The sequence below is a fragment of the Salmonella sp. 2020_1395 genome, from assembly GCF_043848115.1.
Lineage (GTDB): Bacteria > Pseudomonadota > Gammaproteobacteria > Enterobacterales > Enterobacteriaceae > Salmonella > Salmonella enterica.
Genome location: NZ_JBCMFH010000006.1, coordinates 192,439 through 250,109, shown reverse-complemented (window position 1 = coordinate 250,109; position 57,671 = coordinate 192,439). Strand labels below are relative to the sequence as shown.

Below are 57,671 nucleotides of genomic sequence, written 5' to 3'. Positions count from 1 at the left end.
ACATTGGGTAATTTCTTGATATTACGTACGTCAAAAACAGATCGCAGGGTATGAATTTTTTCCACCCGCGTTTCGAACTGTGGCTGACCATTAACGATGACCCCCAGATAGCCCTCTTCCGGCGCTTTAAAGGTATCCAGAGTCGTGGCATTGGTTTTCGTTACAAAGCGCGCCGAACCAATACGATCGTTTAAAACAACCATTACACCGCGTCCCTTCGCATTCGGGTCAGCAGCCACCGTGACCGCTTCCAGCAGGTTCATTGCGCCATCGGCGCTGATTGCCGACGCGGGCCGCATTGCAGCGGTAAACACCACCGGTTTGTCGCTTTTCACGGTCAAATTAAGAAAGTAGGCGGTTTCATCGAGCGTGTCAGTGCCATGAGTAATGACCACACCGTCAACATCATCCCGCGCCAATAACGCATTCACCTTCTGTGAAAGTTTCAGGATAATATCGCTGGTCATATTTTCGCTACCAATATTCGCCACCTGCTCGCCGTCAACGCGAGCGATATTATTCATTTCCGGCACGGCATTTATTAATGTTTGCACGCCAAGTTCACCGGATTTATATCCGGCGGTTTGCGTATTATTGGCTGCCGTCCCGGCGATAGTACCGCCTGTCGCGAGAATAACAATATGCGGTAGTGACGTTGTGCTAAATACACAGTGGCTGATGAGCAGCAACACGGTGGCCATGAAAATTCTGATTTTCATTTTCTTCCTCTGAATTAAAAATAATAAGTGACGTGTGCTATAAAAAATTTAATAACAATCAGGCCAGAACCATTTTTCCTATTAACAGCCCGACAATGACCGAGACAATCACGTTAACTAATCCCGGACGCATAAAACTATGGTTAAGCACATATTTGCCGATACGCGTCGTACCGGTATCGTCAAACGCCAGCGCCGCCAGACACTGCCCCGCCACCGGAATAAAGAAATAGCCGTTAACGGCAGGCCAGGAGCCAATTAATGCATAAGCAGGCAACCCTAACGCCAGTCCCAGCGGCAACAGAATTAACGTCGTTGCCGCCTGGCTGCTGACCATAGCGGACACGAAAAACATCATAATGGCGATAAGCCAGGTATGCTGTTGCAATAGAGTTTGCACTTCTGCCTTAATCAACGCGATATGACCATTCACGAACGTCTCACTCATCCAGGCCAGGCCGAAGGCGCAGACAATCGCCAGCGCGCCCGCCCGAAATACCGTACCGCTGATAATCTGATCGACCTGCGGCCGACATAACAACACAATCAGGCAGGCAAAAGAGAGCATCGTAATCTGGATAGCGGCGGACATCGAAAGCGGTTGTAGCCCTTTCGCTGTTTCCACCATGGGCCGCAGCGCCGGAATCAGTCCTAACAGAACGATAACGATCGCGCTGGTCAGAAATAACGCCACCGACAATTTGGCGCGCGAAGTGACCACCGTATTTTTACTTTCTTTCTGCGCAGGTTTAATTAACCCTTCAGCAAGCCGACGTTGATATTCCGGATCGTCTTTTAACTCTTTTCCTTTATTAAAGGTCGCTATTGCCCCCATCGCTACGCCGATTAACGTGGCAGGCACGCAAATCATCATTATGGTTGAAATAGAGACGCCCAACGGCGCCATTAAACCAATCATCGCCGCCATGGCGGCAGATATAGGACTGGCGGTGATCGCCTGTTGCGATGCAATAACGGAAATAGATAAAGGACGTTCCGGTCGAATACCTGAATCCCGTGCGACTTCAGAAATAACCGGTAGCAAACTATAAACGACATGCCCCGTTCCTGACATAAAAGTGAATATATAACAGATAAACGGCGCTAATAGCGTAATGTAACGAGGGTGGCGACGCAGAATTTTTTCCGCCAGTTTAACCAGTAAATCCAGCCCGCCGGAGGCCTGTAAAGAAGCGGCCGCCAGGACAACAGAAAGAATAATCAGAATAACATCAATCGGTGGCGTAGAAGGCGTCAGGCCAAAAATAAAAACCATCACGCCGACGCCTAACCCGCCGACCATCCCTAAAAATACGCCGCCGATCCTGGCGCCTATCATCAGGGCCACAAGGATAAAACATAATTCCGTCCAAAACATACTTCCTCCTGGGTTATCTGGAGTGAGTGTCGCTTTACATTGAGGGACGTAACCTATTGTGCAAACGGTTTACCAAAACCAAATGCGCCGTAATGAGATAACACCTGCGCCGCCGATTTCCCGCCCTGCCGCATGGCGCGTAACACGCTTTCTTTATCGGGTTCCGCCATACCCGATTGCAAAATGGAAAGCAAAAAACCGGTTAAGAAGGCGTCGCCTGCGCCCAGCGTATCGACAGGTTCGATATAAGCAGGTTGCCACTCCAGATAATCCGCGCCGGAAAAATAATAAACTTTTTCATGCCCGCAGGTGGCAATAATATGCCGACAGCCATAACGATAAAGTTTATTGAGTTTTATTTTGATTTCATCTGGCGATAACCCGCTACAGGAGACAAATCCATAATCTACCCACGGGCATACCTTTTCAAAATAGTCGTCTGTACCGCGCCCGGAAAAATCAAAAGAGAGTAAGACAGTTTGTTGTTTAATTTTCTCCAGTTCCGATTCCAGGTGGCCGTTAATACTGGAATGGACTAAGGTAAATTGTGATATATAGCGAAGATCGTCGTCAGACAGACTAAAAGGATGTTCCCGCAATACGCCGTTTTTGTTGCTGGCGACAAATTGCCGATCGCCATGCGAGAGACGGATACAGGCATACCCATTTTCGCCGGTATAATGGCGGCTGTGAGAGATGTCTATCTGTAGCTGGTGTAATACATCCTGTACGTGCTGCGCGGCGTCGTCATTGCCAAACGCCCCCATAAACGCGCTGGGGATGTCTGCTAATTTCGCATAGACAGCAAAATTTAATGCATTACCGCCGGGGTACATGATGCCGGAATGCAGGTATTTATCGACAACGTTGTCGCCAATACCCAATACGCTGATGCTCATCATTATTCCTTGTTTGTCTTTACAATAAAAAGCGTCCCTGCTTTTTTATCCATCCTGATGTAATTAATATTCCACTTTCCACATATAGCGGCGCGTCGTTAACGGATGCTGACGCGCCTCAGCTAACGCCCGATTGTAAACGGGATAAACGTTATTAAAGAGAGAGTGGTTAAAGTAATCAATAACCGTGGTTTTAATGGTCGATAGCCCCAGCTCTTTCGCATCGACAACTTCAATCCGGCGGCCATATTTTTTCAGGAAGTTTAACGCGCGTTCATCCACCGCCCGCGTATTGCCCTCGGAAAACTGGAAGAAGAAAGGCGTATTCGCATCGGTAATTTCAAACGGCCCGTGGAAAAACTCACCGCTATGAATACAGGCGGAATGTATCCATTGCATTTCCATAAAGATGCAGATGCTCTGTAGGTAGGCTGCGCCATAGCCCGCGCCGCTGGCGACGGTGTAAATGACTTTATCGTCTTTATATTCCTGCGCGAACGCCTGCGCGCGTTCCGCAACCTGCTCGCAAGCGCGCCAGACGATACGGTTGATTTTGCTGACGCCATCCTGAAAATCGTCATAGTGCGCATACCCTTCCGTCTGCTGGAGCAGTTCGACCGCACTCAGCAGGCCTTTCATCGTTTTCTCTCCGGCAATATCTTTACCGTCGCCAAACGTGTACGTTTCCACATAGTCGCAATGCGCCACCAACGGTGAATCCATTATCCAGGTTAAACCAATGACCGGCGCGCCGTGCTGACGGGCGATTTCAGCCGCTTTAATTGTCTCTGGCGTATTACCTTTGTGGGAGGCGACAACCACAACGGCATTTTCTCCCAGCGCTACCGGCGGGTTGTTAATAAATTCTCCGCTGTTATACAGACCGACAGTCAACGCTTTCGCTTCTTTTTCTAAAAATGCTTTCGCCGGATAGAACGCCGCATAAGAACCGCCGCACGCCACATAATAGACGTGTTTAACGCCTCCTTTCTCTGCCTGGCTGGTCACAATATTGCTAACTGTCTCTTTCATACCCATCATGCTTTCCTCTGGTTCCATCAATGATACAGGCGAGGATTCGCCATAAATGACTCATAATGTATTGTTATTTTTATATGACATTTAAAGACATTTGATCAAGATGGAAACCAAAAAAAATCGGGATCCGCGATCTGGATCCCGATTCAGCCTGCTCTTCGTTAGCGTAATGCTGACATCATACGGTAAACCGTATTTTATCGCCGACAATCAACTGTTGCGAAACGCAGGAGAGTTCTCCTTTGTTATCAATCATTTCACTTTTTATCAGGATCAGCGGATAACCCTCGTTGACGCCAAGATAATGGGCGACTTCAAAGCTGGCATAAACCAGTTCGATCATCTTACGGGAGTGGGTAAACCATAAGTGGTGTTTCTCGCGTAAGCATTCATACAAAGAGTGATTATTAAGATCTTCGTCCAGCAAAAACGCAAAACGTGGGGGAAGATGTACGGTTTCCAGCGATACCGCCACATCGTCGGCATAGCGGATACGTTCAATGACGACCGCTTTTTCGCCATCGTTCATATTCAGTAACGCTTTTGTCTCATCGTCTACCGATTCAAAAACGGATTTGATAGTGCGTGACCCCGGGCGACGTCCCTGGGACTGGCATAACTCGCTGAAACTCATGATGCCGGTCATGCTACGCTGAAATTTCTCACCAGAGACAAAGGTGCCTTTGCCGGAGACACGGGTCAGCAAATTTTCACGCGTCAGCGCATCCAACGCCTTACGGACCGTGACCCTGCTCACCTGCCAGCGCGCGCTCAGTTCATTTTCCGTCGGGATCTGCTGGCCTGGTTTATACTCTCCACGCGCAATGGCCTCTTTTAAGGCGGCTTCAAGCTGCTTATAAAGCGGTTTGGCGCTTTTACTGTCGGGTTGCTCGATCATTTGTATCCATTTGTATTATCATGGTGCCATAGCTTGTATTATAACTATTTACGTTACCTTTGCTTGTGAATCCACGCCATGCGGTGACGTAGTGATACCGCTATGAAACGAATGTTCTGATTTTAGGTCTGGGGTGGGCGTCATGAAAATAGGATTTTCGCAATACTATTCAGTAAGTTATGAAGTGTTTTTCTTGAGAGACAAATTGCAAAATGTGATCTATCGCACACTTTGCCACTCAGGTATCGAAGCGAATGTCTACGCTTAATAGACAGCCGGGCAACACCCGTATCTTTTACGACGCAAGCCGGAGGTCCTTGTCATTATGCTCAACCAGAAATTAAACCCCACGCCTTCTGAAGATCTGACTATTGATGTCGATCTGCTTTATGAAACAGACCCGTGCGAGTTAAAGCTGGATGAAATGATCGAGGCGGAACCGGAGCCGGAGATGATCGAGGGGCTTCCCGCCTCTGACGCCCTGACCCCTGCCGATCGGTATCTCGAACTGTTCGAGCATGTACAGTCAACAAAACTGTTTCCAGACAGTAAAACGTTCCCGGACTGCGCGCCGAAGATGGACCCGCTTGATATCCTGATCCGCTACCGTAAGGTCAGACGCCACCGTGATTTTGACTTACGCCGCTTCGTCGAGAACCATTTCTGGCTACCGGAAACCTTATCCAGCGAGTATGTCTCTAACCCCGAAAACTCGCTCAAAGAACATATTGACCAGCTTTGGCCGATACTGACGCGCGAACCGCAGGATCATATTCCGTGGTCTTCGCTGCTGGCGCTGCCGCAATCCTATATCGTGCCGGGAGGCCGTTTTAGCGAAACCTATTATTGGGACTCTTATTTTACCATGCTGGGTCTGGCGGAAAGCGGGCGCGAAGACTTACTTAAATGTATGGCGGATAATTTCGCCTGGATGATTGAAAACTATGGCCATATTCCCAACGGCAACCGGACCTATTATCTGAGCCGCTCGCAGCCGCCGGTTTTCGCCCTGATGGTTGAACTATTCGAAGAAGATGGCGTACGCGGCGCGCGGCGTTATCTCGACCATCTCAAAATGGAATACGCCTTCTGGATGGACGGCGCCGAATCGCTGGCGCTCAACCAGGCTTATCGCCACGTTGTGCGGATGCCGGACGGTTCCCTGCTGAACCGCTACTGGGACGATCGCGACACGCCGCGCGACGAGTCCTGGCTGGAAGATGTCGAAACCGCAAAACACTCCGGTCGTCCGCCCAATGAAGTCTACCGGGATTTGCGCGCCGGGGCGGCGTCCGGTTGGGACTATTCTTCACGCTGGCTACGCGATGCGGGCCGGCTTGCCAGCATACGCACTACCCAGTTTATCCCTATCGATTTGAACGCTTTTCTGTATAAACTGGAGAGCGCTATCGCCAATATTTCAGCACTGAAAGGCGAACGTGACACCGAGGCGCTATTTCGCCAGAAAGCCAGCGACCGACGCGCCGCCGTAAACCATTATCTGTGGGATGATGAAAACGGCTGTTATCGGGACTATGACTGGCGACGCGAAGAAATGGCGCTCTTTTCCGCCGCCAGTATCGTGCCGCTGTATGTCGGTATGGCGAACCACGAGCAGGCCGACCGTCTGGCAAACGTGGTACGCAGCCGTCTGTTAACGCCCGGCGGGATTATGGCGACCGAATACGAAACCGGCGAACAGTGGGATAAACCGAACGGCTGGGCACCGCTGCAATGGATGGCGATTCAGGGCTTCAAACTGTATGGCGACGATATGCTGGGCGATGAAATCGCCCATAACTGGTTAAAAACAGTGAACCATTTTTATCAGGAGCACCATAAACTGATCGAGAAATACCATATTTCCGGCGGTACGCCCCGCGAAGGCGGCGGGGGCGAGTATCCGCTACAGGATGGGTTCGGCTGGACCAATGGCGTGGTGCGCCGCCTGATTGGCCTTTACGGAGAGCCTTAACCTGCTCCGACCTCAGTGAATCGCATCATAAATGGCTGACTGAATTTTCAGCCATTTTTTATTGTCTGCGCTGGGCCGGGCCTCAGCGCGCAATCGGGCCTGCTCCGTATCGTGCTGCTGGCGCGTCACAACAGCCGGAACGGTGCAAAACGTTTGCAAATAGGTTTTATGCATCGCGGTCAGCGGCGCGCCGCTCGACATGTCATGACTTAACGTTGTGATAAATCGTCGGCAGGGTTTGACCTCATCCATCAGCGCGGGATAACGCAACAACAGTTGCAGCACCTCGGTATGTCCTGCCGCAAACGCCTGCTCCGTCCACGCGAGCTGCCAGTTCATTCCGCCCTGGAGGAACAGCGCCGTCACCCGCGTATCATTGCGCTCTATCGCCGCCCGCATGGTAAACGCATCCCAGGTAATCCCCATATGATTGAGCGTTTCCCGCGCGGAAGGCGCCTCGCGCGGCGGTTCATCCTGCGCCATTGCGGGCGCTTGCCCGTTATCGGAGCCTGGCGACGACGAACTAAATAGCCAGAACGCGCCCGCCAGTATCGCCAGCGTCATGACGCCAACCCCGGCCCACAAAGTGCCGGAAATAAGTTGCTCACGCTCTTCAGGCGTACGCGGAGGCCGCTTACGCGGTGGTTCTATGCTCTCGCTAATCTCATGCTTATCTCCCCCGGCCTGCCGATCTTTAAGCCGCGCGGTTTCCCAGAACTGGCGCAATTCACGTTCATCCGCCAGCAGAAACGAAGCGGGATTCACGCGAGTACGTTTTTCGGCATAGGCGCGCTGGATGGGCCGAACGATTTGCTGATACTGAACGTTTAGCAGCATAAGCTGCGCTGAGGTGAGCGGCTGCCTGGCGATAACCTCGTTTCGCGCGAGGCGGCAATCATCCAGAAACATACGCAGGGTAGTGCGCGACTCGGCGAACAGCGTTAACGCTGAGGCGTCATTAAAAATTCTGACGTAATGACGGGCAAACAATTTTTTATCGACCACCATAAGCGCCAGTTCGCTGAACAACATGCCTTCCAGCGCATGTTGATCTTCTCCCTGTTTTAACCACTGGCGCAAACGGTCCGGGCCAAAATGTTGCTTGAGGTAGTGATTCAGCGACGCCCGATCCGGCCATGCGCGCGCAATAAGCGCTTTTAACGTCAGTTCTATCGCCCGAAGCTGACGCTGCGCCTCAAGATGCGCCTCCTGGTCGGGGTCTTCCAGCTCAGTTTGATACGTCAGTAGCGGCTGCTGCTGACGTAGATGTTCCAGCGAGGTGACAAAACGCAACGCGGCAAGGAGTTGATTTTCGCTCACCTCTTGCCCGCTGTCATACTGGGGAACATGCTGCTGAAGGTGACGCAGTTGCAGCATAAACTGGCTCAACTGCGCGTCATTTATCCGCAATTTTTTCGCCACCGCGCCCCAACCGCCCAGGTTAAGACGCGCCTGCTCAAGTTGTTCCATGAACCACCGGGGCTCTTTTCCCTCTGTGGTATGAATACCCAGCAGCAGCAGGATTTCTATTGATGCCTGGCGGATAATCCCCAGGCTATGTTCAAAAGGCGCGCGTGTCGCCTGCGAAGCGCTATTCGTCATTATCTTCCCTAAAAAGACGATCCCGCGACGAGATCTTCGTTTTCTTTTAATTATGTTTTTTCATAGATATAACAGATTTAGCCACATTTCAGTGACTTAATCTTAATGATTGCAAATTTATAAGAAGATCGGTTACTAACCAAAAACATCAGTTTTTCATTCTGTCAACGCGGCGTGACGCTGAACGGCATAGACCTTTTCCCTGCCTGCGTTTGGCCGTCTGACCGCTAGCCACGCGTGCAGCACACTTTATAATCGCGCTTTTTATGAGAAAGATGCCATGCCGCACATTTCATCTCGCTTTAGCTCCGCCTGCATCGCGTTTATTAAACAGTGGCAGGGTCTGTCGCTGGAAAAGTATCGCGATCGGCAGGGTAACTGGGTGATTGGTTACGGGCATATGTTGACGCCGGATGAGACGCTGACGTTCATTACGCCCGAACAGGCGGAGGCATTCTTGCTGGATGACCTCAATAGCTGCGATATGCTGCTACAGAATTGTTTGCCGGAACTTAACGATCGGTTTCAACGCGAAACGCTTATTGCGCTGATGTTCAGCATCGGACATCAGCGTTTTTTATCATTAATCAATACGGGTGATATTTCACAGCCAGAAATAAGCGGACTGCGAATTTAACGTCGCTAATTCGATTCATTTAACATCATGGCGGCCTGGGTACGATTTTTTACATCCAGCCGCCGGTAAAGCGACTCCAGATGCGCTTTAACCGTCCCGGTACTAATATTTAACGCCCGCCCAATTTGTTTATTTGATTCTCCTGCGGCAAGCATCTGTAAAATTTCCCGCTGGCGGGCGCTTAACGCTTTTATATCACGGGACTCCAGCTCCGTTGAATTTAACCAATCCCCCGGTAAAAACATCATCCCGCGAGCGACAGCATTGAGCGCAAGGACAAAGGTTTCGGCATCAGAATCGCGTGGCACCACGGCCTGAACGTTAAATTGCATGACTTCATGCAGCCACTTTTGACTGCCATCCATCGCCGTGATAATAATCTTCACCTCCGGAAATTGCTGCGCGATTCTTTGTAGCACCTCGCGGCAAAATTCAGCATCCAGGCCGCTATCCAGCATGACCAGCGCATCCGGCGCGCTTTCTATTTTTTGCCAGAGTTCTTCTGCCTGACCGACACTCTGGATACTTATTCCTGGAATGTGCTGCTGCAAACTGATTTTCATTCCATGAATAAATATTGACTGCCTGTCAAACATGATTACCTGCATTACTTTTCTCCACCTGGGTAAGATAATAGTCTCAAGATGAGGAAGGGTATTACCCGTAGGGTAAAATAAGAAGTCGCCATTTGGTATAGGCCATTTTACCGATAGTCATTGGTTGAGGAAGGGAAAGGTTATGAATATTTACAGCTTCAACATCGGGATTACAGAATTCGCTAAAATTAGCCTTTTAAAGTAAGGAATATCTTATTAGCGCGAACAGCCAAGGCTAATTTGAATATTAATTTAATGAAGAGTACGCCTGGCGCGTCACAAAGGAAATATCTGCTTTTCGCCTGATGTGTTACAAAAAATAAAGTAGCACATTTTGTTAAAAAATAGCCAATCCGCCTGAAAACCGCGACGATGGGTCAATGACAATACCGTGTATGTACATGCATTTCTCTCTCCCACTACACCCGCGGCTATCAGCGTGTTTTACCGCTCTCGTCCCGTTTATCGGCTTTTTGGCGCTAAAAAGCCTGGCCAGAAGGCGATAAATCCGCCGCACAACGCGATCAGACGTATTCGTCACGCGAGCAATGATTGCGAAAGGGCTTATTAGATGCTAGAAAATCAATAAAACCAGCCGCTTCAGCGTCACTGTTTCAATAAAAACAATAATAGAGCCTGATGATGGATAAAATATATGCAATGAAATTGTTTGTACGCGTGGCGGAACGGGAAAGTTTTTCCCGTGCAGCAGAGGATATCGGCCTTCCCAAAGGCAGCGTCTCACGGCAAATACAAGCGTTAGAACATCAACTGGGCATCCGCCTGCTCCACCGCACCACCCGGCGGGTACAGCTTACTCAGGACGGAATGGTTTACTACGAACGGGCAAAAGATCTGTTGAGTAACCTGGATGAACTGGAGGGTCTTTTCCAGCCTGATCCCGCCAGTATCAGCGGCAAAATACGGGTAGATATACCGCCATGTCTCGCAAACAGCCTTATCATGCCGCGCCTGCCCACTTTTTTGCATCAGTATCCCGGCATTGCGCTGGAACTTTGTAGTAGCGATCGACAGGTCGATTTACTACGGGAAGATTTCGACTGCGTGGTGCGTACAGAGCCGCTACATGCGCCAGGGATACTGACGCGCCCGCTTGGCAAACTGAGAAGAGTGAACTGCGCCAGCCCACAATACCTGGCGCGCTTTGGGTATCCAGAAAACCTTGACGATCTCGCCTCACATGCGGTGGTGCATTATTCATTGACCCCGGGAGTTTCTTCACCGGGTTTTGCCTTTGAAACTCCCCACGATATGCAGTGGGTAAAAACCGGCGGAATGCTAACGGTAAACAGTACGGAGACCTGGCATACGGCCTGTCTGGCAGGATTAGGAATCATTCAGACGCCGCGCATTGCTGTACGGGAGGCGTTACGCGCCGGAACGCTCATTGAAATTTTACCGCAATATCGCGCCGCTCCACTGCCGGTGACGCTGCATTATCCCCATCGCCGTAATCTTTCCCGCCGGGTACACCTGTTTATGGTATGGCTGACGGAAACCATTAAAGAGGCCGCAGAGTAGCCGCATTTTCAGCATCCACCGGGGAGAAGCTATACTGACATATTCTATTAATGATGAAGGACTACCGACCTGATGACGCAGGAAAATGACGTAAAACGCCCTATTCAGGAACTGGAGCACGACCCGATACAAAAAATAAAAACGCAGCCGCATGACGCCCCGGAAAAAAACGAAAAGGCAAATCAGGCGTTGCATTCCGTCACCACCCTGATGCAAAAAATTCAGCGTCAACCAATGGTGGCCCACCTCATTCGCGCGACCGAACGTTTTAACGATCGACTGGGTAATCAGTTTGGCGCGGCTATCACCTACTTTTCGTTTCTGTCGATGATCCCGATAATGATGGTGTCCTTTGCCGCGGCAGGTTTTATCCTCGCCTCGCACCCTAATCTACTGGAAGATATTTTCAGCAAGATATTGATGAATGTGAGCGATCCTACGCTGGCGTCCACGCTTAAAAATACGATTAATACGGCGGTTCAACAGCGTACCACGGTAGGGCTGGTCGGACTGGGTATCGCGCTCTATTCCGGCGTTAACTGGATGGGCAACCTGCGGGAAGCGATTCGCGCCCAGTCACGGGACGTCTGGGAGCGCAAGCCACAGGATCAGGAGAAAATCTGGCTCAAATATCTGCGCGATTTTATCTCGCTGATTGGATTATTAATCGCTTTAATCATTACGCTGTCCATTACTTCCATCGCCGGTTCCGCCCAGCAGATGATCATCTCCGCCTTGTATCTCGACAGCATCGAATGGTTAAAACCGGCCTGGCATTTGATCGGTCTGGCCATCTCTATTTTTGCCAACTATCTGCTTTTCTTCTGGATTTTCTGGCGACTGCCTCGCCATCGTCCCCGTAAAAAAGCGTTGATTCGCGGGACATTTATTGCCGCTATCGGTTTTGAGGTGATTAAAATCATTATGACCTATACGCTGCCGTCACTGGTGAAATCGCCTTCCGGCGCGGCGTTTGGCTCCGTACTCGGTCTGATGGCATTCTTCTACTTTTTTGCCCGCCTGACGTTATTCTGCGCGGCCTGGATAGCCACCGCCGAATATAAGGACGACCCGCGAATGCCGGGTAAAACGCAACGCTAGTCTGCGGCTTGCTGCCGGATGGCACGCACGGCGTCGTCATTCGGCCTACTGGCGTGTGGTCCCAGGCCGGGCAAGCAAAGCGTACCCGGCGGTACAATCAGGCACGTCCTTCCGCCTCATCTCATTGTTTCAGCATATAAATCCAGTAATTAACTTTTATTTAACCTTAAACCAGTTTTATCCACCAATTCTAAAATTATGTGAAGCATTTCATAGACGCAAAATGGCTGGCTTAAACATTATCCCCTTTTTGCGCTTTTTTTGACCATTTTTGGCTTTTGTTACACATTGAAATATAACTTTTGCTGTGCGTAATATGGCTATTCGTTCGCTAAAAATAAGAAAATAGTATGCAAGCAACCGCCACAACACTCGACCATGAGCAGGAACATGTTCCGGTAAACTCACGCAATAAAGTCGTTATTGCCTCGCTTATCGGCACCGCAATTGAGTTCTTCGACTTCTATATTTACGCCACCGCTGCGGTGATCGTGTTCCCCCTTATCTTCTTCCCCCAGGGCGATCCCACTGCGGCAACGCTACAATCGCTCGCCACCTTCGCTATCGCGTTTGTGGCGCGTCCGATCGGCTCTGCGCTATTCGGCCACTTCGGCGACCGGGTAGGCCGCAAAGTCACGCTGGTGGCTTCGCTGCTGACGATGGGGATCTCCACGGTCATTATCGGTCTGTTACCGGGCTACGCGACGATAGGTATTTTCGCGCCGCTGCTGCTGGCGCTGGCGCGTTTCGGTCAGGGACTGGGGCTGGGCGGCGAATGGGGCGGCGCGGCGTTATTAGCGACGGAGAATGCGCCGCCGCGCAAACGCGCGCTATATGGCTCCTTCCCGCAGTTGGGCGCGCCGATCGGCTTCTTTTTTGCCAATGGCACCTTCCTGTTGCTCTCCTGGCTGCTGACCGACGAGCAGTTTATGAGCTGGGGCTGGCGCGTGCCGTTTATCTTCTCGGCGGTGCTGGTGATTATCGGCCTGTATGTGCGCGTGTCGCTGCATGAAACGCCGGTGTTTGCGAAAGTCGCCGCAGCGAAAAAGCAGGTAAAAATACCGCTGGGCACGTTGCTGACGAAGCATGTCCGCGTAACCATTCTCGGCACGTTTATCATGCTGGCGACCTACACGCTGTTCTATATCATGACCGTCTATTCCATGACTTACAGCACTGCCGCCGCGCCGGTGGGGCTTGGCTTGCCGCGCAATGAAATACTGTGGATGCTGATGATGGCGGTGATTGGTTTTGGCGTGATGGTGCCCGTCGCCGGCCTGCTGGCGGACGCATTTGGCCGTCGGAAAAGCATGGTCATCATTACCACGCTCATCATTCTCTTCGCGTTGTTCGCCTTTACCCCGCTGCTGGGTTCAGGCAATCCAGCGCTGGTATTCGTGTTCCTGTTGTTAGGCCTGAGCCTGATGGGGCTGACCTTCGGCCCAATGGGAGCGCTGCTGCCGGAGCTATTTCCGACGGAAGTGCGCTATACCGGCGCATCGTTTTCCTACAATGTGTCATCGATTCTGGGCGCTTCCGTCGCGCCGTATATTGCCGCATGGCTGCAAAGCCACTACGGGCTGGCGGCGGTAGGGGTTTACCTGGCGTCAATGGCGGCGCTGACGCTGATTGCACTGCTATTAACCCATGAGACGCGTCATCAGGCGTTGTAATAGGGCGCCGGATGGCATCATCCGGCGCTACGTTTCACGTTACTGCTTCATCTGCGTTAAAATCGTCCGGCACTGATTGGCTTCGCCTTCAGAGGGCGAAATGAGCGCCAATAGCGCGGCGGCGGGCGTTACCAACGTCGCCAGCGCTGCCGCAACCGCGCCGCGCGCAATCAGCGGGCCGGGCTTGACGCCCGCCTGCGGATTTTTAAATGTCCCGCGCACGTACAGCGGCGATCGCAGCGTAATAATACGAATCCCCTTACTTTCCGGATCAATGGTTAAATCGAGCTGTTCAGAGGCGAAGCTCGCCGTACCGGTCACGTTAATCAACGCATTTTCTGTATCAAAAGCAAAAATTTGCGGTCGCGCCACGCCGTTCGCAATATTGAGATTCGCCGCCGCGCAGTTAACCCGCACTTCGTCATCGCCAAAAATCTGCCCGACAATATAGTTGCCGACGTTCAGCCCCACGATTTCCATCAGGTTGCGGCTAATCAATCCATCATTCATCAATAATTTCAGATTGCCGTTACTGTTGCCAAGCAGCGCGGCGACCGAGTTGCCCGTCCCGCGAATATCCGCATCGCCGTTCAGCTCGCCCAGCGTTTTCTGCATCAGCTCCACATCCGGCATCAGTTCTTTAAGCTTCAGCCGACGCGCCTGTATATCCGCCCGCCCCTGCATTGGCTTTTTATCCCCTTCCAGATGGATGTTGGAGACAATACTGCCGCCTGCCAGACCAAACTTCAGCGGCTGTAGACGTAAGTCGGCGTTTTTCAGGATGATATGGGTCGAAAGATCGCTAATCGGTAGACTGCCGCCATGCTCAATACGCCGGCCTTTAAACCGGACATCGGCGTCCATAACGTCCCATTTGTCGGTTTCAAAGCGATCGTAAGGCAACACTTTATCCGCCGGCTGAACATTCTTCTCGCCTTTGCGCTGTTCAGACCGTTTCGACTGCTCAGCGTCTTTCCCGGAATCCACGCCAATCAGCGGCCCAAGATCGGCCAGTCGTAACTGGCGCGATTCGACATCGCCTTCCAGTTTAGGGCGCGGTTTACCGGTGGTATAAGTGAGGGAGCCGTGGATATCACTGTCGCCAATGCGCCCATTAAAACCGCGATAATCAAATACCGATGACTTTTCGGCGTCAATTTTCGCCACCAATCGCCCATCGGTCTCAAACGGCGGCGTATCCGGCAGCAGCACGCCGGTTAAATCATATAAATCGCCCAGTGAATCGCCAGAGAATTTAAGCCGCAGATCGACGCCGCCCATTTTCATCGGCTCGTTCACCACGCCGCTAAAAGCCACCCGCGTGTTGCCAGAGCGGAAATCGGCCTGCACAGGAAAAGGCGTACTTTCGCTGCGTAGCGCCAGCATACCGCCTATTTTGCCCGTACCGGTCAACGGTTCCCCGTTATAACGCCCCTGCGCCTTCAGGCCGAAGACATAGTCGCCCACGGTGGATTTGTCTGCTTTGCCTTTCGTTCCCGTCACTTCGCTGAACGGCAACGGTTTGCCTAACGGATCGACCAGAATAGTGATATCCGCTTTACTGACCTTATCATCGATCGCGATTCGCCCCTGGTCGAAGAGAATATTATCCAGCCGGAAGGACCAGGCGGAAGGTTTAGCATTGGGGTCCGTATTCTTGTCTTGCGCGAGGTTAAAGGACCAGTTATTGGTTTTCTCGGACAGACGAATAAGACGCGCGTCGGGTTTCACCAGTTTGATCCACGGCAGCCAGACGGTTTTGGTCAGGAGCGCCAGCGGGGCAAGCGTCGCCTCAACGCGTGGCAGATGTACCATCGTAACTTCCGGAATATCCGGCGGATTGCCGAGAATGACGTCTTCCGCGTGAACATGCGGCCACGGTACCCAGCTTCGCCAGCCGGTCTCCTGTTTTTGGCGTTCCCACACCACGCCTAAATCGCCGCGAATAGCGAAAGGCCGGTTCAATTCGGTAGAGACTTTCTGGTTGATGGTCGGTTTGAGGCGGTTCCAGTCAAATGTTGCGATCAACAAAATCACTATGGCGATCAACAACAAGAAAGTCCCTGTGATGGCGGCGGTTATTTTGCCTGCTTTAGTCATGTGTTATTTCCTCACTTCTTCCCTTGCCTGTCCTAAAGATAGTTCAGCCAGACGAAAAAGGAGGATGACCGCGCCTCGTAATACCACGTATTACGGGAACAGTCTGGCGTTACAGGGTCAGAATCACCTCTTCGAGCGATATCAGCGGCACGGGTCGAGAAAGAAAATAGCCTTGGGCGGCAAAGGCGGGCGAACGCTGCACATCACGCCACTCTTCCAGCGTCTCCACGCCCTCGACAATAACGCCGCGGCAGTAGCGGTTCATCAGTTGCAGCAGCAGAGTGAACAGGTTGCGTCCCTCCGGAGACTGACGCAGCATGACGAACAGCTCGCGCGCCACTTTAATGTAGTCATAACGCACTTCGCTCAGCGCTGAAAAATTGGCCATACCGGTACCAAAATCATCCAGCCACAGCGGGCCGAACTCACACATCGAGGCGAAAGAGGAGTCTTTCGGCAAACGAATATGTTCCACCAATTCGAAACGCAGCCAGGGTAAGCGCTCCATCGCTGCCAGAATGTCCGGCTGTCGTCGCATGGCAATCAGCGTAGGGCCGTCGACATTGACTGATGCCAATAAGTGATGGCGAGTGAAAAAATCCGCTTTTTGTTCAAGCTGATGAAGTTGTTCTTTCACTACGTCAATGCGGTGTCGAACCGCTAACTCCGCGAAATAACGATCCGGGGCAATACGTCTGGAAGGGTTATCAGGATGGGTGACGACAGTGAGAAGTTCAACCGCCATCAAACGGCCATCCGTCTGGTATATCGGCTGGTAAGTATAGGCACGCTCGCATTGCAGCCAATAGCGCCGTTCCTGCAAATTCTCTATACCTGCATCAGGAACGCGTAGCTGCTGGATAACCTGCTTTATCATCTCAGTTGTCCTGTTAATGGGAGTGTGACTGTCCGGACTCGTCAAAGGTTATCGGCGTTCAGGCAGAGAACTTTACCCTCGGTCCCTGGCAAAATAAAAACAGACCCCGAAACTTGTCAAAAATACGCACTTGCTCAAAAAAATAATGGACCGATGTTTTAATATTATTGACCACTAAACATCCACAGCGCACACTAACGCTAATTTTTACAGATCAGGTTCACGACTATGTCTAAAAAGATTGCCGTGATTGGCGAATGCATGATTGAGCTGTCGCAGAAAGGCGCTGATGTTCAGCGCGGCTTCGGCGGCGACACGCTGAATACCTCCGTTTATATTGCCCGTCAGGTCGATTCTGCCGCTCTGGCCGTTCACTATGTGACGGCGCTGGGTACCGACAGTTTCAGCCAACAGATGCTGGAGGCGTGGCAGCATGAAAATGTGGATACCTCGCTAACGCAGCGGATGGAAAATCGCCTGCCAGGCCTCTATTACATCGAAACCGATGACACTGGCGAGCGTACCTTCTACTACTGGCGTAACGAAGCGGCAGCGAAATTCTGGCTGGAGAGCGAGCAGTCAGCGGCTATCTGCAAGGCGCTGGCGACCTTCGATTATCTCTACCTGAGCGGCATTAGCCTCGCGATTTTAAGCCCGACCAGCCGTGATAAGCTGCTGTCTTTATTGCGTGAATGCCGGGCCAACGGCGGGAAAGTCATTTTTGATAATAACTATCGCCCGCGTTTATGGACAAGTCGCGAAGAAACGCAGCAGGTCTATCAAAAGATGCTGGACTGTACTGATATCGCCTTCCTGACACTGGACGATGAAGACGCGCTATGGGGTCAGCAACCCGTGGAAGAGGTCATTGCCCGCACCCATGCGGCAGGCGTGCAGGAAGTGGTGGTAAAACGCGGGGCGGACTCTTGCCTGGTCTCGATTCAGGGCGAGGCGCTCATTGACGTTCCGGCAGTGAAACTGCCGAAAGAGAAAGTGATAGACACCACTGCCGCAGGCGACTCCTTCAGCGCCGGTTATCTGGCCGTTCGTTTGACGGGCGGCAGCGCGACGGATGCCGCGAAGCGCGGACACCTGACGGCCAGCACGGTGATTCAGTACCGTGGGGCCATTATTCCGCACGACGCGATGCCGCAGTAAGTCATTCGCTCTTGCCCGGTGGCGCTGCGCTTACCGGGCCGACAGGCGGCAGCTTACTGTGCCGCCGGTGTTTCCGTCACTTCCGGATGCGCCTCATCTGCTTCAACAGCGGCGGCAGTTGTCGGGACCATGATTTCATCCCACGTCGCCTTTAACGCCTTCATATTAAATTCCGGCTCGCCTTGCGGTTGCAGCAAAATTAATGCCATCTCCTGCGATAGCTGCTGACGTAGATTCTGATTGAGCATATCGACGGTCAGACTGTTGAGGAAATTCTGGCGCAGCTTCTGATACTGCTCCGGCGCGATATCCACCACCTGATTTTGCAGCGAGCGCATACGCTGTCCAGTCAAAATGTCAGTATCGGTACGCGCGTAGGTCGCGAACAGCTTTTGCAATTCGAGATTTTTCTGCGCCACCAGAGCAGTAAACTCCTCTTCCGACAAACCTTTATCGCGTACTTTCGCCAGTTCATTCGCCACCAGGCTCAAATTGGTATTGAGCTTATCATTAGGTGATTCAATGTTGATGGCGCACTGCGCGCGCAGAAACAGAACCCGGCAGTCAAACCCCAGACCAATATCTTTCGCGTTATTTTTAGTAAGCTCTTGCTGGATATGCCAGAACAGCGCTTCGCGCGCCAGATCCGCCTGCCAGTAGCGCAACAGCGCCGCCGATTCGCGAATCGGTTGCCACGGCGTATCCCACATAATGGAGAGACGATCCTGGCGCACCGCATCGGTCATAATGCTCACTGATTCCGCCCGCAGCGGCGAAAGCGTCGGCACCGGGGCGGGCGTTTCGCGTTTACCTTTCAGCGTACCGAACGTTTTATTGATCTGCTCGGCGACGGAGCGCGCATCAATGTTGCCGACAACAATCAGCGTCATGGCATCCGGGGTGTACCATTTTTCATAGAAAGCCTGAATTTTGGCTGCGTCTACCGGCTGCTTTAACGGTTCCGCGGGATCGTGCCCCAATAACGCCGATCCTTTCAGCCGATAACGCCACCAGCCCTCTTTAGTATCTGCTGGCCACGTCGCAACCATATCTTCGCTGCTTAACGCATGATTCACCGTCTCTGGCGTAATGGTTAATTTACCGGAGACGTTAGCCAGATAGGTCAGCGCTTCTTTCAGCAGATCGTTACGGTTATTGGGTAAACTGAGGTTATAGAGCGTGGAATCATAAGAAACAATAACGGGCGGCATGGGACGTTTCGGATCAAACCCTTGCTGCCATAAAGAACGTGCCTGTGCGGCATCCAGACCACCGCTTTGCGTCAGCGCGATACGGGGAATCGCATGGCTGAACCCGCTCTGTTGCGTACTTTCGGTGAGCGAACCGGTATTAACCTGGAGACGAACTTCAATACGATCGCTGGGGCGCTGAGGCGTAGCCAACACTTGCCACTGTAACCCATTAGCCAGCGTCCCCTGTTGCCATGCCGGATCGGGCTGGAGCGCATCTGCCTGCACATAGCCGGCAGAGGCCAACATCAACAGACTGCCCGCTAAGAGTCGAATTTTTGTGCCCTGCATGTGAACCCCTGATCAACAATCCTGGTAATAAAAAGACAGCCCCGGCAGGGATGCCTGAATATGACGTAAAAACACTTCGTGTTAGACCGCGAGAACCTAAAAATGTCACGGAAGAAGTGAAATAATCCCTAAGCATCATGCTGTATGCTTTGGGCGCAGGGGTCAATTATGCGCAAACACCCGCAGTCCTGGAAGGGACTACGGGCATAAGTGGCGAGATTAGGAGGAAATTTCGTGCGTTTTGCCATCCGGCGCACGATTATTAAGCACATCGTCCAGCTTTTGGTGATCTAACTCTTTCACCCATTTAGCAACCACCACCGTCGCCACGCCGTTACCCACCAGGTTAGTCAGCGCGCGCGCTTCGGACATAAAGCGGTCGATACCGAGGATTAACGCCAGTCCCGCAACCGGTAAATGGCCTACGGCGGAGATAGTGGCCGCCAGCACGATAAAGCCGCTTCCGGTCACGCCCGCGGCGCCTTTTGACGAGAGCAGCAGCACGACCAGCAGCGTGATCTGGTGGAAGATATCCATATGGCTGTTGGTCGCCTGGGCGATAAACACCGCCGCCATCGTCAGGTAGATAGAGGTGCCATCGAGGTTGAACGAATACCCCGTCGGGATCACCAGCCCTACCACCGACTTACGGCACCCCAGTTTTTCCATCTTATCGAGCATACGCGGCAACGCTGACTCGGAAGAGGAGGTGCCGAGCACAATGAGTAATTCTTCCCGGATATAGCGAATAAATTTAAAAATGCTAAAGCCCGTTACCCGTGCAATCGTCCCCAGCACCACCACCACGAAGAGAATACAGGTGATATAGAAGCAGATAATGAGCTGCCCCAGTTGCACCAGAGAACCGACGCCGTATTTACCGATGGTGAAGGCCATCGCGCCGAATGCGCCAATCGGCGCCAGGCGCATGATCATATTGATGATGCCGAAAATGACCTGCGAAAAACTCTCAATCACATTGAAAATGAGCTGGCCTTTGCTGCCCAAACGGTGCAGCGCAAAACCAAACAACACCGCAAACAGTAAGACCTGCAGAATGTTGCCGCTGGCAAACGCGCCGATCACGCTGCCCGGTATGACATCCATCAGGAAGGCAATAATGCCCTGCTCCTTGGCTTGTGCGGCATAAACGGCCACCGCCTGCGCATCCAGCGTTGCCGGATCGACGTTCATCCCGGCGCCAGGTTGCACAACGTTGACGATAATAAGACCGATAATCAGCGCAATCGTACTGACAATTTCAAAGTAAAGCAGCGCGACCGCGCCGGTACGCCCCACCGCCTTCATGCTTTCCATGCCTGCGATGCCCGTCACGACAGTACAGAAAATGACAGGAGCGATGATCATCTTAATGAGCTTAACGAACGCGTCGCCAAGCGGTTTCATTTGTGCGCCCAGTTCAGGATAGTAATGGCCAAGGAGAATACCAATGGCGATTGCTGTCAGGACCTGAAAATAAAGACTTTTGAACAGAGAGGTTTTCATAGGGTGTCCTTGAAGTAAAAACCACAGGTCTTGTAAGGTTATGAGTAACCTGCGGCCTTAAAATAACACCCACACAACATGACAGAAATGCGCCAGGATCATAATTGAAACAAAAATGTTAAAAAGTTTGAGCTGGCTCGCACAAGCGCGACCTTTTTTAACTTTTGTAATCAGGATTTTCGTGCGACAGATACCGTTCTTCAAAGATATCCGCGGGAACGGGCCGAGCAAACAGGAAGCCTTGCGCGACGTTGACTCCCGCCTGTTCCAGCCACGCGCGTTGCGCCTCGTTCTCCACGCCCTCGGCAATCAATTGTAAATTAAGACTGCGGGCCATCAGAATAATCGCCGTCACCATACTGTGATCATCTGGTAACCCATCGACAAACATTTTATCAATTTTAAGGATATCGACCGGTAGCGACTTCATATGCTGTAACTGGCGCAGCCCCGCGTAACCCATGCCAAAATCATCCAGTGCGATACGCACGCCAGCATTACGTAACGGACGTAAGATAGCGACGGCAGCGTGCGGATCGTCGATACGGCGGCTTTCAGTGACCTCAAGAATCAGCGTACCTGGTTGAATACGATAGCGGTTTAACAATTCCAGCAGCTCCGACACCATGCCAGGGTGCATGAGCTGTAACGCGGAAAGATTGACGGAGAGCGGCAATGTCACGCCGCGCTCCTGCCAGGCAGCAAGCTGGCGACAGGACTCTTCCAGCACCCAATGGCCCACCGTGACCATCAGGCCGCAGGATTCAATGCGCTCAATCAGCCCATCTGGTAATTCCCAGCTACCGTCCGGCTGTTGCATACGTAACAAGGCTTCGGCGCTTAATACGTTGCCGCTGCGCATCTCGACCTGCGGCTGCAGCCAAATGGCAAACTGATGGTTATCCAGCGCGGTAAGGATATCGCTCTCTTCGGTAAGGCGCTGTTGAGCGGCCTCCATCTGCGTCGGGTCAAAGAACTGGATCTGATTTTTACCTTTTCGGCGCGCGGTAAACGCGGCGGAGACGGCGCGGCTATAGAGCTCTTCGGCGGTCAGATCGCCATAATACATCGCAATGCCAATACTGCAGCTTGGGCGCAGTTGAATACCCTGAATGGGCAGTCGTTCATTAATGATAGTGAGTATTTGCTGACCTAATGTAATGGCGTGCCACGGCTCTTTAACGCCGTGGGCGATAATGGCGAAGTCATACCCGCTGACCTGCGTAAGCACCATGCGCGGCGCCAGCACCGACTTCAGCTTCTCAACCAGCGTCAGTAATAGAATCTCCCGCTGCGTTTCTTGCAGCACGCCTGCCGTGTCACGCAACGTTTCGCACGTCACGATGATAAGCGCGGTGGTCTGTTGGCGGGTGATAACCTGTTCCAGCAGCGCCATTAAAAAGGCTTTATTGGGCAGCTCGGAAACCGGAAAACGCATCGCGTTGTCCGTTTGCTCCTCGCGTTGACGCTGCATAAGCTGCTGGTTGAGGTTATAGCTGCGCACCAGCATCCCAATTTCATCATCCTGATGCAGACGCGGCAACGCCAGCTGATGTCCGATCAGCTCCTGCTGCGGAATGTCGTTCAGCTCGCGGGCGATTTTGCGCAGCGGATGCACAATCAGGCGGTTTACGCACCAGGCGATGGCCACCGTCAGGATCAGCGATAAAAGTAAGTAAATGGTCACTAACGTAGAGAGCGCGCTCATGACGAACTTGTACATACGGTACGAATCCGCCTGCAATACAAGGTAGGCCAGCGGTTGCGGATTGGCGGGACGCTCCAGCGAATAAACCGGCAAAGAAATTTGTACCGGCAGTTCGAAGAGACGCGTCACCATAACCGGGACGGGGCGTTCAGGAATGAAGCGCTTACGCAACGCCTGGAACTGATTCGGCAATACCACATCGGCGCGACTCACCACGCCCGCAGGTTTAATACTTTCCAGAATGGTTTCCGCGCCGGGGAGATCCGCTTTTAGAATCGCGGAAGAAAGAGGTTCCCGAACAGATCGCGCGATACTTTCCAGTTGCGTAGCCGTGTTGTAGCGGTTCTGCTGTACCAGATGGAACAACAAAACGGTGCAAAAGACAAAAACAAACACCATGACAACGGCCGCAACCATTGCCATCTGTTTAATTGTTAACGAGCGGCTGACGCGCAAATTGACTCTCCCTGGATATCCCGGACTGCCGCCTGAGTATACCCGATTGCAGCGGCATTAAGAGAGGCTGTATCTGAAAAGGACTTTTCTGAATAACGGTTAATGATAGCGTCTGATGGCGCTGCGCTTCTCAGGCCTACGACGCCTGTCAATTCGTAGGCCTGACGCAATGATTACCAGTCAGCGTAAGGCACCAGAGGCTGCGGCGGTAAATCCATATCCCCCTGCCAGCCCGCCGCGGAATAACGGACATACAGCAGCAGATGACTGGGGGTATAATCTTTCGCCTGCTGAATATCGACAGCCGTACCCACAAACCAGTTGGCAGTAACACGGCGTTCAATGAGCGCCCGCGCGGTATAGCCAAATCCCTGGCTGCTGCCGCCGCCGTTGGTCTGGTCACGCGCATCCTCCTGATAATCCGCCGGAATCAAATTCATCAGCGGATAACGCGGCATGGTACGGTTGCGGGAGTGCGACCAGGATACCGAGCCGCCTAGCTCCCACGACCAGTTTTCCGTACGCTGCCGCCACATCACCGGCACCGCAAACGACAGGTATTCCTGCGGGCTATAATAACCGCCCTGACCCAGTGAATAACCGCTCAAATCTTTGTCGTAATGCCAGATCATGTTATTCAGCCCGACGGTAACGCGGCGGTTATTCTCGTTAATCACCTTATAGTAATAACCGGTCATCCAGCGCACGCGCCAGTTATCTTCCACATTTTTACCGCTCAACTGGTCGCCGCTGAGCGACGCCCAGACACCGTTTGCTTCGCCTTTATCATAGCTGAGACTGACGCCGCCGCCGTTGGCCCGCACGCCGCCCCATTTGGTGCCGGTATTGCTGCTGGCGTCCTTTTGCCCGCCAAACGCCAGCAGTGAGCTGGAGATCGGGCGACGATGCGCGTTCAGGGTATAACCCAACGGCCCGATATCGTCGCTATAGCTGACGCCGCCGACCACATCAACGACATTAAAGCCCATCGGCGTCGTGCCGATATCCCAGCGCCAGGTCTCATTCTGCCAGCCGACCGCCACGCTCGCGCCCGTATCGGCCTGGCTACGATGTCCGCTGCATTTCTCCAGCGTACAGGTACCCCAGTTATTATCGTATTTTCCATCCGCATCCGTAGAGAAGCGGCCAACATCCATATTCACCATATCAGTACGAAAGAACGCCCGTCCGTCCGACCAGGGCGCATCCACCTGAAGCATCGTGGTATGCGCCTTCAGATCGGAGTAGCCGCCAGTCCCGCTCGACCCCCAATAATCGTGCGCCAACGTGACATTGAGATCCTGCTGACGGTACAACTCCGCCGCATCGCTACGCACGCCGCGTTTTAGCCAGTCATCTTTTTCATCATTGCGCGTCAGGCGGGTAAAGGTATCGTTATCCTGGGGAAGAACCGGCGTAATCGCCGCGGCGACCATTGCCTCTTTGTAGGTCTCCAGCGCCCGCTGCGGCTCGCCCGTTTGCGCCTGAAAAGCGGCGGCGTCACGCAATACCATTGCGCTTTCCATTGATGGCGGCTGTGCTTTTGCCTGCGGCGTAATGCGGTTAAAGGTCCGCGCCGCCGCCGTGATATCGCCAAGCTGGAGCTGCGCCAGCGCGACGCGGCGCTGCATGTTAATAGAGGTGATTTGCGACGCAGGCAGCGCCGCCAGTTGAGCGCGCGCCGCGGCGTTATCGCCCTGTGCGATGTCGATTTCCAACCGCCCCAGCATGGCATCGACATTACCCGGTTCCCGCGCCAGAACGGCGTCATAAGCGGCGCGGGCCGCCGCATTATCGCCACGCTGCTGCGCCCAGTCCGCCAACGTTAACGCAATGCGCGTAGAGGGCGGCTGCTGACGTAACAACGCTTCCGCTTCGCGTTCTTTGCCGCTATCACGCAAGCGGTTAGCGCTTTCCAGCACCTGGTTACTTTGCAATCGGCCCGCCAGTTCCTGAATATTGCTGTTCCACTGGCTGGTCGGCAGGGTATTGAGATGCGCCAGCGCCGCCCGGTCCCGATCGCTGCCGGAAAGATAAAGCCCATAAGCATAGACCTGTTCCGGATCGTTTGGCTTCTGCTGCGCCAGAGAGCGCATTTGCGCATCGGCCTGGGCGTGCTGCCCGGCCTGCCACAGATCGCGTGACAGTCGGTACGTCACCCACACGCTCCCCGGATCTAATGCCAGCCGGCGACGGTGCAGTTCTGCGGCCTGCGCCCATTTGCCCTCGCTTTCCAGCGTTTCCGCCTGCTGCGCCAGACGGTCATTTTCCAGACTGCGTTCGATATCGTCGATACTGCGCCGCTGGCTGGCGGAAAGAGAAGCGATAAACGCGGCGGCTTTTTGCGGCGACTGCTGGCGATAAAGATTCGCCAGCCCGCGTACAGCATTGGTATTACCGCTATCCATACGCAGCGTCTGCTGATAATAACGTTCGGCGGCGGCATTATCTTTGCGCGCCATCGCCACATCCCCCAGCCCCAGCACCGCGTAGCTGTCGGTGTTATCCACCGCTCGCGCCTGCTGATAGAAACGCTCCGCCTGGGCCAGATTATTCGCTTTTAAGGCCGCGTCGCCCTGCTGAATTAACAACCAGTAGCGATTGACCTTCAGCAGACTCTCCCACTTATCGCGACTGCTGCTGTGCGGCGCCATCGCCAGCGCCTTTTCAAACTGCGCGACGGCGCGGGCGCGATCGCCACGCTGTGAGTATGCCTGCCCCAGCGCGCCGACCGCCTCGCTGTCGTCCTGCCGGGCGCTCACCGCCTGCTGCAATTGCGCAATGGCCTTACCGCCTTCTCCGGCATTAACCGCCGCGATGCCCTGCGAGCGCGCGCGGAACGCCGGATCGGCTAACTGTTTTTGCTGCTCGCTAAGCTGGGCGCGGGCGGCAGACACGCTATCGCCTTCGCTAAACTGCGTCAGATAGTCTTGCAACGCTTTTACGCTGGCGTCGCTAACCGGGAGATCTTTTATCTGCTGGTACCAGATGGCGGAGGCCGCGCTGCGTCCCGTACTGGATTTCGCCATCTGTTTTAGCACCGCAAATCCCTCATCGCGCCGCCCACTGGCGAACAACAGTTGCGCCAGCGCATTTTGCAGAGCGTTATTACCCGGACTGACGGCATTGATTTTCTGTAGCTGGTTAATCGCTTCGTGACGGCGGGCGGGCAATTTCGCCACGGTCGTCCAGTATTCGACCGCCAGTTCGCCCTCCGGCGGATAACCTTTAAACAGCTTGTCGTAGCTGGCGATCGCTTGTTCAGTATGGCCGGTCGTCGCCAGTAAACGCGCCTCCTGCAAAGACTGGCGTCCTTGTGGCGTGGAGAGCAGCATCGCGGTGCGGGAAGATTGATACGCCGTCGACTCCGGCGCCAGTTGCGCCAGCCGGTCAAGTAGCTTCTGTGCCCCGTCGCTATCCCCCTGGCGCAACAGATAGCGGAAACGGGCGGCGATAACCTGTGGATCATTGGGGTCGATCAGCTCCAGGCGATAGAGCGACTGACGGACTAAGTCCTCACGGTGCGTGGCCTCGCCCAGCCGAACCTGCTCCAGCAACTGTTGCTGCGCGGAGGTCGCTGCGCCGGCAAGCGGTGTTAGCGCCATACCAAGCGATAAACCCAACAATGCCCGAGAAACGCCCCTTTTGCCAGGTAAGGCGTTTCGACCGCCAGCCGGCAAAAAAGCGTGCATGAGACTTAACGTGAACTTACGCATTCCTGGCCCCAGTCAGGTAATAATTCACCTTTGACGGTGAAGCGAAAACGGTGCTGATCCCAGCCTTGTCCAAAGAGAGTCAGCACATAGTTGTAATAGGCATCGCTGCCAGGAAAATGGTCTGCGACCCGCTGTCGCTGCACGGCCTGGGCGTCGCGATTTTGCAGGAAAGGCAGTAAAGCGGCGGAAAACCCGACCGGCCCCGTCCCTTGCGCATTCCCGCTGACGACATCCACTTTCTCCGGTGGAACGCCGTTTTTCATCGTTAACGTCGCCATCGGTTTAAATCGCGCCAGTAAACGCGCTTTTTGCGGATCGCCATCATGCATCATTCCCGCCCATAAATAGACGCGAATCGCATCGTAGCTACTGATCAGCGTCTTTTCCGCTTTCAACTGCCAGCCTTGCTTGCTTTCATAACGCACCCAGTCCGGCGAGAAACCTTTCGGCGCGGTTTCCAGCAAAAGCCGCAAATTGGTTTCCCGTAGCGTCGACCACGGCGCGCCAAAACGGCTAAAGTATTGCGCCAACTGCGGCGGCAGATAGCTTGGGTTAAAACGCCAGCTATTCGCCTCGGCAAAGCCGATTTTGCCAGGTAGCAGCATTGAGCCCAGCCCCGGCACATTCACGACCTCTTCGCGAGCGATGCGTTTTAGCAACGCCGTGCCCACCTCGGTATAACGCGTCTCTTTCCACAGACGACCGGCCTCCAGCAGCGACCATGCCATCCAGATATCGCCGTCGGACGCGGAGTTGCTGTCCAGCACCGACCAGGTGTCGGGATCTTTTTGCCCCCACAGCCAGGCGGGCAGATGTTCACGCAGCGATCCCTGCGCCAGATTGTTTTGCGTCCAGTTAAACAGTTGCGCGAACGCCGGTCGATCGTTCGCTGCCAGGGCAAAGAACATGGCGTAGCTTTGCCCTTCGGAGGTGGTAATTTTTCGCGCATCGCCCGGATCGATAACGCGTCCCTGCTGGCTAATGTAATCTTTCTTGAACTGTTCCCACGCAGGCCAGCTACAGGCTGCCTGCGCATTTATTGCCGTCAGCATGACGATCATCGTTATCCATCCGCGCAGCATAGTCATCATGCGTTACTCATGGTCAGGGTCGAGACGACGGCGACTGAGAATACGTAGCAGACGCCACAATACCCACGCCAGTAATACCACACTGAGGGCCGCCAGTACCGCCAGCAGCACCGGGTGATTCGCCAGCGCATACCACAGCCGCTCAAACCACGGCAGATGTCCGACGTAATAGATATCGCCAACGCGCAGACTGTGAACGCCGGACTCGCGGATCACCGCCACGGAACCAAACATCGCGGCGCGTTTACCGCTGTCGTTCACGGCGTCGTTCAGTAACTGGTAGCCGCGCGGGCTGTCAGCCAGCAGAGCAATCACGCTGCGCTGATCATTAAACGGCGACTGGAAGCCCACCACCGCCGCCATCGGGCCGCTGGCGGTGACGGTGGACTGCGCATCCGCCGCGCGATCGGCCTCATCCGGCATAATCGACGGGAAAGCGGTCTGCCGCATCGGGGTTTTTACCCAGCTTTGTGTCGCCTGCACCAACAGATCGATACGCTTATCGTCTTTTAGCTTGCCCGGAATAGCGCCAATAATCAGCAGATCGGCGTCTTTGTCGGCTATCTGAGCGCTATCATCGGTGATGGTCAGATTAATTGCCGGGAAACCGGTCTGCCCGCCAATGGCGCCGACCGTATTCAACAGCGTTTCCATTTGCGCTTCGGTTGGGGTCTTCGGCATCACCGCCAGCGTGTCAGACAGGTCGGCCATCCGGCTGAACGGGAAACCCGCATTGGCGAACGCGCGTAAATCCGGCATCGCGATAAAGTGGTAATATTTCGAAAAATCGATAGTGGAGTCATCCCCTATCACCACATGATTCGGTACCGGCTGGAAGGTAATACAGTTGTCCACCGACCCGCCCGGCATCGGGTTCATGTAGCGGAAGTCAAAACGTAGTTGGTTCATCGCCCCCAGTTTGAGCGCCGGAATAGACACATCCGTTTTACCATCCAGCAGTCCCTGAAGTACCGGCAAGCGCAACAGGAGTCGATTAGTTTCCTGCGTGCTGTTAAGGCTAAAGGCTTGCAGGAACTGGTTATTCAGACTGATGTCCAGCCGTGAACTGTCTTTGGTCGGCGGCGAGGTATAACGGTAGTTGAGATCCATATCAATACCGTTGCTACGCAGCAAATAGAGGTCCGGCGGCAGATTCAAAGAAACGTTGATGGGCGCCGGCTCCAGCCCACTCGACTGGAGCTGCTCTTCATAGGTTTTCAGCTCGCCAAAAGTGACCGGGCGATCGGTACGCACCCAGTTCGGCGCATCATACGGTTTGCGCGCCAGCAGCGGTTTTACATCGTTAACCACCACGCTGGAACCACGAAAGAGAATATTCCCTTGCGCGATACCTTTTGCCGCCTGCAACAGGTCTTTATCATCTCGACCAAACACGACCAGCAACTTCACATACGGATTATCCGGATGGCTCATCATCTCGATAACCGGCGCGTTAACCGCAGGATGATCGCGCAGGAAATCGGGGCGTCGATCGTTGGTGGCGAACACGATCGCATTGCGATCCGGCAGGTGATTATACAACACCGGGAAGCGCTGACCGCGCCAGCCCGCCCGCGAGCCAAACCAGGACGAGACAATAGAAGCCGCCTGCTGCTGCGCCAGATCAGGCATGTCAGCAAACACTATCGGCAACGTCACCGGACGGTTATCCCGCGGATCAAAAAACGGCACCGGGAAGTGGGACAGATCGTTATTCACCGCCAGCATGTTATAGGTCAGATCCAGGGCGCTATTTCGCCCGATGTCTAACCACAGAGTACTGCTGGCCGGGTTTTCACACACGTCGCGATAGTGGCCGACAAACTCCAGCCGCACCCGGTTAAAATCGGTGATAAATAGCGGATTGATAGGTACCTGCGCCAGCGTCTTTTTCCCCAACTGCTCTTTTGTCACCGGCAGTACGCCCATCAGTTCATCATTGAGATAAACCTTAAGCTGCGACTGAACCGGCAGGAGCGACGGCGAGGGCGTATATTCCAGATTCAGCACCGCTTTCGACGCCACTTCATCGCTGCGCATACCAAATTCAATGCCGCCGTTAGGGTTAACGCCACGCAGCGCCATACTACCCGGCGGCGGCGCGATTTGCGCAAAGGTCAGCTTGACCTCGCGCGAAGGCGCGGTCTGCGCCACGACGGGCGCCTCAGTTGCGGGCGACGGCGCAGGCTCGGTGGGTTCAGCATTTATCAATGGCGGCGTAGCAGGCGCCGCCGCCGTCATGAAAGCAGGAAACGCGCTTAATCCTATTACCGCCGCACACATCCAGGACAATTTTCTTTTCATCGCATTATCATCATTGTTGAGCCTGAGCCATAACCCGATCCGACGGCTGTATCGCCGCTTGCCGCTCCGGGCGACGCGGAATAAACGATACAATCCAGGCAATTAACGCCGTCAACGATCGGAAAATTACTTTTACTGAAGGCGGCGCGAATTCCGCGAGGTGGCGATATCCGCGGAAGCCCAGCTTCAGAATATCCAGCAAGCTTTCCAGCGGTTTATCTTCCGGGAAGCTATCTTGCCAAAGCGCCCACGTATCGGCGCGCGCGAAGGTACACTGCACAAAATCAATATGTTGTTTGGTGGTGAGCGGCATCAGTTGTAGCCCGACCTCATTGCCCGTTACGCGCACCACCTGCGTTGGAAAGACATATTCCTGCTGCCCGCGTTTAAGCAACAGATTCACTTTCTGCCCTTCCAGCACCTGCGCCTGACCGTTGATCTTGATGCCTAACCCGCCGTCGGAGAAGTCATGTACGGTACAGGAGAACAAATGTCCATCTTCGCGGGCGATGGCCCCCGGCATGGCAATCTCGACCCGATGCGCGCGCCTGACCTGTTTACTCTCTACCGAAACCGCAACCGCAACCGCGCCGCCGAGAATGACCAGGTTATAGAAGACCCACACCAGGCTAACGATGACGGTCAGCGTTTCATTTTCCGGCCCGTAATAGTATCGCCATACGCCCGCCGCCACGCCGAGCAGGTTAAGCAAGACAAGGAAGATATACGGACGCGAGATTACCCAGTCGACGTACTTCTCTTCCACCAGCCCGCCTTTCGCCGTGACGTTAAATTTCCCTTTGTGCGGATTGATCAACGCGACCAGAGTCGGCGGTGCGATATACCATGCCAGTACCGTTTCATAGATTTCACTCCAGAAAGAGTGACGATACTTGCCCTGAATCTTCGAGTTAGTCAGGCTGGCGTGGACCATGTGCGGTATCACAAATAGCGCAATCATCAACGCAGGCGCATAAATGATATAGGCGTGCAGCAGCAGAAAAGCCAGCGGCGCGGTCAGAAAGATCAGGCGCGGAATGCCGGACAAGAAATGGAACATCGCGTTGAGGTAGCACAGCCGCTGCGCCAGTTTTAAGCCTTTACCAAACAGAGGGTTATCGAGGCGGAAAATTTGCACCATGCCCCGCGCCCAACGAATACGCTGCCCGATATGCGCCGACAGGCTTTCCGTCGCCAGCCCCGCCGCCTGCGGAATGCGCATATACGCTGAGGTATAACCTCGCCGGTGCAGCCGGAGCGAAGTATGCGCATCTTCCGTCACCGTCTCAACGGCGATACCGCCAATCTCATCCAGCGGCTTACGGCGAATCACCGCGCACGATCCGCAAAAGAAAGTGGCGTCCCACATATCGTTACCGTCCTGCACCAGTCCGTAAAACAGCGTGCCTTCGTTAGGCGTTTTACGAAAACGTCCCAGGTTGCGCTCAAACGGGTCCGGGGAGAAGAAATGATGCGGCGTCTGCATCATCGCCAGCTGTTTTTCTTTCAGGAACCAGCCCATTGTCATTTGCAGAAACGAGCGTGTCGGCACATGGTCGCAATCGAAGATCGCCACAAACTCGCCTTTCGCGTGTTTTAGCGCATTGTTGATGTTGCCGGCTTTGGCATGTTCGTGCGTGGCGCGGGCAATGTAATGCACGCCAACATGTCGGGCAAACTGACGAAATGATTCGCGCCCGCCGTCATCAAGGATCCAGATATTCAGCTTGTCCTTCGGCCAGTCAATGCCAAGCGAAGCGTAAATGGTATTTTTGACCACATTAAGGTCTTCGTTATAGGTCGGTACAAAAATATCCACCGTCGGCCACTGCGACATTTCTTTCGGCAACGGCACCGGTTGACGATTTAACGGCCACACCACCTGGAAGTACCCCAGCACCAGCACAATCCAGGCGTAGGTTTCCGCAAACAGCAGAATCAGCCCGCACACCAGACTGACCGGGTCGTCCCAATTTAGCGTCGAGGTATAGCGCCACCAGATATAACGACAGGAGACCGTTAGCGACAGCACGATGAGCATCAGCGCGGAAAAGCGTCCCGGCATACGTCGTACCAACAGCGCAACGCCCCACAGCAACAGCAGAAAGATAAATTGCGATAGCGGGTTAAATGGCTGCGTAATACAGATCAGCGCCAGTATCAGTGAAAAGGTCACGATAACGCCCAGAATAAAACGCCGGGCGCCGTTGCTAAGATGTCCCAGCTCTTTTTCCTTTTCCAGATGCGTTGTCTTTTGGCGCACCCGTTCCGGTAAGGTATCCATCCATTGATGGTAACGTCCACGAACGTCCTTCAGGCGCGCAAATGACCGCCAGCGCGGTTCATGACGTTCTTTAGTCGACGAGATCATCACCAGCCAGAGGGTCTGAATGAGGTAGCGGGCCGGGTCCAGCGGGCGCGGGCGGGCGGCGTTAATATGCGGATAAAGCGCTTTATGCCCGTCGCGAATACGCTGCCAGCGCGGATGCTCAAGCGGAAACACTATCCACGCCAGAATCGTCCACAGGCAGCCGAGCGCTGCGCTAAACGGCGACGCGCCGTGGCGGCGGTAACCCTGATAGCGCTCGCTCAAACGCGCGCTAACCGGCGGGATAAGCAGCCACCGGGAAAGGGCGCTCATCGCAGGCTCCCGGCGGACGTTTTGTCGCCCGCATCATGCAGCAGGCACCAGTTCGCCAGCGTTAACACCTCTTCGGCGGCTAACGAATCGCTGCGATATTCGCCTAACGGCTGTTTCGACGCCATGCACTCCGCCATCGCCTCATCGCGATGGATCACAATGGGCAGCAACCGGCGCTGGCTTTGCAGCCAGACCTGGTACAGATCGTCCTGTAACTGACTGCCAATGCGTAAGTCATTGATCAGAATATGCGCTCCGGCAGGCAATGCCTGCTGATGAAGGCGAATATGGCAGTTAGCGTCAACCTGGGCTATCGCCAGCGTATGGTCGCAGAGGCTCACCAGCTGCCCTGTCAGCGGTGACGCGCCGTAGGGCAAGTCCAGTAAAATCCAGCTATAACGCCCGCTCGCTTTCAGCGCCTGGATAGCCGATCCGATCTCTCCCAGCGTCTCCTGCCAGGCCTGCGGATTTTCCCGCTCTTGCGCGGTGAGCTGTCCAAACGGCAGTAGATCAAGCTGTGAGGTATAACGTAATCCGGCATCGCGCCAGTCCTGGCCGTCCAGCAACGATCGCGCCCAACCGCCCTGATGGACGAAGTCGACGTTAAACGACATGCGCAGCAGGTTATCGGGGCTGGCGTCAATCACCAGGACATTTTCCCCTAAGATTTGTAACGCCCAGGCGAGTGCTGCGGTGAGAGATGTGGTTCCCACCCCGCCGCGCACGCCCTGCAGTCCCAGAATCGCCATTCATGGCTTCCTTAATGAATGTGGTTGCGCAAATTCAGCCAGGAGTGGCCATCTTTTAATCGCCGCCGCCAACTGTTCACGTTGGGAAATATCGGTGTAATCTATTTCGGGTAGTGAAAACGCCTGGCTTAATGCCAGAAAATCATTTTGAAAAGTGTAGCCCAACGTTGGATCGGACTGAGCGCCAGGTTCATTGTTATACATTCTGGTTGCTCCTTTTTAAATATTTCTCACTGGCAGCATTACGCCCCGTCGTCAATACGGGAGAACGCGCATTTTTCATCTTTCCGTGACATCATTTATAATGTGTAAAAATGCAAAGCGCAGAGTTACAGGGCATCCTGCCGGGCAAATTGATTCACATGCTAAATCTGATGCGTTTTAATTTCAATGTTAGGTTTATTTCTGTGCTTTCGCTAGTAAACTGATAAACAGTTAAAATAGTGACATGAGGGACACTGTGGACCCCGTATTTTCTCTCGGCATCTCATCATTATGGGATGAACTGCGCCATATGCCAACCGGCGGCGTCTGGTGGGTTAACGCCGATCGCCAGCAAGATGCCATCAGCCTGGTGAATCAAACGATTGCGTCACAAACGGAGAATGCAAATGTCGCCGTCATCGGCATGGAAGGCGATCCTGGCAAAGTAATCAAATTAGATGAATCTCACGGTCCGGAGAAAATCCGCTTATTTACCATGCCGGATTCAGAAAAAGGGCTATACTCTTTGCCCCACGATTTGCTTTGTTCTGTTAACCCGACGCATTACTTTTTCATTCTTATTTGTGCAAATAACACGTGGCGGAATATAACGTCAGAAAGCCTGCATAAATGGCTGGAAAAAATGAATAAATGGACTCGTTTTCATCACTGTTCATTGTTGGTTATTAACCCTTGTAATAATAGCGATAAACAGTCCTCGTTGTTGATGGGCGAGTATCGCTCACTTTTCGGCCTCGCCAGTTTACGTTTTCAGGGCGACCAACATTTGTTCGATATTGCCTTCTGGTGTAACGAAAAAGGCGTCAGCGCCCGACAGCAGTTATTGCTGTGTCAGCAGGACGAACGCTGGACGCTATCCCATCAGGAGGAGACGGCAATTCAGCCGCGTAGCGACGAAAAACGCATTCTTAGCCACGTCGCCGTCCTTGAAGGCGCGCCGCCGCTCTCGGAACACTGGACGCTTTTCGACAATAACGAAGCGCTATTCAACGACGCGCGCACGGCGCAGGCCGCGACAATTATTTTTTCGCTTACACAGAACAACCAAATCGAGCCGCTTGCTCGTCGCATTCATACTTTGCGGCGCCAGCGGGGAAGCGCGCTGAAAATTGTCGTGCGCGAAAATATCGCCAGTTTGCGCGCCACCGATGAGCGCCTGCTGCTGGGCTGCGGCGCGAATATGATCATTCCCTGGAACGCCCCGCTTTCACGCTGCCTGACGCTTATTGAAAGCGTGCAGGGGCAGCAGTTCAGCCGTTACGTACCGGAAGACATCACCACGCTACTGTCGATGACGCAGCCGTTGAAACTGCGCGGTTTTCAGCCGTGGGATACCTTTTGCGATGCCATCCATACGATGATGAGCAACACCCTGCTCCCCGCCGATGGGAAAGGCGTTCTGGTCGCGCTGCGCCCGGTACCGGGCATTCGGGTTGAGCAGGCGTTAACATTATGTCGGCCAAACCGAACCGGCGATATTATGACCATCGGCGGCAACCGTCTGGTGCTGTTTTTATCATTCTGCCGGGTCAACGATCTGGATACCGCGTTAAACCATATTTTCCCTTTGCCGACGGGCGATATTTTCTCTAATCGTATGGTCTGGTTCGAAGATAAACAAATCAGCGCCGAGCTGGTGCAGATGCGCTTATTGTCGCCGGAACTGTGGGGAACGCCGCTACCGCTGGCAAAACGCGCCGACCCGGTAATAAATGCCGAACACGATGGCCGCATCTGGCGTCGTATTCCTGAACCCCTGCGATTGCTCGACGACACCGCGGAGCGTGCATCATGATGACCATCAGCGATATCGTGCAAATTATTCTTTTTTGCGCGCTGATTTTCTTTCCGCTGGGGTATCTGGCGCGTCATTCGCTACGCCGTATCAGTGATACAACCCGGCTGCTATTTGCCAAACCTCGTTATGTAAAACCAGCCGGAACTCTGCGCCGCGCTACGAAAGTCAAGGCAGACAAAAAATGACTCAGCATACTCAAACTCCTTCAATGCCTTCTCCGCTCTGGCAGTACTGGCGCGGTCTTTCCGGCTGGAACTTCTATTTTCTGGTCAAGTTTGGCCTGCTGTGGGCAGGCTATCTGAATTTTCATCCTTTACTGAATTTGGTATTCATGGCGTTTCTGCTCATGCCAATACCAAAGTATCGCCTTCACCGGTTGCGCCACTGGATTGCCATTCCCGTCGGCTTCGCGCTGTTCTGGCATGATACCTGGCTGCCCGGCCCGCAAAGCATTATGAGTCAGGGGACGCAGGTGGCGGAATTCAGCTCCGGTTATCTGCTCGATCTGATCGCCCGTTTTATTAACTGGCAAATGATCGGCGCCATCTTCGTACTGCTGGTTGCCTGGCTTTTTTTATCACAGTGGATTCGGGTCACGGTGTTTGTGGTCGCCATCATGGTATGGCTGAATGTCCTGACATTAACCGGCCCGGTTTTTACGCTGTGGCCGGCAGGCCAGCCAACCGATACGGTGACGACGACTGGCGGTAATGCGGCCGCTACCGTCGCGACAGCGGGCGATAAGCCGGTCATCGGCGATATGCCTGCGCAAACCGCGCCGCCGACGACCGCGAATCTGAACGCCTGGTTGAACACCTTCTATGCCGCGGAAGAAAAGCGGAAAACGACGTTCCCGGCGCAGCTTCCGCCTGATGCGCAGCCGTTCGACCTATTGGTCATCAATATTTGTTCGCTCTCCTGGTCGGATGTCGAAGCGGCAGGCTTGATGTCACATCCGCTATGGTCGCACTTTGACATTTTGTTTAAACACTTTAATTCCGGCACGTCTTACAGCGGCCCGGCGGCCATTCGTCTGCTGCGCGCCAGCTGTGGTCAACCATCGCATACCCGACTTTATCAACCAGCCGATAACGAATGTTATCTGTTTGATAATCTGGCGAAACTGGGCTTTACTCAGCATCTGATGATGGATCATAACGGTGAATTTGGCGGCTTCCTGAAAGAAGTTCGCGAAAACGGCGGTATGCAGAGCGAACTGATGAACCAGTCCGGCCTGCCAACCGCCCTGCTGTCATTCGACGGCTCGCCGGTATATGACGATTTGGCGGTCCTGAACCGCTGGTTGGCAGGGGAAGAACGTGAAGCCAATTCCCGCTCCGCGACTTTCTTTAACCTGCTGCCGCTGCACGATGGCAACCATTTCCCCGGCGTCAGCAAAACGGCGGATTATAAAATCCGCGCGCAGAAACTGTTCGATGAACTGGACGCCTTCTTTACCGAACTGGAGAAATCCGGGCGTAAGGTGATGGTGGTCGTCGTACCGGAGCACGGCGGCGCGCTGAAGGGCGACAGAATGCAGATATCAGGCCTGCGCGATATTCCCAGCCCCTCCATCACCAACGTCCCGGCGGGCGTGAAATTTTTTGGCATGAAAGCCCCGCATGAGGGCGCGCCGATTGATATTAATCAGCCGAGCAGCTACCTGGCGATTTCCGAACTGGTCGTACGCGCCGTGGACGGTAAGCTCTTTACCGAAGACAGTGTGAACTGGAACAAGCTGACCAGCAATCTGCCGCAAACCGCGCCGGTTTCAGAAAACGCTAATGCGGTGGTGATTCAGTACCAGGGTAAGCCCTACGTTCGTCTGAATGGCGGCGACTGGGTGCCTTACCCGCAGTAAACCGAAAAAGGCCGCAAGGTTTCCCCTGCGGCCTGGTTCGGGCGCATGTTGCCATTACGGCGGACAGACGCTCAAAACGCGTTACTTCCTGTCACGTAGCCAGTTGACGATCACACTGGCGATAATGCCAGCAATGATCGGCGCCGCCAGATCGTGCCAGAAGGCCACGCCCAACTGCGTAAGCGTCATATAGCCGCCTTGTTGCAATGGCAACCGTTCGCGGCTATCCTTGATGTGTTGAGGTTCAAGTTAGCCCCCGTCAGGTTGCCAGGTTTATACCAGTCAACGTGCGGGGGTTTTCTCTATCCAGCAACCTATGCCGCCGGGGATCAAGCCCCCGCAACATTGCGCCTCACCGGGTAAACCCGGCTTGCTGCTGATATTACGGCAAAATCCCCGTCCCGGCACGGCGCTAACGTGCAATCTGCGTGACGCTTCGCAGACGATTACTTTTAACATTCAGCATTTCTGAGGCTGGCAGTCAGCCGCTCAATTCTGTAAATTATGCCTCCTCGCGGCCAGTCCCGGTGATACCGAAACCCTCGTTCAGCATCCTGCGTCTATGACATATTCGCCTGTTGCGCCAGAGGAATGGCTAAAAGCAGGTATTACCGACGAACTTATCCGTCTTTCAGCGGGACCTGAAGATCCCGACGATATTATTCATGACCTTGAACGCGCCAGCAGAAAAGCAGCATTCTGACGATTGCTCGGCGAACCGCTGTCACCGGTTTGCCGCATCGGGTATCAAGGCACTATAGCCTGGTTATAGGCAGCATTCTTTATGAGAGAGCTGCGTATATTTTGGGCAGGGGGCTCTATGCAGGACGACACATTACCATTAAATAACAGTAACGCTACGACCACACCGCTTTCAACGAGATTACCGTTTACAAAATATGATTTTGGCTGGGTGCTCTTGTGTATCGGTATGGCGATCGGCGCCGGTACCGTCTTAATGCCAGTGCAAATCGGTCTCAAGGGGATCTGGGTATTTATTACCGCTTTTATCATCGCCTATCCCGCTACCTATATTGTGCAGGATATTTATCTAAAAACGTTATCTGAAAGCGAAACCTGTGACGATTATACGGATATTATCAGTCACTATCTTGGCAAAAACTGGGGCGTTTTTCTCGGTGTAATCTATTTTCTTATGATTATCCACGGGGTGTTTATTTACTCCCTGTCGGTGGTGTTTGATAGCGCCTCCTATATCAAAACCTTCGGCCTTACTGAGGCCGATCTTTCGCAGTCTATTATCTATAAAGTCGCGATTTTCGCCGTGTTGGTGGTGATTGCCTCCGGCGGGGAAAAGTTATTATTTAAAATTTCCGGCCCGATGGTGGTGGTAAAAGTCGGGATCATTCTGATATTCGGATTTGCGATGATCCCACACTGGAATCTTGATAATATTTCCGCCTTTCCCGCCGCATCGGTTTTCTTTCGCGACGTACTGCTCACTATCCCATTTTGCTTCTTTTCTGCGGTCTTCATTCAGGTGCTAAACCCAATGAACATCGCCTATCGTAAGCGCGAACCTGACCGTGTGCTGGCCACCCGGATGGCGATTCGCACGCATCGCATTAGCTATATTACGCTGATTGCCATTATTCTCTTTTTCTCGTTCTCGTTTACCTTTTCGATTAGCCATGAAGAGGCGGTATCAGCGTTCGAGCAGAATATTTCCGCCCTTGCGCTGGCAGCTCAGGTAATCCCTGGCCATATCATCCATATTACCTCTACCATCCTCAATATTTTTGCCGTACTTACCGCGTTCTTTGGTATTTATTTAGGTTTTCACGAAGCGCTTAAAGGTATTGTACTGAATGTATTGAGTCGTATTATGGATGTCAAAAACGTCAACCCACTGTTACTGACATCTGGAATCTGTGTCTTTATCGTGGTTACTCTGGTTATTTGGGTTTCGTTTCGCGTCTCAGTATTGGTCTTTTTCCAGTTAGGCAGTCCGCTTTATGGCATTGTCGCGTGTATTATTCCCTTTTTCCTGATTTATAAAGTAGCGCAACTGGAAAAATTACGCGGCCTGAAAACCTGGCTTATTCTGTTATATGGAATATTGTTGTGCCTGTCGCCGTTATTAAAATTGATTGAATAAGTCGTACCGGAGAGCCATGCCCGGTGGCGCTACGCTTACCAGGCCTACAGGTACGGTGTAGGCTTGATAAGGCGCAGCCGCCATCCGGCATAAAACGCAATTAACTCAGCGGCTTCTGCGGGTTTTCATCCTGATCGACGGCAAAGCAGGCCACCAACTGGCCGTCGTACTCTTTAAGCTGCGGCTGTAACTGCGTACAGGGTCCGAAGCGACGGCTGCAGCGGGCGTTGAAGGCGCAGCCCGGCGGCGGGTTCAGCGGGCTCGGCAACTCGCCGGTCAGCTTAATCCGCTCACGGCGATCGTCCGGATTCAGCCGCGGCGTGGCGGAGAGCAACGCCTGGGTATAGGGATGACGTGGATTGTTAAAAATCTGCTCTTTGGTCCCTTTCTCCACGCAGCGGCCTAAGTACATGACCATCACTTCATCGGCGATGTGTTCCACCACCGACAGGTCGTGCGAGATAAAGACATAAGACAGCCCCATATCCTGTTGCAAATCCATCATCAGGTTCAGCACCTGAGCGCGCACCGACACGTCGAGCGCGGAAACCGGTTCGTCGGCAATCACTACGTCCGGATCAAGCATCAGACCGCGGGCGATAGCGATACGCTGACGCTGGCCACCGGAGAACATATGCGGATAGCGGTCGTAGTGCTCGGTTTTCAGCCCCACCTTCGCCATCATCGCCAGCGCTTTTTCACGACGCTGCGCTTTACTCAGGCTGGTATTGATCAGCAACGGCTCTTCCAGAATTTGCCCCACTTTCTTGCGTGGGTTCAGGGAACCGTAGGGGTTCTGAAACACAATCTGAATTTTCTGCCGCCGCAGTTTCTGCGCGTGCGGATCGTGTTTGAGCAGATCCTGCCCCTGGTAATAAAGCTCGCCGCCGGTTGGCGTTTCAATCATCGTCAGCAGGCGACCCAGTGTGGATTTTCCACAACCGGACTCCCCCACTACGGCCAGCGTTTTACCGCGTTCGAGATTAAACGACACGCCGTCCAGCGCTTTTACCAGCCGTTCCGGAGAAAAGATCCCCTTCTTCACCGGATAGTGTTTTTTCAGGTCGATAGCCCGCAACAGCGGCTGTTGCAAGGTGGCCTCATGCGTACTCATAGTGTGGGCCTCCCGGCATCATCGAGTGGGTAATGACATTTTGACTGACGTCCATCGTCCAGTTGGTTGAGAGCAGGTTCTTCCGCACGACATCTGTCCGTGGCGTAGGGGCAGCGAGGGTTAAGCAGACAACCCGTCGGTCGGTCATATTTCCCCGGCACCACGCCCGGCAGCGACGCCAGACGCGCTTTATCTTGCGCAAACTCTGGTAACGCACGTAGCAATGCCTGGGTATACGGATGACGCGGCGCGCGGAAAATATCCTGCGCAGCGCCTGTTTCGACGACCTGCCCGGCGTACATGACGATAATTTTGTGCGCCGCTTCCGCCACCAGCGCCAGGTCATGGGTAATCAGCACCAGCGCCATGTTCTCTTTTTGCTGCAACTCCAGCAGCAGCTCAATGATTTGCGCCTGAATGGTCACATCCAGCGCCGTGGTCGGTTCATCAGCAATTAACAGCTTTGGTCGACAGGCTATTGCCATCGCAATCATCACGCGCTGACTCATGCCGCCAGAAAGCTGGTGCGGATAGACATCCAGACGAGAAGCCGGATCGGGAATACCCACCTGGTTCAACAGGTCAATCGCTCGCTGACGACGGGTTTTCTTGTTCCCGCCCTGATGTACCTTGATGGCTTCCATAATCTGAAAGCCAACGGTATAGCAAGGATTGAGGCTGGTCATCGGGTCCTGGAAAATCATCGCCACTTCAGCGCCCACCAGGTTGCGACGTTCCTTCTCGGAAATGCGCTTCAGATCCTGTCCGTTAAAGAGCAGGTTTTCCGCCATCACGCGGCCTGGGTAATCGATAAGCCCCATAATCGCCAGCGAGCTGACGGATTTGCCGGAACCAGACTCGCCGACAATACCGACCACCTCACCCTGCTTCACGCTGTAGCTAATGCGGTCGACGGCTTTGAACGGTGTCCCTTCATCGCCGAAGTGCACCGATAATTGATCTACATTTAATAACGCCATCTCGAACCTCTTACTGCTTCAGTTTGGGATCGAGCGCGTCACGCAGACCGTCACCCATCAGGTTAAATGCCAGTACCGTCAGCAGAATCGCCAGCCCCGGGAAGGTCACGACCCACCAGGCGCTTTGGGCAAACTGCAGAACGTCAGAGAGCATGGTGCCCCACTCCGGCGTTGGCGGCTGTGCGCCCATGCCAAGAAAGCCGAGGGCGGCCATATCGAGAATGGCGTTAGAGAAACCGAGCGATGCCTGAACGATCAGCGGCGCAAGGCAGTTCGGGAAAATATTGACGAACATCTGACGCATCGCGCCTGCGCCCGCCACGCGGGAGGCAGTCACATAATCGCGGTTCACCTCTACCAGAACCGCCGCGCGGGTTAAGCGGACATAGTGCGGCAGCGCCACAAACGTCAACGCCAGCGCAGCGTTGCCGATGGAGGGGCCGAAGATCGCCACCAGCACCAGCGCCAGCAGCAGGCTCGGCAGGGCCAGCATAATATCGACCACGCGCATGATGATGTTATCGACCAGACCGCCGAAGTAGCCCGCGACCAGGCCGAGAATAATCCCCATTACCAGCGACAGGACGACCACCAGACAGCCGACCAGCAGTGACAAACGCGCGCCATACATCAGGCGCGAGAGGACATCGCGACCAACATCATCCGTTCCCAGAATATGCGCCCAACTGCCGCCTTCCTGCCAGACCGGCGGCGCCAGCAGCGCATCGCGGAACTGCTCTGCCGGGTTGTACGGCGCAATAAAGTTGGCAAACACCGCAATCAGGATCACGATGAGAACATACGCCAGCCCGACGACCGCGCCTTTGTTGCGTTTAAAATAGTGCCAGAACTCCCGCAATGGCGTCATGGGCGCCGGTGCGGCATTAACATTATTTTCAGTAACCTGTGACATGATGGCCCCTTACTTCTTATGCCGAATACGCGGGTTCACCACGCCGTACAGCAGGTCTACCAGCAGGTTGACGAGAATAATCATCGTCGCTACCAGTAACACGCCGCCCTGCACTACCGGATAATCGCGGCGTTGCAGCGCATCGATCAGCCAGCGCCCCAGACCGGGCCACGAGAAGATAGTTTCTGTCAGAATCGCGCCCGCCAACAGCGTACCCACCTGCAGGCCGATCACGGTGACGACTGGCAGCATGGCGTTACGCAGAGCATGGACGATAATGACGCGCATCCTGGTCAACCCTTTGGCGCGTGCGGTACGGATGTAATCCTCCCCCAGCACTTCCAGCATCGACGAACGGGTCATACGCACAATGACGGCCAGCGGGATTGTGCCGAGCACCATCGCAGGCAGGATCATATGCGCCAGCGCATCAATAAAGTTACCCTCTTCGCCCCAGATAGCGGTGTCGATCAGCATAAAGCCCGTCAACGGATTGGTATCATCAAGGAACACCATATCGCTCACGCGCCCGGAAACCGGCGTCAGGTTCCAGTGGACGGAGACCAGCATGATCAGCATCATGCCCCACCAGAAGATAGGCATAGAGTAACCGGTCAGCGCCAGGCCAACGGCAGTGTGATCGAAGATAGAACCGCGCTTCACTGCGGCCAGCACGCCCACCGGAATCCCCACGGCGACGGCAAAAATCATGGCGCAGACGCCAAGTTCCAGCGTCGCTTTAAAGCGAGGCACAAACTCGTCCCACACGGGGATTCGGCTTTTCAGCGAGATGCCTAAATCGCCATGCATCACCCCCCAGATATAATGGAGGTACTGCTGCCACATCGGTTTATCAAGACCGAGTTCAGCCAGCAGTTGAGCATGACGCTCAGGGGAAATACCTCGCTCACCCGCCATGATCATCACCGGATCGCCGGGGATCATGTGGACAAAGGCAAAGGTGAGAAGGGTAATACCGATAAACGTCGGGATAACGAGTCCCAAACGTCGGAGAATGAACTGCAACATAACCCGAATTCTCTCTCATGACGCACGGCCTGGAACCGTGAGTCTGTATTGCTCACAAATCTTATCCCACGCAAACTGCATCGCGGATAAAGCATTACGCCGGATGGCGCTGCGCTTATCCGGCCTACACAACACCGGGGCGCAGCGCTCTTTTAATTATTCGACAGAGACGTTTTCGAAGTGATGTTTGCCTAATGGATCAACCACATAGCCTTTAACTTCTTTACGCACTGGCTCATAAACCGTGGAGTGAGCGATGATCAGCGCTGGCGCCTGGTCATGCATCACAACCTGGGCCTGTTTATAGAGCTCAATACGCTTGTTGTGGTCATCGGTCGCACGCGCAGGCTGAATCAGGTCTTCAAACGGCTTATAACACCATTTTGAATAGTTGGAGCCTTGCTGGGCGGCATCGCAGCTGAACAAAGTGGCGAAGAAGTTATCCGGATCGCCATTATCGCCGGTCCAGCCCATCATCACCGTCTGGTGCTCGCCATCTTTAGCGCGCTTGAGGTATTCGCCCCATTCATAGGTGACAATTTTGGCCTGAACGCCAATCTTCGCCCAGTCCGCCTGGATCATTTCCGCCATACGACGCGCATTCGGGTTATAGGGACGCTGTACCGGCATCGCCCATAGATCGATGGTGAAGCCTTTTTCCAGGCCGGCTTCTTTCAGCAGCGCCTTCGCTTTTTCCGGATCGTAGCCGTAGTCTTTAATATCGTCGTTGTAGCCCCACATTGTCGGCGGGATCAGGTTTTTCGCCGCAACGCCCGCGCCCTGATAAACGGCTTTGATGATGGCCTCTTTATTCACGGCATAGGTCAACGCCTGGCGAACTTTGACATCATCCAGCGGTTTTTTCTGCACGTTATAGGAGAGATAACCCACGTTCAGGCCAGCCTGCTCCATCAGGTTGATGTTTTTATCTTCTTTCATGCGCGCAATATCCGCCGGGTTCGGATACGGCATCACCTGACATTCGTTCTTCTGCAGTTTGGCGTAACGCACAGAGGCGTCAGGCGTGATGGAGAAGACCAGGCGGTCGATCTGCGGCTTCGTGCCCCAGTAGCCGTCAAAAGCTTTGTAGAGAATGCGGGAGTCTTTCTGATATTGCACCAGTTGGAACGGGCCAGTGCCGACCGGGTTCAGATCCACTTTTTCCGGCGTACCGGCTTTCAGCATGTTGTCAGCATATTCTTTGGAAAGAATAGAGGCGAAGTCCATGGCTAAATCGGCAAGGAACGGCGCTTCCGGACGCGTCAGCACAAACTGCACCGTGTGATCGTCGACCTTCTTCACTTCGCTAATCAGATCCGGCAGCCCCATGCCTTCAAAGTATTCATAGCTGCCGCCAGACACTTTATGGTACGGGTTCTGCTCGTTTTTCTGCCGGTCAAAAGAGAACACGACATCATCGGCGTTCAGCTCGCGCGTGGGTTTGAAATCCTTGCTGGATTGCCATTTCACCCCTTTACGTAGGTGGAACGTATAGGTTTTACCGTCTTCGCTGATATCCCACTTCTCAGCAAGACCCGGGATCACTTCCGTGGTGCCGGTTTTGAATTCAACCAGACGGTTATAGATAGGTACGGAGCTGGCATCATAGGTGGTGCCAGACGTAAAGAGCTGTGGGTTAAAGCCTTCCGGCGAGCCTTCTGAACAATAAACCAGGGTTTTGGCCTGCACGCTTGCTGCAACGGTCATGGCCACCAGGCTCAAACCAAGCTTCAGCATCCCTGACTTCTTCAAGGAAATACTCATTCTTCTGCTCCAATTGTGATGTATGTTGTTTTGCCCTTTGCAAAGGCTTTTACCGCCCGGCCTTTTTTGTTTTTTACCTGGTCAGGTCAGTAGTGAGAGGTGGGGATTCCGTTCGCATAATCGACTGAGTTGCAGTGCGGATTCTCCATAAAATGCCCCTCATTCCCTACAATCTGTCAATAGAATGTCAAAACGTCAATACAGGTAACCAGCTTTTACAACAACGGTGAGAATTAACAAACAAAGATTAAAAAAAGTTCAGAAGGGTATTTTCAGCAGGGAAATTTGTGCTATGGGCAGAAAGGCAGAGTTATTCACTTAATATTTTGCAACAGTTAGTGATTAACAATTAGACATTAATTGAAAAATTTCTTTCGATATGTTGATTATCTGAGCGATTAATACCACTAACGCTAAAACGCACAGGCGAAAATGCTGAGGTTATCCATAAGCCGTGTGCAAAAAAGAGTTATACGGACATTGAAAAACACCATCGAATATGTCACAAAATTGTAAATAAGTAGGCCGTCGTGCGGCCTACCGCGATCACAAAAACTAACTTTTGACCCTGGCCTGCGTGCGCTTTTCGCTCCAGTTAAACAACGAGTTCACCAGAATCGCCGTCAACGTCCCCGCCGCCATGCCGTTACCAAACACCATCTGCACGCCTGAAGGGAAATTTTGATAAAGACCCGGCACCAGAATAGGCAGCATGCCCATCGCCAGCCCCATTGCCAGCGCGTAGGTTTTGCCCGGTGTGTGCAACGGTTCACGAGCGATCATATCGATACCAATCACCCCGATAATGCTGAACACAATCACCGCCGTACCGCACACCACCGAACCTGGCAGACAGGTCGCCAGACGTACCAGCGGCGCGAATATGGCAATCAGGATTAACAATCCTCCGGCAGCCGCAGTCACGAAACGCGATTTCACATTAGTGGTGCGTACCACCCCAATATTTTCGCCGGAGGTGATAATTAAGGAGGTGCCAAAAATCCCCCCCAGCAGCGACATTACCGCATCACCACGAATGGTACGTGGAATCGCCTGCTGCACATTTTGCGTGGAATTGACTATTTCCGCGGTCGCAATCGTTTGCCCGGTTGCTTCAGCCATAGAGATGACCGCGTAAATCAGCAACGGCAGCGAGGCAGAGAGATCAAAAATCGGCCAGCCGAACGGCAAAAGCTGTGGGAAACTAAACAGCGGCCCGTGACTAACACCGCTAAAATCGGTGCTGCCCAGCGCCATTCCCAGCAACGTTCCCGCTAAAAGGCCGAACATCACCGCCAGCTGGCGCAAAATACCGCTAAACGCCAGCGCGAAAATCAGCGTTATCAGGATAGTCCCCAGCGATAAAATGATACTGGTTGGATGAGCGAAGTCGGCGCTCCCTGGCTGGCCAATGATCAATCCGCCGTACAGGCGAATAAGGTTAATCGACACCATTAGTAGCATGATGCCAATGATAAAGGGGGGAAAATGGTGCAGGCAGCGGCGGAAAATCGGCAACGCGATAAAGTAGAACAGCGAGGTCAGAATTACGGCGCCAATCGCGGTCTGGATATTGGTCTGTAAAGCGATCGCAACGAAAATCGCAATCGGCGCGCCCCCCGGTACCATAATAAACGGCAAACGCGCGCCCACCCCTTTCACACCCAGGCTTTGCAGAATAGCGCCCAGACCGCACATCAGAAAGGTCGCGCTAAGTACCGAGGCGGTCACCGTATCGGTAAAGTGGAGCGCTTTGGCGATCAGAAAGACGGAGGTAATGGGGGTGGCGGCAACGACCAGCACATGCTGAAGCGCCAAAAGTAAGGTGGTTTGCCAGGGTAATGCATCGTTATCCGGCGTAGTAAGGCCAGGTTGCGGCATGATTAACTCCCATAAAACATCAAAAAAATAACCGCCAGCGCGGGCTGGCGGTCTGTATTATTTCAACCAACTAATGGCATCAGCGGCATAGCGATGCGCACGGAAGGTGCTGTTCTGTTTTCCAGGAATAATGCCTTTACTGAGGTGCTCCGGATATTCATTAAAGAACGGAATGATATATTCCCATACCGTTTCGCCTTCCGGAGTAACTTCAAACAGGCGACCAAACGCCGATTCACAGATAAAGGTGTTGCCGTTCGCCAGCCGCTGCGCGCTCCCCATATACGGCGAGAAAAACGCCGGCGGGAAGATATCGCGATACTGCCAGGTAATCGCTTTGGTCTGCGGATCGAACTCCAGCACCGTGGAATGCGGCGAGGTGACGCCGGGACGCAGGTTGCCGTTATCGAAAACCAGAATCGACCCGTTCTCCATCTCAACCGGCGTGTGCTGCTGCGCTACGACTTCCGGCCCTGCATGCCAGATAACCTTCCCGCTCTCTTTATCCACGGCAATGACGCCGGAAGTGGTACGCAGGCTCATCAGTACCAGGCCATCACGGGTGACGGACAGGCCGTTAATCATCGGCCAGTGGCGGCGGTCGAAAATATCATGAATCGGGAAATCTTCCGGATTCAAATGCTCCCAGGCACGCCATTCCCAGACCACTTCACCGTCGCGATTGACCTCTTTGACGACGTCACTCTGAATCACGCCGTCCGGCGCATCACGTCGCGGGTCGCCGCCGGTAACACGGGCGGCGATATCGGCAGGTAACGGCGACGCGGCGGTATACAACAGATTACCGTTCGCCAACCATTGCGCATCATGGTGATGGTAAATATCTTCGTAATGCCAGACGATTTCGTTATCCGGCGTCACTTCGTAGAAGTCGCCGCCGTGCCAGAGATCCCACGCCGGATAGAGGTTCGCTGAAGTGCGGTGGCTGCCGTTATAACCCAGATTACCGTTCGGCAGCAGCACCGCATCACGCCCGGCGCGAACCGGAAGCTGCCACTGATGCGCGACTTCGCCCTGCTCGTCCACCAGGTAAACCCGCCCTTCGGCGGTTTGCGGCGCAAAAAGCGTATAGCCGCCAAAGCTCTTCGCCTTATCAGCGTAGATAAGGCCCGCCGGACGGCGTCCAAGGGTAAAAGTCGAGTCCTGAGTTAAGTGTGCCACATCGCCTCCTGAGGAATAAATTTGCGCCAAAATACCCCATTAAAACGTTTTAATGAAGAGTTTTTTACGATCCTCACCGAAAAAAAGCAAACGTTACCGTCTGGTAAATATGCTACCCTGTGCGCAAATTTTCGCAGGTCAGGAAGCAGATGGCTGTTCAAAATAAAAAACGCGCAAAGTTGATTGATGTTGCCCGCCATGCAGGCGTATCGCCAGGGACGGTATCCAATGCATTGCACAACACCCGCTTTGTCGAGCCGCAGACGCGACGGCGTATTGAAGAGGCCATTGTTGCGCTCAACTACACGCCGAATATTCGCGCCCGCCAGTTACGAACCGGCAAAACCAATACCATTGCCTTGCTCTCTTCGGTGCCGCTGGCGATTGCCTCCGGCGCGTCACGACTGGGATTTATGATGGAGGTGGCGTTAACGTCCGCGATGATGGCGCTGGAAAAACAGCATGCGCTGATTCTGGTGCCGCCGGGGGCAAATCCACTGGATGCCGTCAGCTTTGACGCAGCGATCCTGATTGAGCCGGCGGAGAACGACCCGCAGCTCCAGGCGCTGGCGCAAGCGGGCATTCCCTGCGTCACCATTGGCCGCACGCCGGGCACCGACACGCCTGTGCCGTGGGTTGAGCTGCACTCGGCGGCAACAGCACAGCTTCTGCTCGCTCATCTGGAGGCCTCCGGCGCCAGCAAATGTGCGTTATTTGTCGGTAACACACGGCGAACATCAGTTCTGGAGAGCGAAGCGGCTTACCAGCGCTGGTGCACGGGGCGCCAGGACCCCGTCGTCTACTCTCTCAATGAAAGCGAGGGTGAAAATGCCGGCTACCAGGCCGCGCAGCAGCTATTACAGGCGCATCCCGACGTTGACGGCGTGCTGGTGCTGATCGACACCTTTGCCAGCGGCGCGGTACGGGCTTTCCAGGAACAAGACATCGCCATACCTGAACAAATGCGGGTGGTTACCCGCTATGACGGTATCCGCGCGCGCGAATCGCTGCCGCCGCTGACGGCTGTGAATATGCATCTTGATGAGGTGGCGCGACAGGCAATCACGCTCCTGTTTGCCGTTTTGTCGGGTGAGAAGATCAGCTACAGCGACGGGATCATGCCTGAACTGGTGGTGCGGGCGTCAACCTGCCGGTGATAGAGGATGGCTCGCCCTGCGGGCCGTTGCTGACGCAACGTTCTCTCGCTTCGCTCGGGTCGAACCTCTTGCCCCCGGAGGTTCTCATCCTCGTCAGGCTTCAGATACAAAAAACCCTGCTCGTTGAGCAGGGTTTCTGAATTTGGTCGGTGATAGAGGATGACTCGCCACTGCGTGGCTCGCCCTGCGGGCCGTTGCTGACGCAACGTTCTCTCGCTTCGCTCGGGTCGAACCTCTTGCCCCCGGAGGTTCTCATCCTCGTCAGGCTTCAGATACAAAAAAACCCTGCTCGTTGAGCAGGGTTTCTGAATTTGGTCGGTGATAGAGGATTCGAACCTCCGACCCCTTCGTCCCGAACGAAGTGCGCTACCAGGCTGCGCCAATCACCGAATGCGGGCGCATCTTACTGCTCAGGCGCACGCCCGTCAATCCCTTAGTCGCAAAATACAATTCAATCGGCGAGAAAGTCGGCAGACAACCTACTTCGCGGCGACTTTCTGCGCATCGGGAATATGGCACCAGTTGTTGTTCTGGTTAATGCCGCCATCCGGCGATGTATACCCCAGGCAGCCCATTATCGTATCGTACAGCTCCACATGACGACGCGGCACTTTGATCTCCGCCTGCTGTTTCAGGTGAGCGAACATCTGCGCATGTTGCGGACTGGCAAGATATTTATCCGACATCCATACCAGCATCGGAACGCGGAATTGCTCCGGCGGCGCCATATTGCGCGGCGTACCGTGCAAATGTTCGCGTTCGTTAATCGACTCGCCATGGTCAGCCGCGTAGAACACAATCGCTTTTTTATCACGCAGCTGATCGAACACACTGGTAATAAAGTGATCCACATAGGTCACGGAGTTATCGTAAGAGTTGATCATCTGCGCTTTCGTGCAGCCGCTATCGACCCCAATACATTCGGGCTTCCACTGAGCGTAGCTGCGCGGATAACGTTGCGTATAGTTAAAATGCGACCCCTTAGTATGCAGGATAATCAGATGCTTACCCTCCGGGTTCTGGGCAAGCGAGTTCTGCATCTCATCAATCAACAGCATGTCATCAACCGTTTTACCACGGTTACGCGGCTCGGCGCCGATCTGCTCGCGGTAGGAGATATTATCCGCCATGGTATTGCTATAGAACCACATCTCGCTCTGCATGGCGTACAGATCGGAACTGAATCCGAGCTGTTTGAGTACGGCAAAAACATTCTGCTCTTTTAAGGTACGCTGCGGGTTATTATCCGCCCCGCCTTCCCGTACAAACATACAGCGTAAAGAAAGCTTCGTCGCGGTATCGCAGGAATAGCCGCGGAACGCCGCCAGATTTTTTTCCTGCGCCAGTTTCGGCGTGGTATTACGCTCGTAGCCGAAAATCCCCATGTGATCCCAACGGGTCGTCTCACCGATAATGAAAACGACGTAGGTGTCATCCCCATCCTTCGGCGCAACATAGGTAAATTTCCTGGCCGGGTTTATTAACGAATTATTGTCCGACGACTCATCTACCTGCGCCCAGGCATACAGCCCTAACGCAGATAACCAGTTTGAAGGCAGATAGGAGTTCGCCACCACGCCGCCATAGCTGGGTAAGTCGATGCCTGTCGCCCGTTCAACCTTTTTTTGCTGTACATCCAGCAGGCGGATAGGCGCCCACACCATTACGCCTGCGAGTACCACTACAGCGGCGCTGCGAAAACGCTGCCCCGGCGTACGTAGCTGGCGCAACAACGTGTAGCGACAGTGGTTACTCCAGATAAAGATGAGCGGAAGCACGCTCACGGCAATCAGCCACAATACGAAGTGCAGCCCCACCACCTCTTTCGAGAGATCGATATCGGTGGTCATAACAGACGCAATAATGCCGTAGCCAATCACCACGTTCAGGAAGGTCATGTAATAACTGGCGCCAGCGGAAAACAGCACCACCAGCGTGGCCAGCACACGCCAGGCACGTCGGCCAAACAGTGAAAGAAGACGAAGTAAGAAGAAAGTGACCAGCACCGTGGCGCCAAGTTCGACAACTGCGGAGAGGCCTTTCCAAATGGTAAATTCTTGCGCATAACTGCCGAAACGGCGGTAAAACACGGCGCAATTCATAAACAGACCGATATAGAGCGCAAGCAAGAAACTAAGTTTCTGTTGCGTCATCGATTTAATGTATCTCATGCAAACAAACCCTGGGAATCGGGATAAAAACGACCTGTACAACGATTCTTTAATCAAACAGGTAAATATGCGGCTAACGCAGATGTAAGAAAGTCTACAAGCACGGTTAAGTAGACCACAAGCAGAGGGGAAAGTGGCAACGGAGAGTGTGATCGGAGAAGATTTTTACAAAAAATCACTAAAAATGGAAAAGGGCCAGCGAACTGGCCCTCAGTGATTATTCGTATGTGACGCTAAAATTCACCGTCGCATTCGCTGTGCCAACGGTGGCATCCGGCTTAACAGGCACATAGCTGGCGATATAGTTCAGCTTGTTCGTACCATCAAACCAGACAGTGTGTTCGACAGGCGTAGAGTCGGTACTGGAGGGGTATTGTTGCTCCCCACCAGATGTTTTAATTTTTAACGCCACGCCCGTCGCGCCGCCGCTATCCAGGGCAAAAAGCGAGGGGTCAGTCGGGTCTGGAGAACCGTCCATCGTAACGCTGGCCTTTGTGGCATACGCGCAATCTTTTAAGCCGATGCTAAAGTTTTTCTGGTTCAGCTCTTTACCCACTTTTACCGGGCGCTGAAGCACCACAGTCTCCATATTGACGTCGATACTGTCGTTTTCCAGTTCACAGGTAGCCGCCTTAATAGTAATGGTAAAGTGGATATCACCAGCAGAACCGATATTCGACGGTGCCGCCATCGCGGAAGTGGTAAGCAGTAAACACGCTGGCATCAAAGCATGAAGGTTTTTCATCCTGCTTACTCCACATCAATACGCATGGTGGCAATTCCCTCGAAATCCCCGGCGGCCGGCAATTTGCCGGTGGTACTGATGGGGTAAGCCGAAATGGTCGTTGAGGCGGTACGGTGCGTGTCGTCAACAAGACCCGATACGCTCAGCTCCTGATTAACACTGGCGTCATTTGGCACCAAAATTTTACCGTTAGCACCCTCAATGATGGCACCGATATCCGGGTTGCCCATGTCGATGGCATTCGAATCATTAGCGTTTGGCATTCCCTCAATACGCAGGAAGATCTTTACGCCATCGGAAATATTGGTGCATTTAAACTGCAGCTCTTTGGTGAATTTCGTGGCGTTCTTTGCAACTTGTCCTTTGCGATCTTTAAAATCAGTGGCCTTAAATTCCCCAAACGGAATTTCCAGCGTGCTGCCGCTGGAGAGCTCACAGCCCTGTGGAACAATGATGCTCCCACTTAAATATACGGATGCCAACGGACTGGCATTATAAACGTCTACTTTGTGGGTTCCAAACAAGTCCAGTATCTTTGTACTCGGTATTTGCAGTTCACCGACAAATGGGTGATTAATATAAAGAGATAATTTTCCTTTGCTTCCTGTTGTAAACCGTACATCACCCACAGTGCAGCCTGCTCTGGCGGCGGACAGATTATCTAAATTAGAAAATGGCGCTGTTTTATAATCCTGATAGTGTCCCTGAACCCAAACATCGACTGAAATCTGGATATTATTATTGATAATAAAATATTGGCGTTCGCCTTCGCTGTGGCCAGGAGCGAGGGGGGAAGTAGCTTTATAATATGTCGATGCCGTAGCAGTCCCCTCTGGACATTCACAAACAGCATCGTAATCCCCCCCTAAATCCCACGACCAAAAATCACGGAAAACAATACCTGAGGCATTCTTGGACGTATCGGTGATGGTTTTGTTCAGCGTGGCCGAAAAAACATGAGTCCCGCCGTCAGGCGTACACGCCCCCCAATCCGCTGCCGCCAGCGCCTGGCCAGAAAACAGCACCGACCCGCCCAGCAGGCCCGCAAACATCATCAACTTTTTCAACATAATCGTTTCCTTCCCTGTTACCGGCAGACGGCATTCGCCATCACCACGCCGGTATTATCCTGTTGTTCCGGCAGCGTAAACGCCACGCGGCATTGCTGTGCCTGGTCTTTACCCCAGTTCACCTGAAGGGCACCTTTCTCCGGCATCCCGCTGATATAAAGCTGACCGTCTTCACCCACGATACTGCTGGACTCTTTTGTGGTATCCAGCAGCGTGGCGGTAGCACCAAACGGCACCGCTTTGCCATTGGCCTGCGTCAGGTTCATCAGCACGCGATAGCCCACTCGGGTATCGAAGCGGGCACGAACAATCGCGCCGCGCGTCGGCACTACGTTGACGGAGGCGGTATCCAGGTCAACCTGGTTGTTCAGGCTGTCGCTTCGCAGTGAGACTTCCGTTTCACGGTACGGAGTGAGATAAGGCACGACCGCATTACCCATCCAGTCCACTTCCACACCACCGTTGTTGATCACGTGCGCGCCGCGCGCGCCCGGCGCGGAGATAATGGCCATAGATTCACCCAGAGGTTGAGAAAGAGTGATGCCTTCGCTATGGGCTATCACACCGCCGCGCAAACCGTAGTTCACCTGCTGGCCGTCACGGTTGTAGTTGTAACCCAGGCTGGCGCTACCCACGCCGCCCTGGTAATCCAGGTTCACGCTGCCGCTGTTACCCACGCCGTTGCTGCCGTAGCCTTCCTGTACGCTATAGTTCAGGTTGTGGTCTTCCAGCGCGGTGCCGCTCACACCCAACTGCTGGTTGGTTCGGCCATGCTGATCGGTCGTGAGGTGGTAGTTACTCCACACGCGTCCCAGTGGAATCGACATGGAGAATGACAGTAAACGATCGCTCTCATCCCACTCGGGGCTTTTCGTCCAGGTGTAAGCAATGCTGTAGTTCACGCGGCCAATACGGCCGTTATAACCGGCATTCAGCGAACGCTGTTTACCTTCATCATTCCAGTAGTCCTGCTGCGTGACGTTAAAATAGACCGAGCCCCAGGCGCCCAGTTGCTGCGTTACGTTGCCCTGAATCTGACTACGTTTGTGATACTGGCTATAAGAGCTGTCCGCATCGCTGCGCACATCCGTCGCTTCCTGGAAGGTGTAATAGCCGCTGGTCGAATACTTGTAACCCAGCAGACGGAAATCGGTACCGCTGTTAAAGCTCTTGGAGTAGAGGAAACGATAAGACTGACCTTCCGAATTCTCCTCATTTGCCAGCTTGCTTTTTGCCTGGGTTACATCGATGGAGATCGCGCCGATATAACCGAAGTTTTTACCTAATCCTCCCGCCAGCGAGTAATAGTCGTCAGAGAAGATCGCACCACCATAAACGGTAAAGCCATACGGCAGGCCGTACATGGCATCAAGCTGCCCGAATTTCGGCTCGGCGCTGTTATAGTTCCCGGCACGGTATTCCCCGGCGGAAAGGCTGTACTTGAGATGGCCTTCACGCTGGAGGAGCGCCACCGAGGAGAACGGCTGAACGAACTTCTGCTCACTGCCGTCCGATTCTTTAATGGTGACCGTCAGGTCGCCGCTGTTTGAGGTTGGATACAGGTCGTTAATTTCAAACGCACCCGGCTGAACAAACGTACGGTAAATAACGTAGTTGTTCTGCTCAACGGTGACTTCGGCGTTACTTTTGGCAATACCCCGGATGACGGGCGCAAACCCGCGCTGGCTGTCAGGCAGCATCTCTTCGTCAGAAGTTAACTGCACCCCGCGCATCTGAACGCTGTCAAAAATATCACCGGCGGTGGAGGTATCCCCCAACGTCAGCTGTGATTTCAGCGGCACAATGGCACGGCTTAGGGATGTGCCAATGTTATCCCATGTGTTGTTACCGTCGTTTCGCGTCCAGGTACTATAGTTACGTAATCGCCATGCCCCCAGGTTCATACCGCTGCGCAGGTTCAGATAGTAGCTGTCGCTGTTGTAGTTGGTCTCACTGTCGTGCGCGTCATAGCTGGCGTTGCTGCCGGAGAAGTTATAATCCACCAGCAGGGCATTCACCCCTTCGTCCCACTGCGATTCTGGCACCGTACCGCGCGCTGTCTGCTTCATCGCAGCCTGCGGGAAGCTCATGATCAGGGTCTGGTCTGCAAAGTCGAAATGGCTGGCGGCCTGGGGAATAATGTCGTCAAAAGCAACACAGGCTTCAGGCGGGGCCATTTTCAGCGCCGGGAAGCTATCAATACGCACGCCCATATCTTCAAGCTGCACGCGGCTTAAGCACGGCACCAGGGATTCACCCATTTTTGCGCGCTGCGCCTCTGTCGCTGCCTTAAACTCCAGGGTGCGAGACTCCATTTTTTTTTCGTTGACCACCACCGAGACGCGGTATTTACCTGGCAGGTGTTCAGCTTTATTGGATTCATACATTGAAAGGTCAACGTGCTGATCAATACCCGGCACATCCTCCAGAAAGCGCGGGTTAAATGTTCCCGCATACGCGGGGAGCGTACTCGCTATCATCAGCGCAAGCGCAGACTGCGTGAAACGCGAGGTCTTATTGCCCAGAGGAAGATGCGTCCATGTCATAGTAATAATCCTTTAAAACGTGTTAGTTAACGCGCTGTGTCAACATGTCGCCAGCCGTGCCAAAGTCATTAATAATGTTGTATTTAACTTCGCTTACCTTGCCGGTGCCGGCTGGCAGTTCAATATTCAATGAGCCTTTTGCCGGAACCATTCCCGTTTTTTCAATATCACGGCCGTTGGCATAAAATTTATTAAACGTCAGGTTAAAGGCAGATGGGTTTTCCACTTTGATCTGGTTAGCCCCTGCGCTGGTGAACTGCAGTTTGTTCCAGCCGTCCATGCTATTGCCTTTCAGGCCCGCCGGACGATAGAACAGTTTTAAGCGGGTACGTACGGCGATCTGCAGTACGTTTTTAGCTTCCGCGTCTTCACTTTTGGCAGGAATAGCTTTTACGTTAATCCAATAAACGGACTCGCGATCCTGCGGTAACGTGCTCGTCGTATTAACAATACGTAAAACGTTATTTTTAGTCGGGCTTAATTTAAATAACGGCGGAGTGATAATAAAGGGCGTCTTTTTATTACCGTTAGCATCATCAATCCATGACTGAATGAGAAATTCATCCGTGGTGCTTTTATTATTTACCGTAAGAGAAGCTTCCTTTCTACTACCGTCATAAATAACACGTGTGCTGCTTAATGCCACGCCACCGGCAAAACTGTTTTGAGCAATCAGCGCCAGCACCAGTGCTGTGCAAGATATCAAACGTGAGCGGTTCATGATTCTCTTCCTGAGCCTCCGCTGGAAAAAATGGCAACGGGATTTCCGTTGCCATTATGATTGACTGTATTAACGAAAATTCGATTATTCGTAGGACAGGTTGAAGTCCACTTCTGCGTTACCGTAACCAGTGGTTACAGCATCTTTTGTTGCAACGTAGTTAGCGGTGTAGTACAGCACGGTCTGACCAGCAGCCAGCGTAGTGGTGGATTTACCGGTGTTCATTTCAACAAGCTTGTTAGCGTTGTCGTAGATACCGATGCCCACGCCAGTTGCCGCACCTGCTTCAGTGTTAACAGAAACCAGTGTCGCGTCGTCTGCATCTCCAACGCCAGCGAAGCTCACGTTAACTTTGGTTTGAGAGGTGATGTCACAGTCTTCCAGTTTGATTTGGAAAGGCTTGGAAACAGATTTATCGCCAATGGCTTTGAAGATATTTTTCTTAACCTGACCCAGCACAACTTCCTGGTTCTGAGAGTCAGTAGAAACG

The 57,671-nt window shown here is 53.5% G+C and carries 43 protein-coding genes, 1 tRNA gene, 2 other RNA genes and 1 pseudogene (2 of these 47 only partly in view); 12 read left to right on the top strand and 35 right to left on the bottom strand.

What is annotated here, in order from left to right:
- The 5 genes from fraE to ACH0WD_RS12165 form a co-directional block, all read right to left on the bottom strand.
- On the bottom strand, positions 1-719 hold the 5' portion of the coding sequence (gene fraE / locus ACH0WD_RS12185; protein ID WP_000702187.1) for a fructose-asparagine asparaginase. 325 nt of this gene lie to the left of the window's left edge; the window shows 719 of its 1,044 coding nt (coding positions 1-719); it begins with the start codon at positions 717-719; its stop codon lies off the left edge, out of view.
- A gap of 58 nt (positions 720-777) precedes the next feature.
- Entirely contained in the window at positions 778-2,097 is a 1,320-nt protein-coding gene (locus ACH0WD_RS12180; RefSeq protein ID WP_000498935.1) for an anaerobic C4-dicarboxylate transporter family protein, read from the bottom strand.
- 53 nt (positions 2,098-2,150) lie between these two features.
- Positions 2,151-2,996, bottom strand: a complete 846-nt coding sequence (gene fraD / locus ACH0WD_RS12175; RefSeq protein WP_000028430.1) for a fructose-aspartate kinase — start codon at positions 2,994-2,996, stop codon at positions 2,151-2,153.
- Between the two features lie 63 nt (positions 2,997-3,059).
- Entirely contained in the window at positions 3,060-4,037 is a 978-nt protein-coding gene (gene fraB / locus ACH0WD_RS12170; RefSeq protein ID WP_010989080.1) for a 6-phosphofructose-aspartate deglycase, read from the bottom strand.
- A gap of 175 nt (positions 4,038-4,212) precedes the next feature.
- On the bottom strand, positions 4,213-4,932 hold the full coding sequence (locus ACH0WD_RS12165; RefSeq protein WP_000572565.1) for a GntR family transcriptional regulator: 720 nt from the start codon (positions 4,930-4,932) through the stop codon (positions 4,213-4,215).
- Between the two features lie 325 nt (positions 4,933-5,257).
- Here ACH0WD_RS12165 and ACH0WD_RS12160 point away from each other — a divergent pair, with 325 nt between their 5' ends.
- Positions 5,258-6,907, top strand: coding sequence for an alpha,alpha-trehalase (locus ACH0WD_RS12160; protein WP_000934254.1), 1,650 nt, complete (start codon positions 5,258-5,260; stop codon positions 6,905-6,907).
- A 12-nt stretch (positions 6,908-6,919) separates the two neighbouring features.
- Here ACH0WD_RS12160 and ACH0WD_RS12155 read toward each other — a convergent pair whose 3' ends face one another.
- Entirely contained in the window at positions 6,920-8,509 is a 1,590-nt protein-coding gene (locus ACH0WD_RS12155; protein ID WP_000185009.1) for an STY4199 family HEPN domain-containing protein, read from the bottom strand.
- Between the two features lie 280 nt (positions 8,510-8,789).
- Here ACH0WD_RS12155 and ACH0WD_RS12150 point away from each other — a divergent pair, with 280 nt between their 5' ends.
- Complete coding sequence (locus tag ACH0WD_RS12150) at positions 8,790-9,146, top strand: glycoside hydrolase family protein (RefSeq protein WP_001120252.1); 357 nt, start codon at positions 8,790-8,792, stop codon at positions 9,144-9,146.
- A gap of 5 nt (positions 9,147-9,151) precedes the next feature.
- Here the strand turns inward: ACH0WD_RS12150 and ACH0WD_RS12145 are convergent, their stop codons facing one another.
- The gene (locus ACH0WD_RS12145; RefSeq protein ID WP_001196081.1) at positions 9,152-9,754 is read right to left on the bottom strand and encodes a response regulator transcription factor; all 603 of its coding nucleotides are present in this window, start codon (positions 9,752-9,754) and stop codon (positions 9,152-9,154) included.
- A gap of 630 nt (positions 9,755-10,384) precedes the next feature.
- On the opposite strand from ACH0WD_RS12145, the gene ACH0WD_RS12140 reads away from it, so the two are divergent.
- The 3 genes from ACH0WD_RS12140 to ACH0WD_RS12130 all read left to right on the top strand — a co-directional run bounded on the left by ACH0WD_RS12140 (position 10,385) and on the right by ACH0WD_RS12130 (position 14,058).
- Positions 10,385-11,284: a LysR family transcriptional regulator gene (locus ACH0WD_RS12140; protein WP_000358043.1), complete on the top strand. Its 900-nt coding sequence runs from the start codon at positions 10,385-10,387 to the stop codon at positions 11,282-11,284.
- 72 nt (positions 11,285-11,356) lie between these two features.
- Entirely contained in the window at positions 11,357-12,385 is a 1,029-nt protein-coding gene (yhjD, locus tag ACH0WD_RS12135) for an inner membrane protein YhjD (protein ID WP_000191235.1), read from the top strand.
- A gap of 350 nt (positions 12,386-12,735) precedes the next feature.
- Complete coding sequence (locus ACH0WD_RS12130; protein ID WP_001148981.1) at positions 12,736-14,058, top strand: MFS transporter; 1,323 nt, start codon at positions 12,736-12,738, stop codon at positions 14,056-14,058.
- Between the two features lie 39 nt (positions 14,059-14,097).
- Here the strand turns inward: ACH0WD_RS12130 and ACH0WD_RS12125 are convergent, their stop codons facing one another.
- Together ACH0WD_RS12125 and pdeH are read right to left on the bottom strand one after the other, a co-directional pair.
- A complete protein-coding gene (locus ACH0WD_RS12125) occupies positions 14,098-16,158 on the bottom strand; it encodes an AsmA family protein (RefSeq protein ID WP_000158667.1) in 2,061 nt (686 codons plus the stop codon).
- A gap of 109 nt (positions 16,159-16,267) precedes the next feature.
- Complete coding sequence (pdeH, locus tag ACH0WD_RS12120; protein WP_000595626.1) at positions 16,268-17,035, bottom strand: cyclic-guanylate-specific phosphodiesterase; 768 nt, start codon at positions 17,033-17,035, stop codon at positions 16,268-16,270.
- A gap of 228 nt (positions 17,036-17,263) precedes the next feature.
- On the opposite strand from pdeH, the gene ACH0WD_RS12115 reads away from it, so the two are divergent.
- Positions 17,264-18,193 carry a sugar kinase gene (locus ACH0WD_RS12115; RefSeq protein ID WP_000037585.1) on the top strand — a complete coding sequence of 310 codons (930 nt, stop codon included), beginning with the start codon at positions 17,264-17,266 and terminating at the stop codon, positions 18,191-18,193.
- Between the two features lie 53 nt (positions 18,194-18,246).
- Here the strand turns inward: ACH0WD_RS12115 and ACH0WD_RS12110 are convergent, their stop codons facing one another.
- The 9 genes from ACH0WD_RS12110 to bcsR form a co-directional block, all read right to left on the bottom strand.
- Complete coding sequence (locus ACH0WD_RS12110) at positions 18,247-19,734, bottom strand: pitrilysin family protein (protein WP_001163182.1); 1,488 nt, start codon at positions 19,732-19,734, stop codon at positions 18,247-18,249.
- 219 nt (positions 19,735-19,953) lie between these two features.
- Entirely contained in the window at positions 19,954-21,240 is a 1,287-nt protein-coding gene (gene dctA / locus ACH0WD_RS12105; RefSeq protein ID WP_000858228.1) for a C4-dicarboxylate transporter DctC, read from the bottom strand.
- A 157-nt stretch (positions 21,241-21,397) separates the two neighbouring features.
- A complete protein-coding gene (gene hmsP, locus ACH0WD_RS12100; RefSeq protein WP_001266364.1) occupies positions 21,398-23,404 on the bottom strand; it encodes a biofilm formation regulator HmsP in 2,007 nt (668 codons plus the stop codon).
- 173 nt (positions 23,405-23,577) lie between these two features.
- Entirely contained in the window at positions 23,578-27,120 is a 3,543-nt protein-coding gene (gene bcsC, locus ACH0WD_RS12095; protein ID WP_001225193.1) for a cellulose synthase complex outer membrane protein BcsC, read from the bottom strand.
- Entirely contained in the window at positions 27,102-28,211 is a 1,110-nt protein-coding gene (bcsZ, locus tag ACH0WD_RS12090) for a cellulose synthase complex periplasmic endoglucanase BcsZ (protein WP_000988802.1), read from the bottom strand. The genes bcsC and bcsZ overlap by 19 nt, the downstream gene beginning before the upstream one ends.
- A 3-nt stretch (positions 28,212-28,214) precedes the next feature.
- Positions 28,215-30,515, bottom strand: a complete 2,301-nt coding sequence (gene bcsB, locus ACH0WD_RS12085; protein WP_000823814.1) for a cellulose biosynthesis cyclic di-GMP-binding regulatory protein BcsB — start codon at positions 30,513-30,515, stop codon at positions 28,215-28,217.
- A 10-nt stretch (positions 30,516-30,525) separates the two neighbouring features.
- Entirely contained in the window at positions 30,526-33,156 is a 2,631-nt protein-coding gene (bcsA, locus tag ACH0WD_RS12080; protein ID WP_006646025.1) for a UDP-forming cellulose synthase catalytic subunit, read from the bottom strand.
- On the bottom strand, positions 33,153-33,905 hold the full coding sequence (gene bcsQ / locus ACH0WD_RS12075) for a cellulose biosynthesis protein BcsQ (RefSeq protein WP_000996115.1): 753 nt from the start codon (positions 33,903-33,905) through the stop codon (positions 33,153-33,155). The genes bcsA and bcsQ overlap by 4 nt, the downstream gene beginning before the upstream one ends.
- Positions 33,906-34,109 (bottom strand): cellulose biosynthesis protein BcsR, encoded by a 204-nt coding sequence (gene bcsR / locus ACH0WD_RS12070; protein ID WP_000282616.1) that lies wholly within the window; start codon positions 34,107-34,109, stop codon positions 33,906-33,908.
- A 244-nt stretch (positions 34,110-34,353) separates the two neighbouring features.
- Between bcsR and bcsE the strand changes: the two genes are divergently transcribed.
- From bcsE to bcsG, 3 genes are read left to right on the top strand one after another with little or no spacing between them, the layout of a single operon-like run.
- Positions 34,354-35,925: a cellulose biosynthesis c-di-GMP-binding protein BcsE gene (gene bcsE / locus ACH0WD_RS12065; RefSeq protein ID WP_001205771.1), complete on the top strand. Its 1,572-nt coding sequence runs from the start codon at positions 34,354-34,356 to the stop codon at positions 35,923-35,925.
- Entirely contained in the window at positions 35,922-36,113 is a 192-nt protein-coding gene (gene bcsF, locus ACH0WD_RS12060; RefSeq protein ID WP_000988321.1) for a cellulose biosynthesis protein BcsF, read from the top strand. Before bcsE ends, bcsF begins: the two co-directional genes overlap by 4 nt.
- A complete protein-coding gene (gene bcsG, locus ACH0WD_RS12055) occupies positions 36,110-37,789 on the top strand; it encodes a cellulose biosynthesis protein BcsG (protein ID WP_000192021.1) in 1,680 nt (559 codons plus the stop codon). The genes bcsF and bcsG overlap by 4 nt, the downstream gene beginning before the upstream one ends.
- Positions 37,790-37,870: 81 nt before the next feature.
- On the opposite strand, the gene ACH0WD_RS12050 is transcribed toward bcsG, so the two are convergent.
- Positions 37,871-37,978, bottom strand: coding sequence for a type I toxin-antitoxin system toxin Ldr family protein (locus ACH0WD_RS12050; protein WP_001537650.1), 108 nt, complete (start codon positions 37,976-37,978; stop codon positions 37,871-37,873).
- A 293-nt stretch (positions 37,979-38,271) separates the two neighbouring features.
- Between ACH0WD_RS12050 and ACH0WD_RS12045 the strand changes: the two are divergent.
- Both ACH0WD_RS12045 and ACH0WD_RS12040 read left to right on the top strand, forming a co-directional pair.
- Positions 38,272-38,492, top strand: a pseudogene (locus ACH0WD_RS12045) (PLP-dependent transferase); the annotation flags it as partial.
- 117 nt (positions 38,493-38,609) lie between these two features.
- Positions 38,610-39,908 carry an aromatic amino acid transport family protein gene (locus tag ACH0WD_RS12040; RefSeq protein ID WP_001150179.1) on the top strand — a complete coding sequence of 433 codons (1,299 nt, stop codon included), beginning with the start codon at positions 38,610-38,612 and terminating at the stop codon, positions 39,906-39,908.
- 100 nt (positions 39,909-40,008) lie between these two features.
- On the opposite strand, the gene dppF is transcribed toward ACH0WD_RS12040, so the two are convergent.
- From dppF to ACH0WD_RS12005, 7 genes are all read right to left on the bottom strand, one after another.
- On the bottom strand, positions 40,009-41,022 hold the full coding sequence (dppF, locus tag ACH0WD_RS12035; RefSeq protein ID WP_000103563.1) for a dipeptide ABC transporter ATP-binding subunit DppF: 1,014 nt from the start codon (positions 41,020-41,022) through the stop codon (positions 40,009-40,011).
- A complete protein-coding gene (dppD, locus tag ACH0WD_RS12030) occupies positions 41,019-42,002 on the bottom strand; it encodes a dipeptide ABC transporter ATP-binding protein (protein WP_001196509.1) in 984 nt (327 codons plus the stop codon). The genes dppF and dppD overlap by 4 nt, the downstream gene beginning before the upstream one ends.
- Before the next feature lie 10 nt (positions 42,003-42,012).
- Positions 42,013-42,915 (bottom strand): dipeptide ABC transporter permease DppC, encoded by a 903-nt coding sequence (gene dppC, locus ACH0WD_RS12025; RefSeq protein WP_000084690.1) that lies wholly within the window; start codon positions 42,913-42,915, stop codon positions 42,013-42,015.
- 9 nt (positions 42,916-42,924) lie between these two features.
- Entirely contained in the window at positions 42,925-43,944 is a 1,020-nt protein-coding gene (gene dppB, locus ACH0WD_RS12020; RefSeq protein WP_000938843.1) for a dipeptide ABC transporter permease DppB, read from the bottom strand.
- Between the two features lie 156 nt (positions 43,945-44,100).
- Positions 44,101-45,708, bottom strand: a complete 1,608-nt coding sequence (gene dppA, locus ACH0WD_RS12015) for a dipeptide ABC transporter periplasmic-binding protein DppA (RefSeq protein WP_000028047.1) — start codon at positions 45,706-45,708, stop codon at positions 44,101-44,103.
- Positions 45,709-46,263: 555 nt separating this feature from the next.
- Positions 46,264-47,589: a uracil-xanthine permease family protein gene (locus ACH0WD_RS12010; protein WP_001136080.1), complete on the bottom strand. Its 1,326-nt coding sequence runs from the start codon at positions 47,587-47,589 to the stop codon at positions 46,264-46,266.
- A gap of 57 nt (positions 47,590-47,646) precedes the next feature.
- On the bottom strand, positions 47,647-48,771 hold the full coding sequence (locus ACH0WD_RS12005) for an aryl-sulfate sulfotransferase (protein WP_000940826.1): 1,125 nt from the start codon (positions 48,769-48,771) through the stop codon (positions 47,647-47,649).
- A gap of 149 nt (positions 48,772-48,920) precedes the next feature.
- On the opposite strand from ACH0WD_RS12005, the gene ACH0WD_RS12000 reads away from it, so the two are divergent.
- Positions 48,921-49,928 (top strand): substrate-binding domain-containing protein, encoded by a 1,008-nt coding sequence (locus ACH0WD_RS12000; protein WP_000290697.1) that lies wholly within the window; start codon positions 48,921-48,923, stop codon positions 49,926-49,928.
- Here the strand turns inward: ACH0WD_RS12000 and ACH0WD_RS11995 are convergent.
- The 9 genes from ACH0WD_RS11995 to lpfA form a co-directional block, all read right to left on the bottom strand.
- Positions 49,919-50,037, bottom strand: a non-coding RNA gene (locus ACH0WD_RS11995) — RtT sRNA. The genes ACH0WD_RS12000 and ACH0WD_RS11995 overlap by 10 nt on opposite strands.
- Before the next feature lie 34 nt (positions 50,038-50,071).
- Positions 50,072-50,205: non-coding RNA, RtT sRNA (locus tag ACH0WD_RS11990), on the bottom strand.
- Between the two features lie 35 nt (positions 50,206-50,240).
- Positions 50,241-50,317, bottom strand: a tRNA-Pro gene (locus ACH0WD_RS11985).
- A 90-nt stretch (positions 50,318-50,407) separates the two neighbouring features.
- On the bottom strand, positions 50,408-52,099 hold the full coding sequence (gene eptB, locus ACH0WD_RS11980) for a kdo(2)-lipid A phosphoethanolamine 7''-transferase (RefSeq protein WP_001269246.1): 1,692 nt from the start codon (positions 52,097-52,099) through the stop codon (positions 50,408-50,410).
- A gap of 217 nt (positions 52,100-52,316) precedes the next feature.
- The gene (gene lpfE, locus ACH0WD_RS11975; protein WP_000792960.1) at positions 52,317-52,844 is read right to left on the bottom strand and encodes a long polar fimbrial protein LpfE; all 528 of its coding nucleotides are present in this window, start codon (positions 52,842-52,844) and stop codon (positions 52,317-52,319) included.
- Between the two features lie 5 nt (positions 52,845-52,849).
- Positions 52,850-53,914: a long polar fimbrial protein LpfD gene (lpfD, locus tag ACH0WD_RS11970; RefSeq protein ID WP_000914404.1), complete on the bottom strand. Its 1,065-nt coding sequence runs from the start codon at positions 53,912-53,914 to the stop codon at positions 52,850-52,852.
- Between the two features lie 17 nt (positions 53,915-53,931).
- On the bottom strand, positions 53,932-56,460 hold the full coding sequence (gene lpfC, locus ACH0WD_RS11965) for an outer membrane usher protein LpfC (RefSeq protein ID WP_000220316.1): 2,529 nt from the start codon (positions 56,458-56,460) through the stop codon (positions 53,932-53,934).
- Between the two features lie 22 nt (positions 56,461-56,482).
- Entirely contained in the window at positions 56,483-57,181 is a 699-nt protein-coding gene (gene lpfB / locus ACH0WD_RS11960; RefSeq protein WP_001082125.1) for a long polar fimbrial chaperone LpfB, read from the bottom strand.
- An 84-nt stretch (positions 57,182-57,265) separates the two neighbouring features.
- On the bottom strand, positions 57,266-57,671 hold the 3' portion of the coding sequence (gene lpfA / locus ACH0WD_RS11955; RefSeq protein WP_001747709.1) for a long polar fimbria major subunit LpfA. 119 nt of this gene lie beyond the right edge of the window; 406 of the gene's 525 nt are visible here — the last part of the coding sequence; the start codon falls outside the window, past its right edge; it ends in the stop codon at positions 57,266-57,268.

Excerpts from the sequence above, each read along its gene's own strand:
- ACH0WD_RS12180 (WP_000498935.1), bottom strand. The coding sequence starts at position 2,097 with ATGTTTTGGACGGAATTATGTTTTATCCTTGTGGCCCTGATGATAGGC.
- bcsB (WP_000823814.1), bottom strand. The coding sequence starts at position 30,515 with ATGAAAAGAAAATTGTCCTGGATGTGTGCGGCGGTAATAGGATTAAGC.
- fraD (WP_000028430.1), bottom strand. The coding sequence starts at position 2,996 with ATGAGCATCAGCGTATTGGGTATTGGCGACAACGTTGTCGATAAATAC.
- dppA (WP_000028047.1), bottom strand. The coding sequence starts at position 45,708 with ATGAGTATTTCCTTGAAGAAGTCAGGGATGCTGAAGCTTGGTTTGAGC.
- ACH0WD_RS12155 (WP_000185009.1), bottom strand. The coding sequence starts at position 8,509 with ATGACGAATAGCGCTTCGCAGGCGACACGCGCGCCTTTTGAACATAGC.
- ACH0WD_RS12140 (WP_000358043.1), top strand. The coding sequence starts at position 10,385 with ATGGATAAAATATATGCAATGAAATTGTTTGTACGCGTGGCGGAACGG.
- ACH0WD_RS12040 (WP_001150179.1), top strand. The coding sequence starts at position 38,610 with ATGCAGGACGACACATTACCATTAAATAACAGTAACGCTACGACCACA.
- lpfB (WP_001082125.1), bottom strand. The coding sequence starts at position 57,181 with ATGAACCGCTCACGTTTGATATCTTGCACAGCACTGGTGCTGGCGCTG.
- dppF (WP_000103563.1), bottom strand. The coding sequence starts at position 41,022 with ATGAGTACGCATGAGGCCACCTTGCAACAGCCGCTGTTGCGGGCTATC.
- ACH0WD_RS12000 (WP_000290697.1), top strand. The coding sequence starts at position 48,921 with ATGGCTGTTCAAAATAAAAAACGCGCAAAGTTGATTGATGTTGCCCGC.
- ACH0WD_RS12115 (WP_000037585.1), top strand. The coding sequence starts at position 17,264 with ATGTCTAAAAAGATTGCCGTGATTGGCGAATGCATGATTGAGCTGTCG.
- ACH0WD_RS12130 (WP_001148981.1), top strand. The coding sequence starts at position 12,736 with ATGCAAGCAACCGCCACAACACTCGACCATGAGCAGGAACATGTTCCG.
- dppC (WP_000084690.1), bottom strand. The coding sequence starts at position 42,915 with ATGTCACAGGTTACTGAAAATAATGTTAATGCCGCACCGGCGCCCATG.
- bcsA (WP_006646025.1), bottom strand. The coding sequence starts at position 33,156 with ATGAGCGCCCTTTCCCGGTGGCTGCTTATCCCGCCGGTTAGCGCGCGT.
- bcsZ (WP_000988802.1), bottom strand. The coding sequence starts at position 28,211 with ATGATGACTATGCTGCGCGGATGGATAACGATGATCGTCATGCTGACG.
- dctA (WP_000858228.1), bottom strand. The coding sequence starts at position 21,240 with ATGAAAACCTCTCTGTTCAAAAGTCTTTATTTTCAGGTCCTGACAGCA.
- ACH0WD_RS12150 (WP_001120252.1), top strand. The coding sequence starts at position 8,790 with ATGCCGCACATTTCATCTCGCTTTAGCTCCGCCTGCATCGCGTTTATT.
- ACH0WD_RS12125 (WP_000158667.1), bottom strand. The coding sequence starts at position 16,158 with ATGACTAAAGCAGGCAAAATAACCGCCGCCATCACAGGGACTTTCTTG.
- eptB (WP_001269246.1), bottom strand. The coding sequence starts at position 52,099 with ATGAGATACATTAAATCGATGACGCAACAGAAACTTAGTTTCTTGCTT.
- yhjD (WP_000191235.1), top strand. The coding sequence starts at position 11,357 with ATGACGCAGGAAAATGACGTAAAACGCCCTATTCAGGAACTGGAGCAC.
- bcsC (WP_001225193.1), bottom strand. The coding sequence starts at position 27,120 with ATGCGTAAGTTCACGTTAAGTCTCATGCACGCTTTTTTGCCGGCTGGC.
- dppB (WP_000938843.1), bottom strand. The coding sequence starts at position 43,944 with ATGTTGCAGTTCATTCTCCGACGTTTGGGACTCGTTATCCCGACGTTT.
- ACH0WD_RS12050 (WP_001537650.1), bottom strand. The coding sequence starts at position 37,978 with ATGACGCTTACGCAGTTGGGCGTGGCCTTCTGGCACGATCTGGCGGCG.
- bcsG (WP_000192021.1), top strand. The coding sequence starts at position 36,110 with ATGACTCAGCATACTCAAACTCCTTCAATGCCTTCTCCGCTCTGGCAG.
- ACH0WD_RS12165 (WP_000572565.1), bottom strand. The coding sequence starts at position 4,932 with ATGATCGAGCAACCCGACAGTAAAAGCGCCAAACCGCTTTATAAGCAG.
- ACH0WD_RS12110 (WP_001163182.1), bottom strand. The coding sequence starts at position 19,734 with ATGCAGGGCACAAAAATTCGACTCTTAGCGGGCAGTCTGTTGATGTTG.
- bcsE (WP_001205771.1), top strand. The coding sequence starts at position 34,354 with ATGAGGGACACTGTGGACCCCGTATTTTCTCTCGGCATCTCATCATTA.
- ACH0WD_RS12145 (WP_001196081.1), bottom strand. The coding sequence starts at position 9,754 with ATGCAGGTAATCATGTTTGACAGGCAGTCAATATTTATTCATGGAATG.
- bcsR (WP_000282616.1), bottom strand. The coding sequence starts at position 34,109 with ATGTATAACAATGAACCTGGCGCTCAGTCCGATCCAACGTTGGGCTAC.
- lpfC (WP_000220316.1), bottom strand. The coding sequence starts at position 56,460 with ATGACATGGACGCATCTTCCTCTGGGCAATAAGACCTCGCGTTTCACG.
- bcsF (WP_000988321.1), top strand. The coding sequence starts at position 35,922 with ATGATGACCATCAGCGATATCGTGCAAATTATTCTTTTTTGCGCGCTG.
- lpfD (WP_000914404.1), bottom strand. The coding sequence starts at position 53,914 with ATGTTGAAAAAGTTGATGATGTTTGCGGGCCTGCTGGGCGGGTCGGTG.
- ACH0WD_RS12160 (WP_000934254.1), top strand. The coding sequence starts at position 5,258 with ATGCTCAACCAGAAATTAAACCCCACGCCTTCTGAAGATCTGACTATT.
- dppD (WP_001196509.1), bottom strand. The coding sequence starts at position 42,002 with ATGGCGTTATTAAATGTAGATCAATTATCGGTGCACTTCGGCGATGAA.
- pdeH (WP_000595626.1), bottom strand. The coding sequence starts at position 17,035 with ATGATAAAGCAGGTTATCCAGCAGCTACGCGTTCCTGATGCAGGTATA.
- ACH0WD_RS12010 (WP_001136080.1), bottom strand. The coding sequence starts at position 47,589 with ATGCCGCAACCTGGCCTTACTACGCCGGATAACGATGCATTACCCTGG.
- lpfE (WP_000792960.1), bottom strand. The coding sequence starts at position 52,844 with ATGAAAAACCTTCATGCTTTGATGCCAGCGTGTTTACTGCTTACCACT.
- fraB (WP_010989080.1), bottom strand. The coding sequence starts at position 4,037 with ATGATGGGTATGAAAGAGACAGTTAGCAATATTGTGACCAGCCAGGCA.
- bcsQ (WP_000996115.1), bottom strand. The coding sequence starts at position 33,905 with ATGGCGATTCTGGGACTGCAGGGCGTGCGCGGCGGGGTGGGAACCACA.